We start from the raw sequence: 56,755 nt of genomic DNA, 5'->3' as shown, positions 1-56,755 counted from the left end.
TCCACCCTGACCAGCAGCGGCATCGCGGCGATGGCGACCACCGTGGGTCTGCTGATCACCATCCAGATCCTCGACCAGATCCCCCAACTCCACGCGCTCCAGCCGTACTTCTTCTCCCACTACTGGCTGTCCTTCGCCGACCTCATGCGCGACCCGGTGTACTGGGACGACCTGGTGAAGAACCTCGGCCTCCAGGCCCTGTACGCGGCGGTGTTCGGCTCGGCGGCCTGGGCCCGCTTCACGGCGAAGGACGTGACGTCCTAGGCCTGTCTGGCAATTCCCGTGTCAGACCGGCCCTCGGGGTCATTCGGCCTCGTACGGGAAGCGTGCGAGAGGCGGCTCCTGGGCGAAGAAGGTCTTGGCTCGGGCCAGTGCCTCGGCGTCGTTCAGTACGTCACCGGGCTTGCTGCCGTTGCCGAGCAGGACTCCGCCGAACCGCATCCCCATGTACGCGGCCGAGTTGCTGAGCGTGCCGACCAGCGGGTCGGCCACCTCGCCCTCCTCGTGTGCGAGCGCGGTGACGCCCCAGAGGGTGCGCCCGGCCAGCGTGGCCTTGAAATCCAGGCCGGGGGTGCGCAGCCAGCCCGACCAGTGGTCCAGGTAGCGCTTGGTGTGGGCGGAGACGGCGTACCAGTACAGCGGGGACGCGATCACGAGGTCCGTCGCCGCGAGCGTGGCGTCGAGCAGCAGCGCCAGGTTGCCCTCGGTGGGGCGGGTGTGGTCGCTGTCGTGCCGCAGGTCCTCGAAGTCGGGGAGGGGATGCCCGGCGAGGTCGATCCACCGTTGCTCGACGTCCGCGGGGAGCTGTTCGGCGGCCCGGCGGGCCAGCAGCTCGGTGTTGCCGTCCTGGCGGGCGCTGCCCAGGACGAACAGGAAACGGCGTGTCATAGGGGTCCCCCAGCGATCGACGGTCGTCAGCTGTGTGCGCTCGCATCGCGCTCGCATCGCGCATGCTTCCGGAGCTTGCATGCGTACGCATCTTATGTGCGTGCAATCAATAAGCGCAATCAGTCGTCGTGCCGTCGAGTGTCCGAAGCAGCAGATCCTCCCGCCCACGCGGTGCCACAAGCTGCAGCCCGACCGGGCAGCCGTCCGCCCCGAACCCCGCGGGAACACTGACCGCCGGATGCCCACTCAGGTTGAACGCCCAGGTCAGAGCTGTGGAGAAACGCTCGCCCGGCCCTTCGTGCCCGTGCGGTGGGATGGGGGTGGTCGGCGTCAGCAGCAACTCCGCGTCGGCGAAGAACGCGTCCAGACTCCGGTCGTTCGCCGCCCGGACGCGGTGAGCGACGGCGAGATCCGCACCGGCCGTGCGCAGCGCGAGCCAGGCGGGCGCCGGGTCTTCGAGACGAAGCTCGGTGCGTGGTGGGACGAGGCGTACGGCGCCGGAGTCCGCGAGACGTACGGCCGCGGCGTGGGCGATCGCCACGATGTCGGGGTCGGGGTCGGGGTCGGCGAAGCCGAGGGCGGGGGACCAGACAGCGGACGGGGGTGGCGCGGCAGAGTGGGTGCCCGGATGTGGCGCCGCCCCGTCCATCACCCGCCAGTACGCCGCCGCGTCCGCCGCGTGCCGGGTCAGGACGCCGGGGGCGGTGAGTCCCGTACGGTCGGCCGTGGGCAACCGGCCGTTGGTGACCTTCAGCCCGATCACACCGCACCATGCCGCTGGGATCCGCACCGAGCCCGCCCCGTCGCTGCCGGTCGCCAGCGGCACCAGCCCCGCCGCCACCGCCGCCGCGGACCCGGCCGAGGAACCGCCCGGGGTGCGGTCGGCCCGCCAGGGGTTGACAGTACGGCCGTGAGCGCCGAGTCCCCAGGTCTGCCAGGGAGTTCCGGGTCCGGGGACGGAGGTGGCACCCACGGCCACGCACCCGGCCGCGAGCAGCGGGCCCGCCGTACGCAGCCCGTGCCGCCCCTTCACTCCGATCGGAACGCCGGCCAGCGGAAGCATCTCCCCCGCGGCGACCCGGGCGTCCACCTCACGCGCCCACCCCGGGGCGGCCTCCTCCCACACCTCGGCGAACGCGCAGAGGACCGGCTCGGCCCGCCGGATCCGCTCCAGTGTCACGGCGACCACATCGACCGCGGACAGGGCGCGCGACCGTACGGCGGCGGCGATCCGCTCGGCGGAGACGATCCGCTCGACGAAGAGGGACGCGGAGCCGGAATAGGAGCCGGACGGGGAGACGCGACGGGCGTGGGTCACGCGGTGGCGGCGGTGAGGCGGGCCAGCGCAGCCGTCTCGCGGGGCGGAGGTCCGGTCAGGTCGCCCAGGCGCCAGGCGGACACCCAGGGCACGCGATACACGTCGATCGCCGACTCGATCACCTTGATCCGCTGGGCGAGTGGACGCGGCAGCCGTCCGGGCGCGTCCGCGACCAGCACGACCGCGTCGAGATCGAGGCCGGGCGGGGCCTCGCCGTGCCGGAAGGCCTCCAGGGTGCGCAGCGCGGAGCGCAGGCCGGCCGCATGGGTACGCGCGACGAGCAGGACGGACCTCGGGGCGGCGGGGCCCGGCCAGTCGCGTCCGCAGTCGTCACCGCCGTAGACGGTCGCGAGGGTGGAGGTGCCGGCGCCGCCGTGGGTGCCGACGAAGGAGTAGCGTCGGGGGGAGGCGGAGGCGTGGGCGAGCTCCGGCGGGACCGGCTCCGGTGCGGGCACGGGCCCGCGGATCCAGATCTCCGGTCCGAGTGCTGCGTCCGTCCGCATACCTGTCCCCATCTGCATGATCCTTCCTGGTCACCCGTTCCTACCCGACGGCGCGCACGGCATCCGGGACGGCCTCTGACGAGGTGTGAGTTCCTGGAACGAGGCTGTGACGGCACAGTGACGTGAGAATCGTGGGCGAGCGGAGAGACTCGACAGTACGTGTACGACCGGATCTTGCCGATGGGGACGGAGTCCGACGGCAGTAGGGAGCACCATTGAACCCGAACGCGCTGTCCGGCGACTCTCCGACGCATCCGAGTGAGGGAACCGATGTCTCGACTCAGCCGTGACAAGAAGCGGGACCACCGGGGGGACCAGCAGTGGGACCGCCAGCGGGACCACCAGCGGGACTACCAGGGGGACCATCAGCGGGCCGGGCGCCCGGCCGCCTCGGCGGTGCCGATCGAGGTCCGCGTCCCCGGCGACGGCGGCCCCGGCTGCGCCTCCGTCGGCGGCGTCCGGGTCGTCGCGGCTCCCGGCGAGGAGATCCAGCAGGCCGTCCTGAACCACCTCCACCGCATCGCCCTCGCCACCGGTCACACCGTCCTGGCCACCGTCCACGACACCCGCATCGGCTACGTCGTCCCCCTCCGGGTCACCCCGAACGGGGCGAGCGACTTCAGTGCGGATCCGGTGCGGATGGATCCGGCGGGCGAGCGGGGCGAGCGGGAGGTTCCGGGGGAGTCGGCGGCGTCAGGGCCGGCGCCGCTGCGGTCACCCGTCTGGCCGGAGGCACCCGCGGCGGAGGACACCGACTGGCCCGCGCCGGCGTCCGACGTGCCCGCCCCGCCGCTGCCGTCCGACCCGCCCGCGGCCACCGTACGGCCGCAGTGGGCGCAGTACGACAGTCCCACGGATCTGCCGCGGGAGGCGGCGGAGCCCGTGGGGGACGAGGCGCCCACGTTTCGGATGCGGACCCTGCCGGGCGATGCCGCGCCCGAGGGGGCCGTGCCCGAGGGGGCTGTTCCCGACCAGGCAGTTCTCGACGAGACAACGCCCGACGACGAGGCCCCACCGACGTTCGCCCTACGCGCGCTACCGCAGCCGCAATCGCTACCGCAGCCGCCCCAGACCTCGGCCCCCGGGACGGCCGCCGCCCCGACAGGGGTGTTCGGCCCGCCGCCCGTGATGGACACACCCCCCGCGTCGGCACCGGAGAGCGGCCCCCTGTCGGCCCCCGGGCGCGAGCCGGAGCGCCCGCGCATTGCCCCGCCCGCCCCCATCTCCGCCCCCGCGCCCGTGCGAACGCCTGCCCGCACACCCGCACCGCTCCTCGCCCCCGACCCCGCCGACGACCCCGCCCCCAAACCCACCCCGCCCCGCGGCTTCGACGCCGTGGCCGAGGCCGTTCTCGGGGACGGCCCCCTCACCGCGCCCGGTGACGACGCCATGCCCGCGTTGCTCGCCGAGCCGATGGGACGCATCAACGAGGAGGTGAAGGCGGGGCGCACAGAGGCCGCGGCGGAGTTGGCGGAGCAGACCGTGGCGCAGGCCTCGGAGACCTTGGGGCCGGAGCACCTCGAAGTGCTGCGGCTGCGTGAACTGACCGCCTACATCGCCTACTTGGCCGACGACCCGGTCCGAGCCTTCCACCTCTCCCTGGACCTGGCCCATGTCCACCATCGCGCACGGGACGAGGAGGCCGCGTACGGCAATGTGCAGAGCGCCTTCACGGCCTGGCGTGCCGTACGCGACCCGCGCGAGGGGCTGGACCTGGGTCACGCCCTGATCGCCCTGTGGACCGAGCTCACATCCGAGGAGGGCCCCGCCGCCGACGACATCGAGCAGTTGGAGAAGGCCCAGGCCCGTATGGGCCGCCTCACCGACCGCGCCCGCGACAGCGACTGACCGCCCATCCGGGGCCGCTGGTGCCGCGGCAGGCGATGTTGCCTTGCCTGCCACGGCACCAGCACGAACGCACAGCTACGCCGACAACTCCCACACCGCGTACGCGATCGCGTCGCTGTTGCGGTCCAGCGCCGTGTCGTTGATGTTGGCCGTCGTGTCGCACGACGAGTGGTAGCAGCGGTCGAACGCCAGCCCCGAGGTCCCGCCCCACTTGGCCGCCTGCGCCGCCGTCTTGATGTAGTCGGCGCCGCTGAACAGCCCGCCCACCGGCACGCCCACGTTCTTGAAGGGCGCGTGGTCGGAGCGGCCGTCGCCCTCGGTCTCGACCTCCGTCGGCACACCGAGCCCGGTGAAGTACGTCTTGAACGTCTTCTCGATGGCCGGGTCGTCGTCGTAGACGAAGTACCCGGGGTTCGGCGAGCCGATCATGTCGAAGTTCAGGTATCCGCTGATCCGTGAACGGTCAGCGGTGGCAAGGCTGTTGACGTAGTACCGGGAGCCCACCATCCCCAGCTCCTCGGCGCCCCACCAGGCGAACCGCAGGTGCTTGGTGGGCTGGAAGTTCGCCCGGGAGACCGCGAGCGCGGTCTCCAGGATCCCCGCCGATCCGGACCCGTTGTCGTTGATGCCCGCGCCGGCCGTGACGCTGTCCAGGTGCGAGCCCGCCATGACGACCTGGTTGGTGTCCCCGCCCGGCCAGTCGGCGATCAGGTTGTAGCCGACCCGGCCGGAGGACGTGAACTGCTGGATCGTCGTGGTGAATCCGGCGGCGTCCAGTCTGGCCTTCACATAGTCGAGGGAGGCCTTGTAGCCGGCGCGGCCGTGTGCGCGATTGCCGCCGTTGGCGGTGGCGATGGACTGCAACTGCGTGAGATGTGCCTTGACGTTGGCCACGGAGATGTCGGGCGCGGCGGCTAGCGCCGGTCCGGCCGCGGGGGCCGCGCCGGCGATCGATCCGCCGGCCAGGAGCGAGACGGCGGTGACGACTGCGGTGGCCGCGGCGCGTCCGGGAACCGAGAGCTTCATGTGGGGGGCTCCGTATTCCTGAGGGAATGGGTGCCCGATGGTGAAGCTGAGGCTGATGTTCCGTCAAGAGCACAATTTGGTCAGCGCTGTTCGTATAGCGGATCACAAGCGGAGCAATTCCGGTCAGTGCTGATCGTTTTGTGCGCTCAGTGCACGCAGAACTCGTTCCCTTCCGGATCCGCCATCACCACCCATTCGCCCCCTGGTTCCTTCACCTCCCGCAGCACACTCGCCCCGAGTCCCGTCAGCCGCTCGACCTCGCCCGCGCGCCGTCCCTCGCCGGGGTGCAGGTCGAGATGGAGCCGGTTCTTGACCGTCTTCGCCTCCGGCACCCGCTGGAACAGCAGCCGCCGCCCCAGCCCGGTCCCGCTCTCCTTGTCGTACGGGTCGTCGGGATGCCGTACGGCGATCAGGTCCCGCCAGGCGCGGCGGCCGTGTGACTCGACGGTCAGCTCGGCCGGCGCGGCCCCGAGGTTCAGCAGCTTCTCGATGAGCGCGCCGTTGTCCTCGACCTGGTAGCCGAGCGCGGCGGCCCAGAAGTCGGCCTGCGCGTGCGGATCACCGGCGTCGATGACGAGCTTCCAGTGCACGGGGCTGGGTGTGGTCTGAGTCATATAACCACTTATACTGGTTACGTGAGCGAGCGCGCAACGGAAACGCCGGGACGGCGACGACCGGCCACCCCCGTCGATCCTCCGGGCCTGACCCTGGTCTCGTCCGGCGGCAAGGCCTTCCACTTCGATCCGGGCGCCCTCTGCCTGGAACTGGTGACGACAGGCGGACCGGGTGAGTTCGCGCGGTTCGAGGTACTGCACACGCCGGCCGACCTGGTGACCTGGGCGGGCCGGAGCCGACTATCGGACCGGCATGAACTCGGGCTTGAACTCGCCGTCACAGAAGGGGAGTTGGTACGGGCGCGCGAGCTTCGCGACACCCTCTTCCAACTCGCCGCGGACCGCGCCCACGGCCGCCCGCTCCAGCCGTCCCACCTCGACACCGTCAACGCGGCCGCCGCCGAGCCCCCGCTGGCCCCCCGTATCGTCCCGGACGGCACCCGCGGCTGGGCCCCGGGCGCCACGGGCACCCAGCTCCTGTCGACGGTCGCCCGGGACGCGATCGACCTCTTCACCGGCCCGTACGCCGACCGCGTCAGGGAATGCGGCTCCCACAACTGCTCTCTGCTGTTCGTCGACACCTCCCGCCCGGGCCGCCGCCGCTGGTGCGCGATGGAGCACTGCGGGAACCGGGCGAAGGCGCGGGCGTTCCGGTCGCGGCAGCCCGCCCAGGAGAGCTGACCGACGGCCGTCCGGCAGGCAGGAGCAGCGCGCACGAGAGGCTCGCGTCGGCGTGCGGGTCACTGACGCTCGCCGCGAGCGGACGGGGTGGCCGACGCGGGGCCTGGCCGGGCGGGCGGGCGTGGCTGGGCGGGCGTGGCCGGGCGGGCTGCCGCCCAGCGCCGCGTGGTTCGTCTCGGCGATCGATCGGACTCTCGGCGGTGACCGCCGTCTACGGCTTGGCGGCGGAGGGGCCCAGCGGCTCCGAGCCCAACGGTTCTGGAGCCGGCGGCGTCGAGTCCAGCGGCGTTGAGTTCATCGGCACCGAGTCCAGCGGCGTCGAGTCCAACCGTTCCGGGGCCGCCGGTTCCACGGCCCGCGGCTTGCGTCCGGAGATGACGCTGTCCGCGTTCCGGGCGGCACCTGCCGTGCCTGTCGCTGTCGGCATGGTGGTGCCGGGCCCGCCGGTCTCGGCCCTGAGCGTGCGGGCGGCGCGGCGGGCGGTGCGCAGGGCATCCCATGTGAGCAGCGTCAGCGCCAGCCAGACCAGCGCGAACCCGGCCCAGCGCTCGGGCGGCATGGCCTCGTGGAAATAGAGGATGCCGAGCAGGAACTGGAAGGCCGGCGCGAGGTACTGCAGCAGCCCCAGCGTGGACAGCGGGACACGGATCGCGGCGGCGCCGAAGCAGACGAGGGGGATCGCGGTGACGATGCCGGTCGCGGCGAGTAGGGCCGCGTGCCCCGCGCCCTCGGAGGCGAAGGTGGCGTCCCCCCGCGAGCCCAGCCACAGCAGGTAGGCGAGCGCGGGCAGGAACTGGATCGCGGTCTCCGCGGCCAGCGATTCCACGCCCCCCAGATTGACCTTCTTCTTCACCAGGCCGTACGTGGCGAAGGAGAAGGCGAGGGTCAGGGAGATCCACGGCGGCTGCCCGTACCCGACGGCGAGCACGAGGACGGCGGCGAAACCGATGCCGACCGCCGCCCACTGCACGGGCCGCAGCCGTTCCTTCAGGATGAGGACGCCCATCGCGATGGTGACGAGGGGGTTGATGAAGTACCCGAGCGAGGCCTCGACCACGTGACCCGCGTTCACAGCCCAGATGTAGACGCCCCAGTTCACGGTGATGACGGCCGCGGCCACCGCGATCAGCCCCAGCCTGCGCGGCTGCCGCAGCAGCTCACCGACCCATGCCCAGCGCCGCACCACGACCAGTGCGACGGCGACGAAGGCCAGGGACCACACCATCCGGTGGGCGAGGATCTCGACCGCTCCGGCCGGCTTCAGCAGGGGCCAGAAGAGGGGCACGAGCCCCCACATCCCGTACGCCGCGATGCCGTTCAGCAGACCTATCCGCTGCTCACCCTTCGACGTCCCGGCCACGGACCCTCCCTCTCGCGGACAACCTCGCCTGCAAGAAGGTAGCGCCGGGGGCCTCCGCCTGTCATGCCCGTATCGGCATACGGTCATGACGAACGGGGGCGGGTGGGCATGGACGGGAGGGACGCGGGTGTGGCCCGGACCGACGCGCCGGGCCCTGCCGGGAAGTGGTGACCGTCAGCCCTTGAGTGCGGCCGCGATCGCCTCGGAGAACGGGGTGGTCGGACGGCCGGTCAGCCGGGAGAGGTCGCCCGTGGACACGACCAGCTCGCCCTTCTCGATGGACGCGTCCACGGCGGCGATGACCGCGGCGAGCGGCTCGGGCAGCCCGGCGCCGGTCAGGATCCCGGTGAGGGCCTCGACGGAGACGGAGTTGTAGGCGATCTCCCTGCCGGTCTGCCGGCTCAGCTCGGCCGCGTACTCGGCGAAGCTCCACGCCTCGTCGCCGCCCAGCTCGTACGTCTTGTTCTCGTGCCCCTCGCCGGTCAGTACGGCGACCGCCGCGGCCGCGTAGTCGGCGCGCGAGGCGGAGGAGACCCGGCCCTCTCCGGCCGCGGCCACGACCGCGTCGTGCTCCAGCACCGGGGCGAGGCTCTCGGTGTAGTTCTCGTGGTACCAGCCGTTGCGCAGCAGCGCGTACGGCACGCCGGAGGCCGTGAGCGCCTCCTCGGTGCCGTGGTGGTCGTCGGCCAGCGCGGCGGTCAGGGTGCCGGGGGCGCTGGTGTACGCGAGCAGCGCCACACCGGCCGACTTCGCGGCGGCTATGACGACCTGGTGCTGCTGGACGCGGCCCTTGTCGAACTCGTTGCCCGAGACGAGCAGTACCTTGTCGCCGGCCGCGAACAGCCCGTCGAAGGAGGCGGGGGTGTTGTAGTCGGCGAGCGCGATCTTCACACCGCGCGCCGCGAGGTCGGCGGCCTTCTCGGGGGTGCGGACGACCGCGGTGATCTGGTCTGCCGGAACCTTCTCCAGCAGTTGCTCCACGACATGACGGCCCAGGTGGCCGGTGGCTCCGGTGACGACGATGCTCATGATGAAGACTCCTTATGGGGTGCGTTGTCGCTAACCCTAGGGTGTGCGCTAACTCTTCGAAAGTACCCACTTTGAAGTAAGTACCCCTCCGTGCGCCCCCTCCGCGCCCCCTCCGTGCACCCTTCGCGCGCCCCGCGGGTGGCGCCTGTGGGGCACACGTATGTCAGGCCGCGGGTCGGCCCAAGCCTCACGTCCATCCATGCGCCCCCTCTCCGCCTCCCGTGCCGACCTGAGTCCCCGGGCATGCTGAGATGTGGAGTTCTACGCCCACTGTGCGACCGGCTCGCGAGCCACCGTTCGGCGCACGGATACCGGATCCAGGGGGATGCCTTGACATGGCCACACGGAATCTGGCCGCGCGCAGTATCGGTTCTGCGGTAGTGGCGGGGCTGGGCTTCTTACGGACACCTCTCGCCTGGGGAACTCGCCGCAGGCGCCGGCAGGACGTCCTTCTGGCGCTGCTGCGGCAGCTCGAAGTGATGACCGAGGAGATTCACCGGGCGAACCTGATTCAGCAGTACCGCCTCACGGTGGACCAGATGAACCGGACGATCGACGACCCCTCCCTGGCCGACGCGTCGAGCACCCTGACCGGCCTGAGCGAGGGCAAGCGACGCCAACTGCTCTTCGCCAACCGGCAGTACGGATCCCTGCTGCTGGCCCATCGCATCGGGGCGTGCGGCTGGGACGAACTCCTCGGCCATCTGCGCGTTCTGTGCCGCAACGCCGTCTTCGCGGAGTACTGGGACCGTACGGTCGAGCATCGGCGAAGCATCCCCGCCGACTCGGTGGAGGCGCAGGTCGGCGCGGCGGTCGACGTCATGATGGAGGAGCTTGCCGAGGACCCCGAGGAGTGGTGGATCGTGGGGCCGTCGGCCATCGTCGAACCGCCTGCCTGACGGGTGCCGCCGCGCTGCCGCCAAGTGCGTCAACGGTGAAGGCCGGCGCGGGGCGAACGAAGGGAATTCTTCCCGTCAAGAGTGTCGAAGGCGGGGTTCGCCGTAGAGGATCTTGATAGCGTGACCGGACTGTCACCGGGTGGTAAAGAGGCTCCGAGTGCCCCGCGAATTCCCTGTCCCCTACGTCGTCCGTCGCATCGGGGACCCGCCCAAGCTGAGGGGCAGTCAGACCTCGGAGACCTGCCCGGACCTCTTCGAGCTGAGTGACGGCAATTTCGCTGTCATCGGCACCGAGGCCACGGCCGCGCTGGACCCCCAGCTGCCCGCCGACGCGGCTCGCGCCGACCACGAACGGATCGTGGTCATCAGCCGTGAGACCTTGATCCGCGCCAAGAGGGACATCCCCGACGTGTGACGACGGGCGGTGCATCCGTGCGCCCCCTTTGCCATCAGTCGCGAAACGCCGAGCTGAGCTCAGTGGGACATTCCTGACATGTGGTCAGCGTCAGGGACATCGGGGAGAGGCCCGGGCGCTCCACGCCCCCAGGCCCTCCCGAGCCGTTCGGTCCCCGATCAGCCGACGACGGTCCAGGTGTCCCCGCCCGCCAGCAACGCCCCCAGATCTCCCTTGCCGTTCTGCTCGATCGCCGTGTCCAGCTGATCCGCCATCTGCGTGTCGTAGACGGGCCGTTCCACCGACCGCAGCACACCGATCGGGGTGTGGTGCAGGGTGTCCGGGTCGGCCAGGCGGGACAGGGCGAAGGCGGTGGTGGGGGAGGCGGCGTGGGCGTCGTGGACCAGGATGTCCGACTCGTTGTCCGGGGTGACCTGCACGACTCTCAGATCACCGGTCGCCGGGTCCCGGACCACGCCCCGCGAACTGTCGGCGCCGAAGCGGATCGGCCGGCCGTGTTCCAGCCGGATCACCGCCTCCTCGGCCTGCTGATTGTCCTTCAGCGCTTCGAAGGCGCCGTCGTTGAAGATGTTGCAGTTCTGGTAGATCTCGATCAGCGCGGTGCCCTGATGGGCGGCCGCCTGCCGCAGTACCCCCGTCAGGTGCTTGCGGTCCGAGTCGATGGTCCGCGCCACGAACGACGCCTCCGCGCCGAGGGCGAGGGACACCGGGTTGAAGGGGGCGTCCAGCGACCCCATCGGCGTCGACTTGGTGATCTTGCCGACCTCGGAGGTGGGCGAGTACTGGCCCTTCGTGAGCCCGTAGATCCGGTTGTTGAAGAGGAGGATCTTCAGGTTCACGTTCCGCCGCAGGGCGTGGATCAGGTGGTTGCCGCCGATGGACAGCGCGTCGCCGTCACCGGTGACCACCCACACCGACAGGTCACGCCTGCTCGTGGCGAGCCCCGTCGCGATGGCCGGTGCGCGGCCGTGGATGGAGTGCATGCCGTACGTGTTCATGTAGTACGGGAAGCGGGAGGAACAGCCGATGCCCGAGACGAAGACGATGTTCTCCTTGGCCAGACCCAGCTCGGGCATGAAGCCCTGCACCGCGGCGAGGATCGCGTAGTCACCGCAACCGGGGCACCAGCGCACTTCCTGATCGGACTTGAAGTCCTTCATGGACTGCCGGGCCTCGGCCTTGGGAACGAGCGAAAGTGCCTCGACCGTGCCCGTGCCTTCCGTGGACGTCTCAGCCATCGATGGCCTCCTTGAGTGCCGTGGCGAGCTGCTCCGCCTTGAACGGCATACCGTTGACCTGGTTGTACGAGCGGGCGTCGACCAGGTACTTCGCCCGCACCAGCGTGGCGAGCTGGCCGAGGTTCATCTCGGGGATCACCACCTTGTCGTACGCCTTCAGCACCTCGCCGAGATTCCGCGGGAACGGGTTGAGGTGACGCAGATGGGCCTGCGCGATCGACTCGCCGGCCGTCCGCAGCCGCCGTACCGCCGCCGTGATCGGTCCGTACGTCGAGCCCCAGCCCAGAACCAGGGTCCGTGCCCCATGCGGATCGTCGACCTCGATGTCCGGTACATCGATGCCGTCGATCTTGGCCTGGCGGGTGCGGACCATGAACTCGTGGTTCGCGGGGTCGTAGGAGATGTTGCCGGTGCCGTCCTGCTTCTCGATGCCGCCGATGCGGTGCTCCAGGCCCGGTGTGCCGGGGATGGCCCACGGGCGGGCGAGGGTCTGCGGGTCGCGCTTGTACGGCCAGAACGTCTCGGTGCCGTCGTCCAGGGTGTGGTTCGGTCCCTGCGCGAACTGCACCCGCAGGTCCGGCAGTTCGTCCAGTTCCGGGATGCGCCAGGGCTCGGAGCCGTTGGCCAGGTAACCGTCGGACAGCAGCATCACCGGCGTGCGGTACGTCAGCGCGATGCGCGCCGCCTCCACGGCCGCGTCGAAGCAGTCGGCCGGGGTGCGCGGGGCGATCACCGGGACCGGGGCCTCGCCGTTGCGGCCGTACATCGCCTGCAGGAGATCCGCCTGCTCGGTCTTGGTGGGCAGACCGGTCGACGGGCCGCCGCGCTGGATGTCGATCACCAGCAGCGGTAGTTCGAGGGAGACCGCGAGGCCGATGGTCTCGCTCTTGAGCGCGACTCCGGGACCGCTTGTCGTGGTCACCGCCAGCGAGCCGCCGAAGGCCGCGCCCAGCGCGGCGCCGATGCCCGCGATCTCGTCCTCGGCCTGGAAGGTCCGTACGCCGAAGTTCTTGTGTCTGCTCAGCTCGTGCAGGATGTCGCTGGCCGGCGTGATCGGGTACGAGCCCAGGAACAGTGGCAGGTCCGCCTGGCGGGAGGCCGCGACCAGGCCGTACGACAGAGCCAGGTTGCCGGAGATGTTCCGGTACGTACCGACCGGGAAGGCCGTGGTCGCCGGGGCGATCTCGTAGGAGACCGCGAAATCCTCGGTGGTCTCACCGAAGTTCCAGCCCGCGCGGAAGGCGGCGATGTTCGCGGCCGCGATCTCGGGCTTCTTGGCGAACTTCGACGTCAGGAACTTCTCCGTGCCCTCGGTGGGCCGGTTGTACATCCATGACAAGAGGCCGAGCGCGAACATGTTCTTGCTGCGCTCGGCCTCTTTGCGACTGAGGTCGAATTCCTTGAGTGCCTCGACGGTCAGGGTGGTCAGTGGGACCGGGTGGAGGTGGTAACCGTCGAGGGAACCATCTTCCAGTGGGGAACTGCCGTACCCCACTTTCTGCATCGCCCGTTTCGTGAACTCGTCCGTGTTGACGATGATCTCCGCGCCCCGCGGCAGGTCGTCGACGTTGGCCTTGAGGGCGGCCGGGTTCATCGCCACCAGCACGTTGGGCGCGTCGCCCGGCGTGAGGATGTCGTGGTCGGCGAAGTGCAACTGGAAGGACGAGACGCCGGGCAGGGTGCCGGCGGGGGCGCGGATCTCGGCGGGGAAGTTCGGCAGCGTCGACAGGTCGTTGCCGAAGGACGCCGTCTCCGAGGTGAAGCGGTCGCCGGTGAGTTGCATGCCGTCACCCGAGTCGCCGGCGAAACGGATGATCACCCGGTCCAGACGGCGGACGTCCTTCACGCCTGCCGCTTTGCGCTGCTCTCCCACGACGGTTCCGTCGGCCTGCTCCGCTGGGCTACTGACCTCGCTGGTCACTGAACTGGACCTCCCTAGAGGCGGCTGTCTGGGAGCAGCCGTTCCCGCTGGCCTCCCAGGAGCAACCCTACGACCGTAAGGGTCCCCTTCCCTGGGTCATTCGCATGATGGACACGCTTTTGAGACGGTTGAGCACCCCGACTTGTCACGATTTACTCGCCCCCCGGCGCCTACCTTGAAGACGCTCTCGCGCGGTCCCCGGTTCTCGCCCGTCGCACGGTCGGTCCGGCTTGTCTGACACAGTGTCAGAGAGTCAGGAGTTCAGGTAGGTGAGGACCGCCAGCACGCGTCGGTGGTCCCCGTCGCTCGGGGACAGCCCGAGCTTCAGGAAGATGTTGCTGACGTGCTTCTCCACGGCTCCGTCGCTCACCACCAGTTGCCGCGCGATCGCGGAGTTGGTCCGGCCCTCGGCCATCAGGCCCAGCACCTCGCGCTCTCTCGGGGTGAGCCCCGCGAGCACGTCCTGCTTGCGGGAGCGGCCCAGCAGCTGCGCGACCACCTCCGGGTCGAGGGCCGTACCGCCCCCGGCCACCCGTACCACCGCGTCCACGAACTCACGCACCTCGGCCACCCGGTCCTTGAGCAGATAGCCGACGCCGCGACTGGAACCGGCCAGCAGTTCGGTGGCGTAGCGCTCCTCCACGTACTGCGACAGCACGAGCACCCCGAGTCCCGGATGCGCCTTGCGCAGCTGGACCGCGGCCCGTACGCCCTCGTCGGTGTGCGTCGGCGGCATCCGTACGTCCGCCACCACGACGTCCGGCAGCTCGCCCTGCGCGTCCAGCTCGGTGATGGTCTTGATCAACGCCTCGCCGTCCCCGACCCCGGCGACCACGTCATGTCCACGGTCGGTCAACAGCCGGGTCAGGCCCTCCCTCAGCAGCACCGAATCCTCGGCGATGACCACCTGCACCCTGTCCTCCACGATTCTCGGCCCCCGTGCCCCTGTATCGGGCCGAACCCGGCCCCGTCCCCGTCACTTGGCCGTCAGTATCCCGCGATCTGACCTTCCGCACCGGGCCTGTGGACAGACTGGCGGCGCGTGTTCGGATTTCGGGGGCGTGAGAGGAGACCTTGTGGAGCTGGGGGAGTGGGGTGGGGAGGCGGGGAGGCGTGCTTCAGCCCCCTGATCCGCCTGGAAACCGCAGATCAGGGGGCTGTCACGAGCGACCGGGGGCTACACCGTCCGCCAGGGCAGTTCCGCAGTGATCCGTGTCGGGCCGCCGGCCGGCGAGTCCACCACCAGGATGCCGTCCACCGCGTCCAGCCGCTCGGCCAGCCCGGCCAGCCCCGAACCGGTGGAGGTGTCCGCGCCGCCGACCCCGTCGTCCACGACCTGGAGCATCAGACGGTTCTCCACCCGCCACACGTCCACCGACGCCCACGTGGCCCGCGCGTGCTTGCTGATGTTCTGCAGCAGCTCCGACACGGTGAAATACGCGATCCCCTCGATCGCCGGCGCCGGCCGCGCCGGCAGGTCCACCTCCACCTGCACCGGCACCGTGCAGCGCGAGGCGACGGAGGACAGAGCGGCGTCCAGACCGCGGTCCGTCAGTACGGCCGGATGGATGCCCCGGGCGAGGTCCCGCAGCTCCTGCAACGCCGTCTTCACCTCACCGTGCGCGTCACCCACCATCCGCGCCGCCTCCTGCGGATCCTCCGTCAGCTTCTCCTTCGCCAGTCCCAGATCCATCGCCAGCGCAACCAGCCGGGCCTGCGCCCCGTCGTGCAGGTCCCGCTCGATGCGCCGCAGGTCCGCGGCGGCCGTGTCGACCACGACCCCCCGGTCCGACTCCAGCTCCACCACCCGCGCCGACAGCCGCGACGGCCCGAGCAGCCCGTGCACCAGCATCCGGTCCACCATCGTCAGCGCCCGCAGGATCCACGGCGTGGCCAGCGTGATCAACAGCCCCACCAGCGCGGTCACGGTGATCTCGAACGGGTTGTCGAGGTAGACGTGGTGACTCTCGTCGCCGTACAGCTGTATCCCGTCCTGTCCGCCGTACAGCGGGAAGAGCCAGAACCACAGCGGGTACGTCATCAGCGTCCAGCCGAGGGCGAAGAAGTTCACCGCGACGGCGAAGGAGAACACCGACCACGGCAGGTACAGCAGCGTGTACAGCACGCTCCGCCACGAGGTGCCGCTCTTCAGGACGGCGCCCATCCAGGCCAGCGCGCCCCGCTTCCTGATCCGCAGCGGCTCCGGGTCGGCCACGTCCAGTCCGAGCAGCACCCGCGCGCGGGCCCGCTCCAGCGCCCCGACACCCCGGCAGCCGGCCAGCCCCGCGGCCAGCACCGGAATCCCGAGGAACGTCACGAGCAGCCCCATGCCGAGCGAGACCATCGTGACGGCGTACACGAACATCAGGACGCCGATCGGCAGGCCCAGCAGCACATACGTCAGTTCGCGCCAGCTGCGCGCCTCGAACGGTGCCCGCAGCCCGGCCGGCAGACGATGCCGTCGTACCCCCTCGGGGAACCCGAGCTCGCTGTCGTGCCCGTAGCTCTGTCCGTAGTCCGTGGCCATCGGCTCGTCCTTCTCCTCGTCCTGCGGCTGTCCCGTCGTACCTTCACTGTGCTGTGCCGCGGGCCTGTGGACCATGGAGTCCGTCGGCGTCTCGGACGGGGGGTTTTCCCTACCCCTTGCCGCCGTGCCCACCGTGCCCACCGTGCGTGGCGGCCCCGCTGCCTCAGGAGGTCTCGGTGCGGTCCCGCCAGGGAAGTTCCGCGGTGACGACCGTCGGGCCGCCCGGGGGCGAGTCGATGACGAAGAGGCCGTCCACGGCGTCCAGGCGGTCGGCGAGGCCGCGCATGCCCGTACCGCCGTCGAGGCGGGCACCGCCGCGGCCGTCGTCCCACACCTGGATCAGCAGCCGGTCGTCCGACCGCCACACGTCCACCGACGCCGACTTCGCCCCGCTGTGCTTGCTGACGTTCTGCAGCAACTCCGAGACGGTGAAGTAGGCGATGCCCTCGATGGCCGCGACCGGTCTGGCATCCAGGTCCGCCGTCACCTTCACCGGCACCGTGCACCGCGAGGCGACGGAGGACAGGGCGGCATCCAGACCCCGGTCCGTCAGTACGGCCGGATGGATGCGCCGGGCGAGGTCCCGCAACTCCTGCAGCGCGAGCTTCACCTCGCCGTGGGCCTCCTCGACCATCGCCGCCACGACCTTGTCATCGGCCTGCCCCTCCAGCAGCCTCTCCTTGGCCATGCCCAGCCCCATCGCCAGATTGACCAGCCGGGCCTGCGCGCCGTCGTGCAGATCGCGCTCGATGCGCCGCAGATCGGCCGCGGCCGTGTCGACCACGACACCCCGGTCGGACTCCAGCTCGGCGATCCGCTGCTCCAGTTCGTCGGAGGGCGACAGCAGACCGCGCACCATCGCCCGGTCGACATTGGTCAGCCCCCGCGCGATCAGCGGCAGCACCGGCCACAGCACGAACAACGAGACCAGTGTGAAGGCGAAGGTGAAAATGCCCCAGGGCAGCCGGATGAAGTCGTACAGCATCGTCCGCCAGCCGACCGGATCCTTCAGCCCCATCCACAGCCGCTGGAGGAACCCGCCGCCCCTCTTGCCCCACGGCAGCGGGCTCGGCTCGTCCACCCGCACCCCGAGCAGCGCCCTGGCCCGCGCCCGCTCCAGCCTGCCCAGCCGACGGGCGCCCATCAGTCCGACCGCGAGCAGCGGCAGTCCGATCACCGTGACGGTCAGCCCGATTCCGGTGGCGAGCACCGTCACGACGTAGATGAATCCGATCAGGGCCATCGGAAGGTTCGCCAGAAGGTGCGCGATCTCCTTCCAGGTGTGCCCGGAGAAGGCTGAACGGGCCGGTGGCAGGCGGTCGCTGTCCGCTTCCCCGGAGGGGTTCGAGGCCGGTAGACGTTGGGTCATACGGGTCAGCGTGCCGTGCGTCGGCCCGCCGCGCCATGAGGTGGACCGCCGCGGCGCACTGGGGAAAACCCCACCCCGGCCACCCGCGGCTTTCCTCAGGCGTGACGGGCTGCTTACGCTCTCTTTAGCAGGGCCTAGACTCCGGTGCGTACAGATCGTCGAACAGCAGCGTTCACAGGGAGCGAGGAACGGACCGTGCGGGAACCGACCGCTGTCGCGGCGGACTACTTCCAGTCGTACTCGGTCGTCGGACTGCTCGCCGTCGTCGGCGTGCTGTTCGTCGCGGTCGCCTTCGGCGCCGGACGCCTGCTGCGGCCCGTGGTCCCCACTCCCGAGAAGCTCCTGACATACGAGTGCGGGGTCGACCCCGTCGGCGAGGGCTGGGCGCACACCCAGGTCCGCTACTACGTCTACGCCTTCCTCTACGTCATCTTCGCCGTCGACTCGATCTTCCTTTTTCCCTGGGCCACGGTGTTCGCCGCTCCCGGCTACGGCGCGACCACCCTCGTGGAGATGTTCATCTTCCTGGGCTTCCTCGCCGTGGGCCTGCTGTACGCATACAAGAAGGGCGTCCTGACATGGACGTGACCCCCACCCCCTCGGAACCTGTTCTCCTTCCGGAGCCCGTTCTCCTTCCCGAGCCGAAGCGGCTGGGCGCCCTCGCCCGCCTCGCGCCCGAGCCGATGAAGGTGGTCCTGAACTGGGGCCGCCGTTACTCCCTCTGGGTCTTCAACTTCGGCCTCGCCTGCTGTGCGATCGAGTTCATCGCCGCGTCGATGGCCCGCCACGACTTCATCCGCCTCGGCGTGATCCCGTTCGCGCCCGGCCCTCGCCAGGCCGACCTGATGGTGGTCTCCGGCACGGTCACGGACAAGATGGCGCCGGCCGTGAAGCGCCTGTACGAGCAGATGCCCGAGCCGAAGTATGTGATCTCGTTCGGCGCGTGCAGCAACTGCGGCGGCCCTTACTGGGACTCGTACTCCGTCACCAAGGGCGTCGACCAGATCATCCCGGTGGACGTCTACGTCCCCGGCTGCCCGCCCCGCCCCGAGGCGCTGCTCCAGGGGATCCTCAAGCTCCAGGAGAAGATCGCGCGGGAGTCGTTGGGGGAGCGGTACGGGGCCGACACGGGACGCCCTTCGGCGGCGGCCCTTACGAGCGGGCTGGTGCGGGGACCGGGTTCGGGTTCGGGCTCCGGTTCGGGTTCGGGTTCGGGGGAGGGGCGATGACCGAGGTCGGTTGGCTGCCCGCTCCCGTCGAGGATCTGTTCGGCACGGAGGCCACGGCCGAGGAGTCGTACGAGGTGCTGACGGTCGACGTACCGCCGGCGTCCTGGCTCGCCGCGCTGGAGGTGGCCCGCGACCGTCTGACATGCACCTACTTCGACTGGCTGAGCGCGGTCGACGAACCGGGCGCGGGTTTCCGCGTCGCGGCGCACGTCGTGGCGCTCTCCCCGGTACGGCGACTTCTGCTGCGTACGACGGTCCCGCACGAGGCCCCTGTCCTGCCGAGCGCGGTGGACGTCTTCGCGGGTGCAGCCTGGCACGAACGTGAGACGCACGAAATGTTCGGCGTCGACTTCCAGGGCCACCCGTCCCTGGACCACCTCCTGCTTCCCGAGGGTTTCGAAGGCCACCCCCTCCGCAAGGACTTCGTCCTCGCCGCCCGCGTCGCCAAGGCCTGGCCCGGCGCGAAGGAGCCGGGGGAGGGTGCGGCGCACGGCGCCCCCAAACGCCGCCAGATGCTTCCGCCCGGCGTCCCCGACCCGAACGAGTGGGGCCCGCAGAAGGGCCAGCTCCCCCCTGCCCCGGCCCGCCCGGCCCGGGGTGCGGGACGCGCGGCGACGGAACGCCCGGCTCGCGGGGCGGGCGAACGCCCGGCACGTGCGGCCGGCGACCGTCCGGTACGCCGGGCGCGTTCGGTGTCGGAGGGGTCGGCGAGTCAGACCGAGGGATCGACGCCTCAGACGGGGGAGCCGTCGGTGGAGGGCCAGGAGGGGGCGCCGCCGACCGTGGACACTGCGGCTGCTCCGGCTGCTCCGGCTGCTCCGGCTGCACCTGCTGCACCAGACGCGCCGGTCGATCCGGCCGCACCGGCCCGTCCGCGTCGGGCGCGCTCGGCATCGGAAGGCTCGGCCAGTCAGCAAGGGGGGACCGGCACCGGTGCGGGTGAGGGCTCCGCGTCGCAGCGCGCGCAGACCCCGGCCGAGGACCCACCTGCCCGTCCGTCCAGCGGCCCCCGCAGCTCGGACGCCCCCTGGCACCACGCCCGCCCGACTTTCGACGAACCGGAACCGAGCGGCCCCACCGAGTCCTCCGAGCCCTCGGCTCCCGAGCCCACGACCTCCGACCCCAAAGACACCGCTGACCCCGAAGCCCCCGCCGCCGACCCCGACCGCCAGGCCGAGACCCCCGAAGACCCCACAGGAGGCCCGCAGTGAACGACGCTCTCGACGTCGCCTCGCGACTCCTGATCGTCTTCGTCGTCTTCCTCACCTTCCCTCTGATCATCGGTCAGACCGAGCACAAGGTGATGGCCCACATGCAGGGCCGCCTCGGCCCGATGTACGCCGGCGGCTTCCACGGCTGGGCCCAACTCGTCGCGGACGGCGTGAAGTTCGCGCAGAAGGAAGACATCGTCCCCGCGGGCGCGGACCGCCGTATCTTCCAACTCGCCCCGGCTGTGGCCCTCCTCCCGTACCTCCTGGTCCTCCTGGCCATCCCGATCGGCCCCGGCGAGGGCGCCGTCGGCGAGGTCGTCGACGCGGGTGTCTTCTTCGTCCTGGCCGTGATGGGCATAGGCGTCCTCGGCTCACTCATGGCCGGCTGGGCCTCCGCCAACAAGTTCTCCCTCCTCGGCGGCCTCCGCACCGCCGCCCAGCTCCTCGCCTACGAACTCCCGATGCTGCTCACCGCCGCCTCGGTGGCGATGGCCGCCGGCACGGTGTCGCTCCCCGGGATCCTCGACGCCTTCCACTGGTGGTGGCTGCCCTGGCAGATCGTCGGCGCGATCGTCTTCTTCGTCGCCGGCCTCGCCGAACTCCAGCGGCCTCCCTTCGACATGCCGGTCGCCGACTCGGAGATCATCTTCGGCGCCTACACCGAGTACACCGGTCTCCGCTTCGCCCTGTTCCTCCTCGCCGAGTACGCCGGAATCGTCGTCCTGTGCGGCCTGACCACCGTCCTCTTCCTGGGCGGCTGGCATGGTCCCTGGGGTGCCGACGGCCTCGGCTGGGTCTGGACCCTGCTGAAGGCCGCCGTCCTCGCCTTTCTCGTGATCTGGCTCCGCGTCACCTACCCCCGCCTGCGTGAGGACCAGCTTCAGAAGCTCTCCTGGACCCTCCTGGTCCCCCTGTCCCTCGCCCAGATCGCCCTCACCGGCATCGTCAAGGTGGTGATCCAGTAACCATGGTTGAGCCTCTCCCGCCCACCCGGCCCCGCATCCCCGGCTCAGGCCTGGTCAAGGGCCTGGCCGTCACCCTCCGCACGATGACGAGGAAGACCGTCACCGAGCAGTACCCGGACACCCAGCCCGACCTTCCGCCCCGCACCCGCGGCGTCATCGGCCTGTTCGAGGAGAACTGCACGGTCTGCATGCTGTGCGCCCGTGAGTGCCCGGACTGGTGCATCTACATCGACTCCCACAAGGAGACGGTCCCGCCGGCGGCGCCGGGCGGCCGCGAACGCAGCCGCAATGTCCTCGACCGCTTCGCCATCGACTTCTCCCTGTGCATGTACTGCGGTATCTGCATCGAGGTCTGCCCTTTCGACGCCCTGTTCTGGTCCCCGGAGTTCGAGTACGCCGAGACCGACATCCGCGAACTCACCCACGAACGCGACAAGCTCCGCGAGTGGATGTGGACCGTGCCGGCCCCGCCCGCCCTCGACCCCGGCGCGGAGGAACCCAAGGAGATCGCCGCCGCCCGCAAGACGGCGGAGAAGCTCGCGGCCACGCAGCCCGAGCCGACGACCGAGCCACAGCCCGGGCCCACGACCGGGCCGCGGACCGGTCCTGCCGCACAGCCACAGGAGGGAGACGAGTGAGCCCGGCCTTCACCCCGCTGACCTCGGCCGCCACCGAAACCCACGGCTTCCTCTCCCCGACCGGCGTCGAGATCGCCTTCCTCCTGGTCGGCCTGGCCACCTTCGGCGCCGCGCTGGTCACGGTCACCACCAAGCAGCTGGTGCACGCCGCCCTGTGGCTGGTGGTCGCCCTCGGCGGCCTCGCCGTCGAGTACCTTCTGCTCACCGCGGAGTTCATCGCCTGGGTACAGGTCCTCATCTACGTCGGTTCCGTCGTGGTCCTCCTTCTGTTCGGTCTGATGCTCACCAGGGCCCCGATCGGCCGCTCCCCGGACGCCGACTCCGGCAACCGCTGGGCCGCCCTCACCGTGGCCGTCGCCGCGGCCGCCGCCCTGGTCTGGGTCGTCGTCGATGCCTTCCGCGCGACCTGGATCGACCTGGACGGGCCCGCCGCCGGCTCCACCGAGGCCACCGGCGCCAGCCTCTTCCAGAACTGGGTCCTCCCCTTCGAAGCCCTCTCCGTCCTCCTCCTCGCGGCCCTGGTCGGCGCGATCGTCCTGTCCCGCAAGACGAGGGCGGAGGCGAGCTCTCCCCCTGTGAACTCCCGATCCACCACCAAGAGTTCCCGACCCGTCACGGAGAGTTCCCCATCTGCCCTGGATGCCCGGGAAAACCCGGCCGCCCAGGAAGGCGCCCTCTGATGCACCTCGCCTATCCCGCCGTCCTCTCCGCTCTCCTCTTCTGCACCGGCCTGTACGGCGTCCTCGCCCGCCGCAACGCGATCCTGGTCCTGATGTCGGTCGAGCTGATGCTCAACGCCGTCAACCTCAACCTTGTCGCCTTCGACGTCTGGCTCAGCCGGGCAGCCGAGGAGTCCCTGCACTCCGGCCAGGCCCTGACCCTGTTCACCATCGCCATCGCCGCAGCCGAGATCGGCATCGGCCTGGCGATCGTCCTCACCGTCCACCGCAACCGCGGCACCGCGGACATCGACAAGCTTCGCGACACCGCCGAGGGCCACGAGAGCGACCCGGCCGACGGCTCCGACAGTGACGCCCCCACGACCGGGACGGCCGGCGAGAAGGCTGAGGCCACCGCGTGACCACGACCACCCTCGCCGTCCTCGTCCCCCTCCTTCCGTTCCTCGGCGCCGCGGCCGGTCTGCTCCTGGGACGCACCGCCCCCGGCTTCGTCCGCCCGCTCGCCGTTCTGCCGGTACTCGCCTCTCTCGCTCTCGCCGCGACCGTCGCCGTACGCCAGGGCGGCGACCACGCCATCGACGCCGCCACCGAACTCACCCCCACCGGCTCGGTCCCGATCGAACTCGCCCTGCACATCGACGGCTTCGCCGCCCTCGTCGCCGTCCTGGTCGCCTTCGTGGCCACCTGCGTGCAGATCTACTCGACGGGCTATCTGCACGACGACCCGCGCTACCCCTCGTACGCCGCCCTCGTCTCCCTCTTCACCTCCGCGATGCTGCTCGTCGTCTACTCAGGCGACCTGATGCTGCTGCTGGTCGGCTGGGAGATCATGGGCATCTGCTCGTACTTCCTGGTCGGCCACTACTGGGAGACCCCGGAGGCCCGCGCCGCCTCCCTCAAGGCCTTCCTCGTGACCAAGCTCGGTGATGTCCCCTTCCTCATCGGCCTGTTCGCGCTCGCCACCGACGCCGGTTCCTTCCAGATCACGAAAGTCCTCGGCGCCGTCGCACACGGTGGACTCGACCACCCGACACTCATCGCCCTGCTGCTCCTGGCCGGTGTGGCCGGCAAGTCGGCGCAGTTCCCGCTGCACACCTGGCTCCCCGACGCGATGGCGGGCCCCACACCCGTCTCCGCGCTGATCCACGCCGCGACGATGGTCGCCGCCGGTGTCTACTTCATCGCCCGGCTCCTCCCCGTCTTCGAGGCCTCCCGGGCCGCGATGGTCGTCCTCGCCGTCATGGCCGCCGTCACCATGGCCGGCTCGGCCCTCGCCGCGCTCGCCCAGGACGACATCAAACGCGTCCTCGCCTACTCGACGATCGGCCAACTCGGCTACATGACCGGCGCCCTCGCCGTCGGCGACCGCGGAGCCGCCGTCTTCCACCTCCTGACGCACGGCGCCTTCAAGGCCCTGCTGTTCCTCGCGGCGGGCGTGATCATCCACGCCGCCGGCACCAACTCGCTGGCCGCCATGTCCCGCATGAGCAACCTGCGCCACCGCGTCCCCGACGCCTTCTGGACGATGACCGTGGCGCTCCTCGCGCTCGCCGCGATCCCGCCCTTCAGCGGCTTCTTCTCCAAGGAGTCCGTCCTCGTAGCCGCCGAGCACGTGGCCACCGGCCACACCGAGCACGCCCCCGGCGCCGCCGGCTGGACCGTCCTCGTAGCCGGGCTCCTCACCGCCCTGCTCACCGCCGCCTACGCGACCCGCCTGTGGCTGCTCGCCTTCCGCGGCCGAGGCACCGAGGCCCCCGACCACGGCAGGCAACCGATCTCCATGACCGTGGTGCTGTGGGTCCTCGCCGTCCCGTCCCTCGCCGTCGGTGCGTTCGCCTACCGCACGCTGCCCGACTGGTTCGACGGCCGTGACCTCACCCCGACCCTCACCACCTCCGTCCTCGGCACGGGAGTGGCCCTGGTCGGCGGCCTCGTCACCTACGCGGCCTGGCGGCACACCACCACACTCGCGGCCGGAGTCCCGCTGGGCGCGGTCGCCGCCCACCCCGAAGGCGACGCCGGGCAGGTGGAGGCCGAGGCCATCGCCAGCCACCAGCCCGCCTACGGAGACGTGGCCCGCGCACCCGACCCGTCGGACCCGGCACGGCTCCTGCTCGGCCCGCTGCACCGCCACGCGGCCGTCGGCTTCCATCTCGATGCCGTGTACTCGGCCCTCTTCGTCCGCCCGGTCCAGGCCGGAGCCACCCTCGTCCGGTTCCTCGACCGCGAGGTCGTCGAGACCTACGTACGCGGCGCGGGAGCGCTGCCCCGACTGCTCGGGGCCGCCGTACGACGTGCCCAGACCGGCAATCTGCAGACCTATGTGAGCGCGCTGCTCGCCGGCACCGTCGTCCTGGTGGTCGCCGCCGTCCTCGTCGCCACCGGAGCGTGAGCAGGCGTGATCGATATCAACGAGTCCGTGATGCAGTTCCTTCTGGCATTGATCGTGGTCGGCCCGCTCCTCGGCGCCGTCGCCGCTCTCCTGCCCGCCCCGCCCGGACTGAAGGGGAAGTCACCCGAGCAGGCCGTGCTGCGGCACGGTGTGACGGTCACCGGCGTGATCCTCGCCGCCGCGATCGTCCTCGCACTCGGCTTCGACCACGACCACCCGTCGAAGATGCAGGCCACGACCGACATCAGCTGGATCCCCGCACTCGACGTGCGGATCCACCTCGGCATCGACGGCATCTCCCTCCCCCTTCTGGTCCTGACCGCGCTGCTGACCTTCCTCTGCGCGCTCTACTCCTATTTCAAGCAGCAACATCAGCGGCTGACGCCGCGGGCCGCGGGACCGGCCCCGAAGGCGTTCGTCGCCCTGCTGCTCGTCCTGGAGTCCGGCACCCTCGCGACCTTCGCCGTCCTCGACCTGCTGCTCTTCTTCCTCGCCTTCGAGATGGTCCTCATCCCGATGTACTTCCTCATCGCCCGCTGGGGCGGTGAGCAACGGACCCAGGCAGCTTGGAAGTTCATCCTCTACACACTGCTCGGCTCCGTCGTCATGCTGCTCGGCCTGCTCCTGATCGGAATCAGGGCCGGCACATTCGACATGGTGGCACTCGCCACTGACAACGGCCGGTCGCTGACCACATCCGTGCAGGTCATCGCCGTTCTGGCGATCGGAATCGGGCTCGCGGTCAAGACGCCGATGTGGCCGCTGCACAGCTGGCTGCCCGACGCCCACACCGCCGCCCCGACCGTCGGCTCGGTCCTGCTGGCCGGCGTCCTGCTGAAGATGGGCACGTACGGGTTCGTTCGCATTCTGCTGCCTGTCGCGCCGGACGGCTTCCGCACCTTCGCGCCCTACCTCGCCGCCTTCGCCGTCGTCGGCATCATCTACGGATCCCTGGCCTGCCTGGCTCTCGCCAAGCAGGGCGCGAAGGGCGACCTCAAACGCCTCATCGCCTACTCCTCCGTCGGCCACATGGGCTTCGTGCTCCTCGGCATCTCGACCATGACCCCGACCGGCGTGAACGGCGCACTGTTCGCCAACATCGCCCACGGCCTCATCACCGGCCTCCTCTTCTTCCTGGTCGGCGCGCTGAAGGACCGAACCGGCAGCACCGACCTCGACACCCTGGCCGAGGAGACCGGCGCCGCGCTCTACGGCAAGGCCCCCCGCCTCGGGGGACTGCTCGCCTTCGCCGCGGTCGCCTCGCTCGGCCTGCCCGGCCTCGCGGGGTTCTGGGGCGAGATGCTGGCGCTGTTCGGCGCGTTCGAGCCCGCCGACGGCCTCAGCCGCCCCGCCTTCCTCACCTTCATGTCGATCGGCGCCTTCGGCACCCTGCTGACGGCCGCGTACATGCTCATCGTGGTCCGCCGTGTCTGCATGGGCGTCGTACCGCAGGAAGCCCCGAAACTCACCGACGTGCGCACATACGAGTTCGCGGCCTGGACCCCGCTCGTCGCCCTCACCGTCGCCGCCGGTCTATGGCCCAAGGCCCTCCTCGGCCTGACCGACCCGGCCGTGCAGCAGCTCCTCGCAGGAGGCACCCGATGAGCTCCCTGGCCCAGCCGCTGGCCGCGCCTCTCGTCCAGTCCGTCGACTGGCTCGCCATCGCCCCGCCCACCATCACGGCCGTGGTCGGGCTCGTCGTCCTCGTCGCGGACCTGTTCGTCGGCGACCACCGGAAGGCGCTGCTCGGCTGGCTGTCGGTCGCGGGCCTCGCCGCCTCGGCCCTCATGCTGCTGCCCCTCCTGGACGGCGACCGTTCCACCTTCTGCCTGACCGCGGACGCCGGCCTCTGCAGCTACACCGCCGACCGCTTTACCCTCGTCCTCCAGCTCCTGGTCCTCGGGGGCGCGCTCCTCGCCGCCCTCCTGTCGGTCACCGCCCTCAAGGACGCCGACAAGGGACTCCCCGAAGGGGAGTACTGGTTCCTGCTGCTGTCCTCCGCGGCCGGAGCAGCCCTCCTGCCCGCCTCCCGCGATCTCGCGACCCTGATCGTCGCCCTGGAGGTCGCCTCCCTGCCCGCCTTCGCCCTCGTCGGCATCCGGCACGGCGACAGGAAGTCCTCCGAAGCGGCCCTGAAGTTCTTCCTGTCCTCGGTCACCGCCACCGCGGTCAGCCTCATGGGCATCAGCTTCGTGTACGCCGCCACCGGCACCCTCTACCTGACTCAGGTCGCCGAGCGCATCCAGAACGTCGACGGACAACTGCACACCCTCACCCAGACCGGCGTCGTCCTCACCCTCATCGGCTTCGCCTTCAAGATGGCCGCCGTGCCCTTCCACTTCTGGGTGCCCGACACCTACGTAGGAGCGCCCCTCCCGATCGCCGCCTACCTGTCGGTCGTCGGCAAGGCGGTCGGCTTCTCCGGCCTCATCCTCATCACGGTCGTCGCCCTCCCGTCGTACGCCGACGTCTGGGGCCCGGCCCTCGCCGCGCTGGCCGCCCTCACCATGACTGTCGGCAACGTCGGCGCCCTCCGCCAGCAGGCCACGCGCGCGTACAGCGCGGTACGCCTGCTCGCCTGGTCCTCCGTAGGCCAGGCCGGCTACCTCCTCGTCCCGATCGCCGCCGCCGCGTACTCCGACGACGCCGAGCACTCGATCGGCTCCACCGTCGCGTACGCCCTCATGTACGCCGCCGTGAACCTGGGCGCCTTCGCGGTGGCCGCACTCGTCGGCCGTACGAAGTCCCTCAACCGGGTCTCCGACTACCGCGGCCTGTACGCGTCGAACCCCTTCGCGGCGCTCCTCCTGGCCTTCTTCCTGCTCTGCCTGGCCGGGCTGCCGCCGGGCATCATCGGCCTCTTCGCGAAGGTCACGGTCTTCTCCGCGGCCGTCGACGCGGGCCTCGGCTGGCTCGCCGTGGTCATGGCCGTCAACGTCGTGATCGCGCTGTTCTACTACCTCCAGTGGACGACCCTGCTGTTCCGCGCCCCCGAGGGCGAGCCCGACAAGCACCGGATGCCCGCTCCCCTCACCGTCGCGATCGCCCTCACCGGCGTCCTCGCCGTGGCCCTCTCCGGGGCACCCGAGCTGGTTCTGCGCTTCGCCGACACCGGTCTTTTCTGAGCCGTCACCCGGACGGCCGACGTGGGCCGCCGGACGCACAAGGGAACTAGTGGCCCTCGCCTGGCGTTCACCAAAACGGGAGGGTCCACTGGACGTGACACCGCGACACCAGTGGCGCAGCTGATCAACCAAGAAGATCACCAAGCAAAGGGTTCCCCTGCTGTACGACTTGGAGGGCGTACCGTGCACCGCCGGCACAACGGGCTCAGGACCGCCGTCCTCCTCGGGGGACTGTCCGCACTCATCATCGTCATCGGCAGCTTCTTCGGCCGTATGGGGCTCGTCATCGCGGTCGTCATCGCCCTCGGCACCAACGCGTACGCGTACTGGAACAGCGACAAGCTGGCTCTACGCGCGATGCGCGCCCGCCCGGTCAGCGAGTTCGAGGCCCCTGCCCTGTACCGCATGGTCCGCGACCTCTCCACTCAAGCCCGCCAGCCCATGCCCCGGCTGTACATCTCCCCGACCGAGGCACCCAACGCCTTCGCGACAGGCCGCAATCCGCGCAACGCGGCCGTGTGCTGCACCGACGGCATCCTGCGCCTCCTGGACGAGCGCGAACTGCGCGGCGTCATCGGCCACGAGCTCAGTCACGTCTACAACCGCGACATCCTGATCTCATCGGTCGCCGGCGCCCTCGCCTCCGTGATCATGTTCCTGGTCAACTTCGCCTGGCTGATCCCGATCGGCCGTTCCGACGACGACGACGGCCCCGGCCTCCTCGGCATGCTGCTGATCATGGTTCTGGGCCCGCTCGCCGCCACCGTCATCCAACTGGCCATCAGCCGCTCCAGGGAGTACGAGGCCGACGCCTCCGGTGCCCAGCTCACCGGCGACCCGCTCGCCCTCGCCAGCGCCCTGAACAAGCTCGAAGCGGGCACCAAGCAGCTCCCGTTGCCCCCGGAGCCCCGCATCGAGACGGCAAGCCACATGATGATCGCGAACCCCTTTCGTGCAGGTCAGGGACTATCCAAGATGTTCTCGACACATCCGCCCATGGCGGAGCGCATCGCCCGTCTCGAGAAGATGGCAGGTCGCCCCCAATGAAAACCATCCTGAACGTCATTTGGCTCGTCCTGAGCGGCTTCTGGCTCTTCCTCGGATACCTGGCCGCGGGCGTGCTGTTGTGCATCACCGTGATCGGTATCCCGTTCGGCATCGCGTCGTTCCGTATCGGCGTGTACGCCCTGTGGCCCTTCGGGTACACCACCATCGAGGACCGTGATGCCGGGGCGCCCTCGTGTGTCGGCAACGTCCTGTGGCTGATCCTCGCGGGCTGGTGGCTGGCCCTCGCCCACATCGTCACCGGCATCGCCCTGTGCCTCACGATCATCGGCATCCCGTTCGGCATCGCCAACTTCAAGCTGATCCCCGTGTCACTGCTCCCGCTGGGACGCGAGATCGTGCCCACGGACCAGCCTTTCGCTGGCCGCTGACGGGCGGACCTGAACCCCGGACCCCGGGGCGGGGAAGCCGGGGAAGCCGGAAGTGGGAGCCGAGGTACCCCCTGTTGGCGTGCGGCCAACAGGCAGCGTTCGCCGTAACTGACCGGTCTACGAGGAGCTCCTCGCCCTGCTCGCCGAAGAACACGTCGGCATCCGGCTCGCCTGACCCACGGTTTTCCACAGCCGATCGGTTGTCCAGCCGGTCGGCTGTCCACAGGCCCGAGTTGTCCACAGGCCCGAGCGGTTGTCAGTGCCGCCTTGCATCATGAATCCATGACCGAGAGCGAGCAGTTGCTGACACAGGTGGACCCTGAGCCCTGAGCCCCCACTACCCCCGCCTCACCACCCACCGCCGCACCCCGTACGCCACCGCACCGACCGCCAGCACTCCCGCCCCCACCACCACCGAGACCACCGGAAGCGCGAACGCCAGTACCACGCAGCCGAGCAGGCCTGCCGCCGGCGTCACCCGGGCCGCCGGAGCCGAGGAGAGCGTCCAGGCCGACGCGTTGGCCACCGCGTAGTACGCCAGCACACCGAAGGAGGAGAAGCCGATCGCACCCCGAACGTCCACCGTGGCGGCCAGGACGGCGACCACCGCGCCCACGGCCAGCTCGGCCCGGTGCGGGACCTGGAAGCGCGGATGCACGGTGGCCAGCGCGCCGGGCAGATGCCGGTCCCGGGCCATGGCCAGGGTCGTCCGTGAGACGCCCAGGATCAGAGCGAGCAGGGAGCCCAGCGCGGCCACGGCTGCGCCCACCCGTACCACCGGCACCAGCCCCGGCACTCCGGCCGCACGCACCGCGTCCGTCAGCGGAGCGTCCGCGCGTCCGAGGCCACCCGACCCCAGCACGGAAAGGACAGCCACCGCCACACACGCGTACACCACCAGCGCGATACCCAGGGCCAGCGGGATCGCGCGGGGGATGGTGCGCGCCGGATCCCGCACCTCCTCGCCGAGGGTCGCGATGCGCGCGTACCCCGCGAAGGCGAAGAACAGCAGACCGGCCGCCTGAAGGATCCCGCCCACACCGCCCGACGCCCCGATGTCCAGCCGCCCGGCATCAAAGGCTCCCGACCCCAGAGACACGACCACCACGGAAGCGAGGACAGCCAGCACCACCGCCACGATCGCCCGGGTCAGCCAGGCGGACTTCTGGATGCCGCCGTAGTTCACCGCGGTCAACGCCAGTACAGCCGCGACCGCGACCGCGTGCGCCTGTCCCGGCCAGACGTACGCGCCCACGGTGAGCGCCATCGCCGCACACGAGGAGGTCTTGCCGACCACGAACGACCAACCCGCGAGATAACCCCAGAACTCCCCGAGCCGCTCGCGCCCGTACACGTAGGTGCCGCCGGACGCCGGGTACAGGGCGGCCAGCCGTGCCGACGAGGTGGCGTTGCAGTACGCGACCACGGCGGCGACGGCCAGCCCGAGCAACAGCCCGGAGCCGGCCGCGCGTGCCGCGGGCGCGAGGGCGGCGAAGATCCCGGCGCCGATCATCGAACCCAGTCCGATGACGACCGCGTCGCCCACGCCCAGGGTGCGCCGCAGTTCAGCATCGGAAGGTGTCATGAGCCGCACCCTACTGACCGCTGCAACCAGCGAGTGCGGCCGTGTCGTCCTGCTCACCAACACGGAATGAAGACTCGCGCGACGAGCAGAGCGCGCGAACACAGCCCGTAGCGACCCAGATCACAGCGCCGGGGACAGTACGGGCACAGAACGGAAGGGCAGGTTCAGGGCATGAGCATCATCAGCTGGATCATCCTCGGCCTGTTGGCCGGAGCCATCGCCAAGTTCCTGCTGCCGGGCCGTGACCCGGGCGGCTTCATCGGTACGACGATCATCGGCATCGTGGGCGCCTTCCTCGGCGGCTGGATATCGGCCCGTTGGCTCGACCACCCGATCAGCAAGGACTTCTACGACGGCACCACGTGGGCGGCGGCGATCGGCGGCTCGCTCGTCCTCCTCGTCGTCTACCGCCTTCTGTTCGGCAACTCGCGCGACTGAGCGCGCCGCAACACCCCCGCACCGCGGTCGGCAGTACGGAAGGGCGGGCGGTCGCCCCGGCGCCCGTCTCGCCCGGGACGCGGAGTGGTGGCGCCTCGGTTCGTTCACAATTCCCAACAGGCCTGTAGGGCATGTGGTTTTTGACGGATAAGGGGGGTCACGTGGGGGGCGTTGTGCAAGCATTCTGTCCACGGGGGAGGTGGTTTCGCGGGCTCGTCGGAGGGTGGAGTCGCGGGCCGCGGAGTTATGGAAACAGAAGACTCGGCTCGGCATGAGCCATTCGTCTCGGCATCGCGCACATCGGTGTCGGGAGAGGCGTCCGCCGCACCGGCCGGCACGCAGCGGACCGCGCTGTCCACGCTGCTGTTCACCGACGGTGTCCTCGATCCGCAAGCGTGCGGGGACCGGCGTATCCACGAGATCCTGACGACGGCGGCCGGACGCGCGGCCGATCGGTTACGGCCCGGCGACGTGCTGTACGCCGTGCTCGCCGGGGCGGATCCTGCGGTGCTGGCCGCGGTGGAGTCGGCGCTGGCCGAGGGCGCCGCGCCGCAGCACCTCATGGAGGCCATCGACGTCTACGACCCGCCGGGCAGCGCGTATGGCTTCGACGGTACGCCCGAGCGGATCGCGCCGGAACTGCTGGCGGCGTTCGCCGATTTCGACGCGGAGTACGCGGAGTTCGCCGAGTCCCAGCCCCAGCCCACACCCGAGACCCAGACCCAGACCCAGACCCAGACCAAGCCCCAGCCTCACCTCCAAGAGGTGACCCTCGAACTGCTCCTGGCCTGTGTTCTGGAGCATCCCGATGAGCAGGACCGGCGGTTCCTGGGCGGTGTGCTGGATCTGGCGCGAGCGGCCGAGGCGTTACGGCAGCGGGTACGGGGCCGGCTGAAAGAGCTGCCGGAGCTGTACGACGAGAGTTCGGGGCGGCTGCGGTCGGAGGAGTTCACCGCCGACGCCTGGGCGGTGCTGGAGCAGGCCGCGGAGCGGGCCGCGGAGCTCGGTTACGACCGGCTGCTGCCCCCGCACTGCCTGCTCGCCCTGCTGGCCGAGACCGAGGGCCTGGCCGAACGGCTCCTCAGGCTCCAACTCCCCCCGCAGGTGGGCCTGGTGAAGGCCAACGAGATCATCAGTGCCGCCTTCCGGCTCTCGGAGCGCGGCCGCGGCACGCCTCCACGGCTGCACCGCGACGAAGCCGGCGAGGCCCTGCACACCCTGCTGAACGTGTCCCGCCGTACCGCCGCGCTGTGGGGAGCGGACCGGATCGACACCCCGCATCTGCTCGCCGCGCTCCTGGACGACCTCCCGCCCCGCCTGGCCGGCGTCCTGCGCGCGGACCCCCTGCGCCTCGACCCGGACCGGCTGCGGGCCCACGTACGGGAAGCACTGCAGGAGTCGCGCAGCGCCGAGCCGCGTGAGACGGCGTACACGCTGCCCTCCTTCCTGCCGCCTTCCGAGGACCTCACCTGCCTGGCCAGGAACGGGGGCATCACGGCGGCCTGCCACCTCGACCACTACTTCGACCCGTTGTGCAGGGCACTGCACCGCAGCGAGAACAACCATGTGCTGATCACCGGTCTGCGGGGCGTCGGCACCACCACGCTGCTGCGTGAGCTGGCGCGGCGGGCGGCGTCGGGAGAGATCCCGTTCCTGCGGCGGAAGCGTTTCCTGCGGGTGGACTGCCGGGACGTCGCCGCCGAGAAGAGCGCCGAGCAACTCGCCGCGCTGGTCGCGCAGGTCGCCGGCCGCACGGACCTGGTCGTCTGCCTGGACGGCCTCGGCGGACTGCTGCGCGGCACACACGGCACCGACCACCTTCTCCAGCTGCGCCGCGCGCTCAAGGAACGCCGTCTCCACATGGTCGGCGTGCTGTCCGCGCACGACTACGACGACCTGGTCGCCGCCGACCACGCCCTGCAGGAGCTCACCACCCGGATCGACGTGACCGAGCCGGACCAGGACACGGCACGTGACATGGTGCGCCTGGCGGCGGACGAGCTGGGGGAGGAGTTCGGCATCCGGGCCGAGGACCACGCGGTCGCCAGGGCGGTGCTGCTGGCCGGGGAGTTCATCCCGCAGCAGAAGCTGCCGCTGTCCGCGGTCCGGGTGCTGCGGCGGTCCTTCGAGGACCTGCACTACGCCCGGACCCAGCAGGGCGACCAGCGCGACGCGGTCACCCACGCCGAGGTCGTCGACGTGGTCGCGGAGCTGTCGAGGGTGCCGCGCGGTCAGATCGCCGGGACCAGCGAGGACGGCATCGATCACGAGGCCGCGCTCACCGCACGGGTGGTGGGCCAGAAACGGGCGGTACGGACCGTCTCCGAGGAACTGCGGCGCATCAAGGCCGGGCTGGCGGACGCGAGTCCCGGTCCGGCGTCCGTGCTGCTGTTCGCCGGGCTGACCGGGGTCGGCAAGACGGAGTTGGCCAAGGCGGTCGCGGATCTCTACTCGGCGTCCAAGCGGTTGCAGACCTACCCCATGGAGAACTTCACCGAGCCGCACAGTGTGGCCGGGATCCTCGGCTCGCCGCCCGGCTATGTGGGCTTCGACCGTGGTGGCCGGCTGATCAACGAACTCAACGCCGACCCGTACTGCGTGTTCCTGCTCGACGAGGCGGAGAAGGCACACCCCGAGGTGCTGCGCCCCTTTCTCAACCTCTTCGACGAGGGCTGGATCACCGACCAGCGCGGCGTGAAGGCACACGGAGACCGGGCGATCTTCATCCTCACCACCAACGCCGGACACGAGGTGATCTCCCGGATGGGTCCGGGGCACACCGACGAGGAGATCTCCGCCGCCGTGCGGGAACGTCTCGCGACGGTGCGGCACCGGCACGGCGAGCTGGTCTTCACACCGGAGTTCCTCGCGCGTATCCGCCGGATCGTGGTCTTCCGCCCGCTCGACCTGGAGGCCATGCACGGTATCGGCCGCAAGATCCTGCGCCAGCGGCAGGAGTGGTGGCGGGAGCGGAGGGAGAAGGAACTGGTCGTACCGGAGGAACTGCTCGACCACGCCGCACAGTTGGGCTACCGCCTCGACCGTAAGGCGGAGGGGCGCGAGGGCGGACGCGTCATGTTCCGGATCCTCACCGACCTGGTGGAGAACCCGGTGCTGGCGGCGGCCGAACGGCATCCGGAGGAGTTCCGGACGTGTGCGCGGATCGAAGTCGGTTTCACCTTGCCCGGTGGATCGCCCGGTGGATCGCCCGGTGGGTCGCCCGCCGGGTCGCCCGCCCCCGCGACCGGTCTCCTCGATCCGGGCATCCCCGGGACAGAGGTCCGATTCGTGCCGCCGGAACCGCGCTCCGGCGCCGGAGAGTCGTATGGGCCGGCGGAGAACGGACCTGGGTCGAAAGGTCCTGGGTCGAAGGGACCTGGGCTTACGGGACCTGGATCGAAGGGACCTGCGTCGAACGGACCAGGGGAGTCACCCGATCGTGGACCGGACAGGAGTGCGTGAGGCGTGATTCCGACCGATGAGTCCGGCATGCGGGGACTGACTGGCAGAACGGTCGACCGTCGCTACGTCCTGCGCGACTGGCTCGGCGGGGGCGGCTTCGGCGCGGTCTTCCGCAGTGAGCAGTACATCCTGGGCAGGCCGGTGCGCAGTGTGGCGTGCAAGCTGTCCCGGCGCACCGGCATCACCGAGGAGACCGCCGCCGAACTCTTCGCCGACGTGCTGTTGCTCGCCGAGGCGATGGGCACCATGGCCGACATCGAGGCCCGCCACCACCTCGTGCATGTCTACGACGGCGGGCTGGCCCGGGACCTGGACGGCAGGGCCTTCCTGGTCATGGAGTACGTCCAGGGGACCACGCTCGCCGCCGAGTTCACCGCGATGGGGCAGGTGTCCGCGCACCTGATGGTGAAGTGGTCCCGGCAGATCTGCCTCGCGCTGCGCGGACTGCACGGCCTGGTCCCGCCGCTGCTGCACCGCGACCTCAAACCGGACAACGTCCTGCTGGGCACGGACCGTTCGGTCCGCCTCATCGACTTCGGGCTCGCAGCCCGGATGCTGGAGAGCGGCCTGGTCCCCGGCACCGCCGGGACCATTCAATACATGGCGCCGGAAACCGCCGACGGGGCGAGCGTGCCGGCCTCCGACCTGTACTCGCTGGGCCTGTTGATGTACGAGGGCCTCACCGGCCGGCACGCCTACGAGCACCTTTTCCCACCGCTGTCGCTGCCCGAGCGGGCGCACGGGGACTGGCTGCAGGAACAGAAACTCAAGGCCCCGCCCGTACCGCCGTCCGCCCTCAACAACTCCGTCCCGCCCGAGCTCGACGCGCTGGTTCTGCGCTGTCTGGAGGTGCGGCCGGGCCGCCGCTTCCGCAGCGCGCACGAGGTGTTGGCGGCGCTGGACGCACTCCCGGACGGCCCGAGCGCCCCGCCTCGGCCGCCTGGCCCGATCACCCCGCGACCGTCGGTGCCTGGGGCGCCGCAGGACCCCGGAGCGGCCGAACTGGCCGAGGCGCGGCGGCTGCGCGAGGCGGGCGACGCGGCCGCTGCCGTGTCGCTGCTGCTTCCGTTGGTCGAACACGGCCGCCCGGGACGCGATGTGATGCCGGCCGCGCTGTCCGAACTGGCGGAAGCGTACGAACAGCAGGGTGAGTACAAACAGGCGGCCCCGCACTGGGCACGGGCCCACGACCTCGTCCAGGCCGGAGCACGGATGTCCGACGGGACGCGTCAAGCCGATCTGGCCGGCCGGGCGGCAGAGGCCTTCCGGCGGACGGGGAACCGGTTCCAGGCAGAGCGCTTTGCCGCGCTGGCCCGCGGCAAGCAAGGTCGCGGCGGCGAGCAGGGCCGGAGGTGACGGATGCAGCCGCAGCGATCGGTCCGCAACACCTTCTCCCCCCTGGGGCGGCTGGAGAACGCCTGGGCGGCGGGCCTCGCCGACAATGACCCGGGGCAGGGCCTGACGCGCCTTCGGGAGGTGCTGCGCCGCTTCGAGGAACGGCCCGAGGAGACGGCGTCGCTGTGGCCGCCGTTCCAGGAGTCCCTGCTGGGCGCCCGTTTCCTGCCGCTGCTGGAGGAAGCGGACCTCGACCGGCTGCGGGACCTCGGCGAACAGATGGCCGGCACCGGCCGTACCGGGCTGCACGGGTCCTGGCTCCAGCTGGTCCACGCCTTGGCCGCCCGCAGCGCGCTCGGTGACCGACAGCGGGCGTTCGACCTGCTCACCCGCCTCTACCACGCCGCCCTCGCCACCGAGGAGGCCCGCTTCGACGCCGCGGCCACCCTCGCTCGCTGGGGCGCGGACGACGACGCCCACTGCGAGGTGTACGCCCATCTGCTGGGCCGGCCTGCGCGGGTGCCGCAAGAGGTGCTCGACCACGTCGGACGGGTGCTCACGGTGGGCTTCGCCGACTCTGGCGACGGAGCCCTCACCCGTGTGTCGCGGGCGGCCGGACTGGCCCGGAGGCTGGCCGACTCCTGTCCCGGCGTCCCGGGCGTCGACCGGGCGCTCGGCTACGGCGAACTGCTGCTGCACCACAGGCCGGTCCCGGCCGCGCACCACTTCGAGAGCGCCGTGCGCGCCGACCCCGGCGACACATCGGCGCTGCACGGCCTGCTGGCCGCCCGGCTGCATGCCGGGCAGTACACACGGGCGATCGGTGAGGTGGCCGGGAGGGAAGGGTCGCTCACCGCGCGCGCGGCCCAACTCCTCGACCTGTGCCGGATGCTGGCCTGGCTGGAGGAAGTGCCCCTCGGGGTGAGCGACCAGGTGCCGCGTCCACTGGACTCGGTGCGGATCGCCGCGATCGAGTCCGGCCCCGACACCGGTCCCTGGCAGCGTTACGCGCTGGGACGGACGTATCTGCTGGAGGGCGACCAGGACCGTGCCCGGGAGCAGCTGGTGCCGGTCTCGGACGCCCTGCCCGACCGGGCCGACCTCGCCTATCACGCCGCCTGGGCACAACTCCTCGCCGGAGACCGGGACGGGGCCGCGGACCGCTGCGCGGAGCGGCTCGCCGCCGAGCGGCCCGACCGGAGCGTGACCCGGGCCTTCGCCTGCCTGCTGACCGACGCCGACCCGGACCGGCAGCGACAGCGACAGCGACAGCCACAGCCCCGGCAATCAGAGGATCCGCAGCGCCAGAACCCGTCCGCCGACGAGACCCAGGGGCTCGCCCCAGTCATGCGGGCGCGGCTGCTGCTGGCCGACGGTCAGGGTCCGCCGGCGCTGCCGGAGTGGGAGGGCCTGGACCTGCGCGGCGCCGAGCTGCCGGAGCTCTTGGAAGCGCTGCGTACCGTGCTCGGTGTCGAAGTGGCCCGCGGGCGTCCGCAGGCGGCCGCCCGGCTCACCGGACTGCCGTTGTTCATGCGGCTTCCGTACGCCGAACAGCTGGTGTGGCATGGCGTGCTGGCCCTGCCCGCCGACCTCCCGCGTGGCCGGGACCTGCTCGACCGGGCACGCTCCCTGGGCCGCGACCGGGCCGCGGTGGTCCTCGCCGTGCTGGAGCTGCGGGCCGGGCGCGCCGCGGTGGTGGGGGAACTGCTCGACGGCGTACGGGGACGTAAGGCGGAGCTGTTGCGGGCGCTCGCGGAGCTGCGGCTGGGGCGGACCGACACCGCCGAGATACGCCTGACCGGTCTGATGAGTCGCGGTCTGCCCCGGGCCCGCCACGCCCTGGGGGCGCTCGGGCTGCGGCAGGCCGCCGTGCACTGGGCGTCCGGCCGGCCGGACGAGGCCGTGCGGTGCGCGGAGCAGGCGGCGGCCCGGCTCACGGACGCGGCGCTCGCCCCGCCGGACGTCCTGCCACCCGTCCCCGCCGAGGCCCGTTCGCTGTCCCGCGCCGCCCGACTGGTGGCCGAGCGCGCCGCCCGACCCGGCACCGGGCGCTCACCGTGGCGGGCCGTACGACACCGGGCGCGCACGGCCCGCCTGCTGGGGTTCGCCCAGCTGCTGGCCGAGCCCGAGCACAGTGATCCCGTACTGGCGGAGGCGCTGACCGACTGGACCGGGCTTCCTCAGGCAGGTCCGCTGGCCGCGACCCTGGCCCGTGCCCGCGCTCTGACCAGCGACCCGGACGACCGCGCCGAGTTGACCGAGGCCCTCGCCCATCTCGCCGACCGGCACCCGCTCCCCGACGTACGCCGCCCGGCCCTCGACGCGGCCCGTCTCACGGCGCTGACGAACGGGGCGGAGCCGGCCGCCGACGTGGCCGTGGAGAATCCGCTCCTCGCCCTGGAAGCGGCCATGTCCGCACTGGCGTCGGGCCGGCACGAGACGGCCGTACAGCTGCTGAGGCAGGCCGCGAAGGAACTGCCGTCGACCGGCGGGCAGTCCATGCCGACCCTCGCCCCGGGTGCCCCACGTGCATCACACGCCCTCCATGCCCCACGTGCCTCCGATGCCCTGGCCACCCCGAGCACCACGCCCCCCGACAGCACGCCCCCGGGGAACAGCCGGGCAGCGACCGACGGAGCCGTCCGGGCGGATGCCCGCCGTGTCGCCGCATTCCTCGCCGACGCGTTGGACGGGCGCCCGCACGACAAGGAGCCGCCCGATGCCGGTACCCCGGGACTGACGGCGCCCCTGCTCGTCGCCCAGGCCGCCGGGCTCGTCCGCACCGACCCGTCCAAGGCCGCCGCCGCGCTCACCGGGACCCTGGCGGAGCACGACCTGGCGGGGCTCGTGGACGTGGGCCGCGCCCTGCCCGCCCTGTGTGCCCGGGCCGCCCGGGGCAAGCGACGCGAGGGCCCGGCCAAGGCACTGGCGGTCGCCGTACGACGGCAGGCGCTCGGCGCGGCGGGCAGCGGTGGTCCAGCCCTGCTCACCCTCGCCCGCTGCGCCACCGCCGTCGGCGACCACGACACCGCCGAGGCCCTCTGGCGGCGGGTGCTGCGGGAGACACCCGAGGCGGGCGAGGAGTACGGCGCCTATCTGTGCCACCGGGCGGTGAGCGCGTACGCCGGCGGTGACCGGGAGGCCGCCCTGGAGTTGCTGCGTGAGGCGGCGCGACTGCTGCCCGCCGCGCACCCCGTGCACCGCGAGGCGGCCGACCTGGAACGGGATGACCGCGTCGACACGCTGCTCGCCGTGCTGCTGCCCGACGGGGCCCCCGGCCTGGAACGCCGCGGCCGTTACCGGGTCCTGGAGGACGCGGCGGCCGGCCACCCCGACCTGTGGAGCGCCCTGGCGGCCGATGACGCGGACCGTACGATCCGGGCGTTGGCCCGCTGCCTGTACGGCCACGCCGCGAACATTCCCCTGCTGCACACCCTCGCGGTGCTCTACCGGGAGGAAACCTTCGCGAGCCTGGCCCGCACCGGCACCCCCGGCCCCGAACTGACCACCGCGACCGCTCTGTGGACCCTGCTGCTGGCCCATCCGGGCTTCTGGCAGGAGACCGGAACACCCGACAAGGATGCCGCCCGGCTGCGCGAGGAACTGTCCGGCGAACTGCTCCAAGCACACCGGACCCACGGCGCCCGCGCGCTGGACCAGCGACAGGAGACAGCCGCCCGGACGCACCTGCGCTGCCTGGAGGCCGTGCAGGCCGGCCCCGGCGCCACCGGCGAACTGCTCGCCGACGGCCCGCTCGCGGGCGCCGTCCCGGACGGAGTGGACGGGGGCGTCTTCGCCGCGTTCTCCGCCCGAGCCACCTCGCTGCTGGACGAATGGGCCACCGACCTGGTGCGCACCGCGACCCAAAGCGTCGACGACCCCGCGGCCCTGGACCGGCTCCCGCGGGGCATCGACCGCGACTACGAGGCCGGCATCGACATCCTGGACGCCGCCGTACGCCAGGGCTTCACCCCTACGTCCGTGCTGTGCACCGCCCTGGAGTGGCACAACACCTGGCAGACCCGCCTGTACGAACTGGGTGAGCGGGAGCGGATGCGCGAGGTGGTCGGATCGGCGGCCCGCTTCGCCGACCTGCTCGCCGAACAGTGCGCCGAGGGACGCCCGTACCTGCCGGAGAACCAGGCGCTGGGCATGCACTTCGTCGACCGGGGCCTCCTGGACACCTCCGCCGAGCAGGGCGTCCGCTTCCTGGAGCGGGCCCGCGCCTGGGACCCCAGCAACCCGAGCGTGGACAAGCTGCTCGAACGGCGGCGCGAGGAAGCCCTGTTCGGCAAGGCCCTGGAGCACGTACGCGCAAAGCGGTACGACCGGGCCCTGAAGGAGCTGGACAGGGTCCCCAGGAACGCGTCCACCCGAAGTCTCCTCGACACCCTGCGGATCAGCAGCCTCATCAACAAGGGCTACCAGGAACTGGACGGGTACCGCTTCGAGACGGCGGAGACCTGCATGCGCCAGGGCCTGCGCGTCGCCCAAGAAATGGCCTCGTCCGACACCAAGTTGCTCGAGGACGCCCAGAAGGCTCTCACGAACGTCGCCGGCGCGCTCAACGGCCGCGGGGTCACCGTCTTCGAACAGGCGGCGGCCCGACTGGAGTCGTTCGCCGGAACGGGCTTCACGACGACCGTCCTGGACGCGATCAAGGAAGCCGAGGCCTCCGCGAAGCTGTTCCGCGAGGCCCTGCGCGTCAACCCCGCCCATCCTGCGGCCAGGTCCAACCTGACGTCCGCCGAGGAGTTCATCAGGAGGCTTCGCGCCTATGGCCACCACTGAAGTCCGGCCCGTGGACCGGGCCTTACCCGAAAACGTCCACCGAAAGGCGCGGCCATGACTGCGGCACCGGGCCGGCCCAACCCCTACCACGTGCTCGGTCTGCCGGTGGACGCCGACCAGCAGACCGTCGTCGAGCACGGCGAGGACGGCATCAAGACCGGCTCGGACGAGGAACGCGACCTCTACGACTGGGCGATGCGCGAACTCATCGGCCATCCCCACACCCGACTACGGCACGCCCTCACCGAACCGCCGCGCACCGACTACCGCGACGCCCGCTGGCGACGGTTCGCCCGCCCGTACCGCACCGCCCCGGTCGACCTGGGAGCCCCCGGCCTCGTCCCGGACGACTTCGACGTCGCCGAGATCGTCCGCCAAGTCGTACGAGAACTGCTGCGGCCCCTTCCGGACGGCGCCCACGCGGTCCTGGAGGATCCGTCGCCCGCGGCCGACGACCCGGAACCCGAACTGGAGGTACACGATGTCCTCTTCGGCTGACCCAGACCCGACCCCACACGGGCCGCCGGACCCCACCCTGTCCGAGCCCACACTGTCCGAGCCGGTACCGGCCGAGCCCGTACCGGCCGAGCCCGCGCTGTCCGAACCCGCACCGACAGCCCCCGTACCGGCCGCCCCAGAATCGGCCGCCCCCGTACCGGCCGCCCCCGCCGAAGCCCCCGGCTGGGACGTCTTCGCCGAGCGCCCCGTTCCCGACGGCCTCGGCCGGGATGTCCACTTGGAGGTCGAGCTGGCCGGCATGCTCCAGCGCGGCCGTGACGACCTCGCCAGGGATCGCGGCAGGACGGCGCAGGAGACCACGGACAACCGGCACGCCCTCTACGAACTCGCCTCCTTCATCGGCCGGTTGGAGCAGCACCTCGACAGGGCCGAGGCCCCGCTGGTGGAGGGCGGCAACAAGAAGCTCTACGACACACTGCGCGTCCTCAAGGACCAGATGCTCGACTCGCTGCGGGACCGCGGGGTCGAGGTCCGCGACCCGCTCGGCCACGGCCACGACGAGGTGGCGGAGTGGGCGGATGTCGTCCACTGGCGCCGCGGCCCCCAGTTCACCGGCGAGGTGGTGGCGCAGACCCTGGAACCGGCGGTGTTCCACCGCGAGGGCGGCGGCCGGGACGAGGCCACGGATGATCACGAGAAGGTCGTCCGCCGCGCCCGGGTGGTCATGGGCTGCCCGGAGCCGGACCAGACATAAGGACGCACAACGCGATGCGACGCACAACGCGATGCGACGCACAACGCGACGCGACGCACAACGCGATGCGACGTACAACGCGACGCGACGCACAACGCGATGCGACGTACAACGCGACGCACTAGGCAATGCCGTGAAGAACGCGAAGAACGCGAAGAAACGGACACGAGCGCATGACGCAGCAGATCGTCAGCAAGGCCGTCGGGATCGACCTGGGTACCACCAACAGCGCGGTGGCGGTGATGAATCCCTCCGACAGCGAGATCGTCATCCACCGCGACCCCGTCACCAAGTCCGCCACCACCCCCAGTTGCGTCTGGCGTGCACCGAGCGGCGGTGAACTGGTCGTCGGCCGTAAGGCGTTCGCCAGAAGGGGCAGCTCACCGGAACCGATCACCTCGGTGAAACGGCTGATGGGCACCCGAGAGACAGTCGGCCTGGGCAACGAGCGACTCACCCCGCAGCAGGTGTCGGCCGCGACCCTGCGCGAGATGAAGCGCCAGATCGAGGCCGACGTCGCCGCCTTCGACACACCGACCGCCCGCTGGATCGTCGACCGCGCCGTGGTGACCGTACCGGCGTACTTCGACCAGCCGCAGATCGACGCCACCCGGGAGGCCGCCGAACAGGCCGGTCTCGAAGTCCTCGGCCTGCTCCACGAACCGACCGCAGCCGCCAGCCACTACTGCTGGCGCACGGCCACCCAGAACGGCACCTTCCTCGTCTACGACCTCGGCGGCGGCACCTTCGACGTCAGCGTGCTGCGCTGCACCGCGGGCACCTTCGAGGTGCTCGGCATCAGCGGCAACAACCTGCTCGGCGGCGACGACATCGACAAGGCCCTCGCCCTCCACCTCCAGGACATGCTGCGCCGCGACGGCTACGCCCTGGACCTCGACCCGCGCAAGGACCCCGAGGACGCGCTGCGCTTCAGCCAGCTGCAGATGCTCGCCGAGGGCGCCAAGAAGGCGCTCACGGAACGCACCGAGTACGTGCTGCGCGACGCGGGCCGGCTCATGGACCAGCAGGGCGACCCGGTCGTCATCGAGGCCCTCCTGGAGCGGGCCGAACTCGACGACCTCGCCCTTCCGCTCATCGAGCGCACCTTCACCTACTGCGACGAGGCCATCAGCCGCGCCGAGGAACGCGCCGGCATCACCCTCGCCGACGTCGACCACATCATCCTGGCCGGCGGCTCGACCCACATGCCGCTGGTCCGGGAACTGGTGACCCGCGAGCTGTGCGGCCCGGCCGCCCCCGGCTCCCCGCGCCAGATCCGGGCCGCCTGCGCGGAGCCGGTCTACGAGCAGGTCGACACCGTGGTCGCGCTGGGCGCGGCGGTGCGGGCCGCCGCCGTCGGCGGACTCGCCGTCTACGACGAGCAGCGCACGGTACGCGTCGCCTTCCACGGCAGCGCGGCCACCGGCCGCTCGGCCACCTCCGTCGGCGGCACCGTCCAGCCGCTCGCCGACGGGCTCGACCTCACCGACGGACAGGTCCGCCTGACCACCACCGGCTTCGAGGACGAGACCGACCTGTCCCCGCAGGGCGCCTTCGCCTTCCGGGACGTACCCCTGCAGCCCGACGCCGAGACCCAGCTCACGTTCGAGGTGTACGACGCCGACGGCGAACTGCGTGCCGTCGCCGGCCGCCCGCTGGCGCACAGCTCGGGCGAGCAGCGGCCCACCGGCGGCGCGGGCGGACGCGCGATCAACGCAAAAGCCGTGGAGATGGAGGTCGACCTCGGGGACGGCAGCACGGCCCCCATGGAGCTGGTGCCCGCGATGCAACAGCTGCCGTACGAACGGGACTTCGATCTCATGCACCCCGGCGACGAGAAGGTCGAACTGCGGCTGTTCCAGCAGAGCGTGCCGATCCAGGTGATCACCGTGGAAGTGCCTTCCTCCACTGCGCGCGGCACCGCCATCCGGCTGAACGTCGCGATGCACGAGAACGCCGCGATCACCGTGCGCGGCACCATCGGCGAGGTCTCCTTCGACGCGCCGGTGGAGCTGCCCGACGAGCTGCCGATGCCCGACCAGTCGGAGACGGAGGCGCTGTACCGGACCTTCGAGGAGAACGTCGGCTACCTCCCGGCCGGCCCCCAGACCATCGCGCGCACCAAGTGGGCGATGGTGGGCAAGGCCTTCGAAGAGGCCCGCGAACGCGGGGAGGTGGCCAAGGCCGTCCACGAGTTCCAGGAGCTGAAGCACCTCGCGGACTCCATGACACGGCACTCCCAAGGCCTGAAACCGCCCAAGCGGGACTTCGACGCCCTGGTGGAGGAGTGCGTGAGACTGCACGCCCACCTCGTCCAGTACGGCGTACCGCAGGGCAAGACCTTCGACGCGCCCGAGGCGTCCCGGACCATCGAGGACCAGCGGCAACGCGGTGAGCGGGCCTGGTCGAACAGCGACCAGCGGGCTTACGGCGAGGTCATCGAACAACTGCACCGGATGTACGAATACCTGCGCGGACTGAACCGGACCGAGGGGGCCACGGAGGTGTCTCCCGCGACGAGGGCGGAGGCGCTGGTACAGGCCGGCCTGAGCGGCACGCAGGAGCTGACGCGAGTGGCCGCCGGCACGGGCCGGGAGACCGAGCACAGGGAGCTGAAGGAGATCGAGGCCCGGCTGGAGCAGTTGGCGCCCCTGACGTCCACGGACCCGGAACGCGTGGTGCAGGAGGCCGGGAAGCTGATGGCCCGGCTACGTCACCTCGCGCGTCTGCTGCTCGGTGACGGCGGCGCGGACAAGGTGGGCATCCCGATCGTCCTGGGCGGGGGGCTGCGGTGACGGTGGTCTGCCCCCTCGCACGGTGCCGCACGCCCAACGAGCCCACGGCCGACGCGTGTCGGCGCTGCGGCACACCGTTGCAGGCCTACGTGAGGCTGTCGGCCCATGCCGCCCGCCTCTTCAACGAGGGCCTGGCGGCCGCCCGCGGCCATGACTACACGGCCGCCCGCGACCGCTTCGCCGCGATCGTCCACTGGTACCCCTCCGACACGGAGGCCCACAACGCCCTGGCCCTGGCCTGCTACCACCTCGACGCCCGGACCGAGGCCCAGCACCACTGGCGCCTCACCCTGACCCGCCGCCCGGACGACGAAACGGCGCGGCGGGGGTTGGCGTGTCTGGCGGCGGGCGGGACTTCGGTAGAGACGCCTCAGCCTCCGGATCCCCCGGTCTCCCCGGACTCCTCGGACTCCCGCTCTGTGGGCTCACCGGACACCCCGGACACCCCGGACACCCCGGACTCCTCGGAGTCCCGTAGCGCCTGAATGAGTAATTCCGGCTCGACGCCCAGTTTCTGCATCAGGCGCCGGGCGGAGGCGTCCTCCTCGGCGAGGAGCGCGATCAGGAGCGCTTCCTCGCCGACGGGGCCGTCCGCGTCGGCGATCGTGCGTTCCAGCCGGGCGAGGGTGCGCCGGGAGAACTCCCGGGGCCGAGGCCTGCCGAGCGGTGCCAACGCACGGTACGCGTTCGCGCCCTCCTCGCCCTGCTCGGCCAACGCGTCGCGCAGTGCCTCGCTGCCGGTCATCGCGAAGGCCTGCAGCAACAGATAGGTGCTGATCTTCTCGCCCTTGACCGCCGCCAGCAGCCGCGCGCAGCGCACCGCCGTCGCCGCCTGCGCTCCGAGCCCGTCCAGACCGACGGTGTCGTCGTCCTCGTCCGACCCCTGCCGCTCGGACGTGGGGGACAGCAGCCGCTCCGGCCGGATCCCGAAGAGCTGGAGCAACTCGGCACAGCTGCCGCAGCCCGCCTCCAGGAACGCCGCCGAGATGTCGTCCACCTCGACCCGCTCGCGCCCGTCCCGCAGTACGGCTTCCTCGGCCCCGTCCAGCACGCGAGCGATCGTGTCGGACAGTCCGATCCCGCCGTCATCGTTCAGGCGCGTGCCGTTCGGATCCGTACCGTGGGATCCCTGAGATCCGTGGGAGCTGTTGTAGCCGTTGGAGCTTCTGGTGCCGTTCAGGCCGCCGCCGTTCCCGTTCATTCCCTTGGTGCTGTACGACCCTGTGTCCCGCGCCCTCGCATCCCGCGCCGCTGTGTCCCGCGCCCCCGTCTCGCTGCTGCCGGGCGTGTGGCTCTGCAACTGCCTCAGTACCTCGGTAAGCAACCGCAGCCGCTTCGCACCGATCCGTGCCGAGGCCCGCTGCCGGATCCGCTCCGTCTCCAGCAGCGCGGTCAGCAGGTCGACCGACGTGACGAACCCTCGCAGCGAGGCGACCTGCACGGTCCGCCGCAGCAGTCCGGCAGCCTCAGTGGTGTAGCCCGGCCGCTCGGCCTCAGGGGCGACCGGCTCGGGTTCGGGCTCCGCCGCCGTGGAGATCCGGACGCCCGGATCGCCGTACAGGACGAAGGACGCCCAGGCCCCGTCCGACTGCTCCGCCAGCTCGGCCCGCGCCTTGCGTACGGCCGCGCCGGCCTCCACATGGACGCGCAACTGCCCGTAGAGCGCCTCCGCGAAGCGCAGCGCGCCCGCGTCACCGACCGCTGTCCGGGTGCCGACGACCGTCTTCGCCCCCACGACCATGAAGGCCATACAGGCGTTCATGGTCTGCGCCGCCTCCGCCTGCGCCCGGGACGCCGAGTCGAGCAACGGGTCCGCCGACGCACAGCCGTTGATGAACACCACGGGCGGCGCGCCCCTGCGGGCCAGCGGCTGCAACGCGTCCAAACCGATGAACTTGCGGTCGTGCACCATCAACCCCGCGGCGTCCGGCACCCCGGAGACATGCCCGGAATAGTGGAAGAGGTCGTACGGCTCATGCTCCCGGGCCAGTTCCCCGATGACCCGCAGCAGCGTGGCGTCGCGCCCGGTCAGCACCGTGCATGTCACCCCGCGTTCGGTCAGCCAGGCGCTGATGCGTTCGGCCTCCTCCCGAGCGGACGTCAGATCGCCCAGGGTGTCCCCGACGACCAGCGCCCGGCGGATCTGGCCGATGGTGCGTCCGGTCACCACCGGCCGGTCGACCTTCGTCCGGCGGCCCAGGTCGTGTCTGAGCCCGAGGAAGTCGCTCTCGTCGTGGAGGAGTTCCCACGGCACCAGCGCCTCGTTGCTCTGCACCAGCAGCGACCCGGTCGACTCGCTCAGCCGGCGTACCAGCTCGGGCTGACCGGACTGCGGGAACAACGTGTCGTAGAGCAGCCGGCCCGACCGGGCGAGGGTCTCGCGCAGCTCCGCCCCGTCGATGGTGTGGGCGTTCTTCAGGACCTTGTCGATCTCCATGCACAGGCCCTTGACCAGGTCCTGACTCACATGGACGGTGTGCTCCTGCTCCAGAGGGCCGACGAGCGCCCCGTCGCCGGACTTCAGCTCGTACGAGTACTGAGTGCGCCCCGGCCGGGGCTCGGACACCCGGACCTGCAGGACCGTCATCGCTCAGTCCTGCCGGTGGCGGTCGTAGAAGCGGGCGATCGCCTCGTTCATCGCCCGTTCGGGAGGATCGACGAGCTCCAGCGTCTCGCCGTCCAGCGTCACGATGACACGTGGCGTGGACGCCTCCGCGGCGGAGGCGGTGGGCCCGTGTGCGGCGGCGTCACGCCGGCGGGCGAGCCATGCGCGGACCGTCTCGACGATCGCCACCACATTGCCGGTCGCACCGACCAGCAGCGTCGTCACCTCGACCAGATCTGCGACCCGCTGGTCCGACTCCGGTGCGGTGAGATAGACCCGCTCGACACGGGCGGCCCCCGCGGCCGACAGTGCCCGATACAGGTCGTCGAGGGTTTCCGTTGCCGGATCGGGCCCGTGCAGCGCCAACTCGAGCGTGACCGCCCCCGCTTCGCTCCGCGCCGCCGCCTGCGTGGCCCCTGACGCGCCGACCGAATCTCTTGCCACATCTACCTCCCAAGCCCCCGGAGGGGCCGCGGAAACCGGTTCGCCACCAGCGTGGCACCACGATCGACGACAGACCATCGAGTCGTGACAATTGCTGACGTTCCCGCGGGAGTTGACGAGGAAGCACGATGAGGGTGCGACGAGGGCGAGCTGCCCAGGTCACACCCTCCGGCGATGGCCCATGGCTGGTGACCGCCGGTGACCGCCGGTGACCGCTGGTTACCGGTAGTTCACGAACTGCAGCGCGAAGTCGAAGTCCTTGCCCTTCAGGAGGGCGATGACGGTCTGCAGATCGTCGCGGTTCTTCGAGCTGACCCGCAGCTCCTCACCCTGCACCTGGGCCTTGATGCCCTTCGGGCCCTCATCCCGGATGATCTTCGCCACCTTCTTCGCGTTGTCCTGGGAGATGCCCTCCTCGATCGACGCGAAGATCTTGTACTCCTTGCCGGAGAGCTGAGGCTCACCCGCGTCCAGCGCCTTCAGCGAGATCCCGCGCTTGATCAGCTTGGACTGGAAGACGTCGAGGATAGCGTTGACCCGGTCCTCGGAGTTCGCCTCCATCAGGATCTTGTCACCGGACCACGCGATCGAGGCACCCACGCCCTTGAAGTCGTAGCGCTGCGAGATCTCCTTGGCGGCCTGGTTGAGGGCGTTGTCGACCTCCTGCCGCTCGACCTTCGAGACGATGTCGAAACTGGAGTCGGCCATGTCCTGTGGCTCCTTGTATCGGGGTGCGTATCGGGGTGCGTACTGGTGCGTATCGGCGTACGTGGGGGCGGGCGCCGAGCCCGGCATTCCCGGGCCGCATCCGGACAAGCCTAGTCACCCACCGGCGTTCGAGCGCAGATCAATCGGGTGGCGAAGCACCCCACCGCATCGGGTATTGTTTACGTCGTTGCCACGGAGGACCGCCGAAAAGCGGTTCGAAAGGCAGCGACCCCGGCGGTGTGCCCGAGCGGCCAAAGGGAGCAGACTGTAAATCTGCCGGCTCAGCCTACCCAGGTTCGAACCCTGGCGCCGCCACACGGGAACAAAGGGCCCGTGACCTGCGAACACCGCAGGTCACGGGCTCTTTGCCATGCGCCCAGCGATCGACGTACGTGTCCGGCCGGGCGTTCGCGCGTGGTCAGCCGGCTTTCTGTTCCCGCAGCTCGTGGACGCTGGCAGTAAGGGTGCCGTCTTGTTGTTCGTGCTGGGAGAGGGCGACGCCGAGGCCGAAGAAAGTCGGCGCCCATTCACCGATGAAGATGCCCCACCTGTCGGCGCGGGCGAGGTCTGCGTGGGAGCCGGGTTCGGCGTTGAGGCTGGTGAGCCAGGTGAAGATGGAGATGCCGATGGATGCCATGGCTGCGGTGTAGGCGTGCTCACTGCGGATGCCCATGTCGTGCATTCTCTTGATGATCATGGCGTGCTCCGTTCGTGAGGGGGTTCTGTGACCGTGTTCCTCACATCCATCGACCTATTCGTCGCTTTTGCAGGGTTATGGGGGGGTGTGCGGCCTGGCAGTGCTCGGAGGCTGCTGCGGGGCTCTGTCATGCCCCGAACCACTTGGATCGCAGCATCCAGTTCCACTCCACCAAAGCCGACGTCATGGCGAAGATCATCGAAACGAAGCGGGGGGACTGTGAGCTTCCCGAGGCGCCGGAGCCCGAGGCACCCTCCCGCCACGGGACCTGCGGGCCGCGGTTCGGATGGCCCCGCGTGAACTACTCGGGCGCGTGGGCCAGTTCGTACGCGCCGCTGTCCAGGTCGGAGAAGTAGTACGCGCCGTCGAGACCGGTCGTGGCCGTGGCGACCACGTTGCCTGCCGCGTCCACCAGGGCCACCAGCGCGTCGCCAAGCGGGGCGCCGGACCCGCGCACGGTCCGCCGTACCTGCGCCCCGGGACGCAGCGCGATCGCCGCCGGCGTAATCCCGGCGCCGCCGAAAGCGGGACCCGCCGAGACGCCCGGAAAGCCGTGGCCGCCCGCACCGAAGCCGCAGAGCTTCCCCCACCGAAACCGCGGGACCGCCCCCACCGAACCCGCAGAGCCGCCCGCCCGCACCGGAGCCGCAAGCCCCCACCGCGAGCGGGGCACACTGATCCCATGTCCACGCGCCGCAGACACTGCCCCGAATGCCGTCGTGAGATCGCCGTCGTCGCCGGACGCTACGCCCGGCACGACCCGCCCGGCGCACGCGAGAACGGCGAGCTCGTCTCCTGCCCCGGCTCCAGGCGGCAGGCCGAACTCGGGGCGGCGCAGCCCACCTTGGACGGCTACACCGTCCCCGAGTTCCCCGGTCAACTCCCCCTGTTCTAGGCGGGGTTCACGCCACTACAGCGCCTCCCGCGCCGCAGGCACCCCTTCGGCGGCCAACGTCAGTTGCCCGCCACCGACTTGACCGCCACCGACACCGGCGTCGATCCGCCGACCAGCTCCAGGACCAGCCCGGCCGTCGCCGACGTATCCAACAACTCAGCCAGTACGGCGGCGACGTCGTCGCGCGGCACGGCGCCCCGCCCGGTGTGCGCCTCCAGCCGCACGAGTCCGGTACCGGCGTCGTTCGTCAGCGAACCGGGGCGCAGGATCGTCCAGTCCAGGCCGTCCAGACCGGTCACGTACGCGTCGGCCTCGCCCTTGGCCCGCAGGTACACGTCGAACACCTCGTCGCCCTGGTGCGCCGGATCCGCGCCCATGGACGACACGACGACATGGCGTCGTACACCCGCCCGAACCGCCGCGTCCGCGAACAGCACCGCCGCACCCCGGTCCACCGTGTCCTTGCGGCCCACGTCGCTGCCCGGGCCGGCGCCCGCCGCGAAGACCGCCGCGTCCGCGCCCCGCAGGCGCTCCGCGACCTCCTCGACCGAGGCCGACTCCAGGTCCAGCAGCACCGGTTCAGCGCCGGCCTGCCGCAGGTCGTCGCCCTGTTCGGCGCGGCGGATGATCCCCGCGACCTCGTCCCCGCGCGCGGCGAGCAACCGCTCCAGCCGCAGCGCGATCTGACCATGACCACCAGCGATGACAATGCGCATGTTTCCGACCGTACGCCCGCCCGCCCTCATTTGCCGCACAACTTCGGCCACGCCTCAGGGGCGCACACACGAGACACACGTACGAGACACACATACAGGCGCACGAGCAAGACGCACGAGCGACCTCCACGCCCCTACGGCAACTCCCCGCGCCCCTGCCTCGGCAGCCCCGACTCCGTCCCCGCGGCCGAGTGGCAGTACTCCCGTACCGCGCTGGTCCGCGCCACCACGCGCCCCCCATGGATCACGATCCGGCTGTACGCCAGGGACAACGCCCCCGCCAGCCGGTCGCCCCGCAGCGCCAGCAGCTCGGCCGGGAAGCCCGCCTCCACCCGTACCTCCGGGAGGCCCAGCACCGCGCGGGCGGACGCGCTCACCGCGTCGTACGCGTCCTCGGGCCGCAGACCATGGCGGGACGCCAGCAGATACGCGGCCTCCAGGGGATCGCCGCGCCCCACCGGATTCGACACGTCCCTCAGGGCGCCGCTTCCGGCGGCCACCCGCACCCCGGCCGCACGCAACAGCCGTACCGGAGCCGTGCCCCGCCGTTCCACACCCCCGCAGCCGCCCTGCGGCAGACACACCACGGCCACGCCGGCGGCCGCCAGCTGGTCGGCGGTCCGGGAGGCCACCTCGGCGGGCAGCCGGTCCAGCCCGCCGCACGGGGTGAGGGTCACCCCGGGGCGCAACCCGCCGGCCATCGCCGAGATCCGGGCCAGCCGGGCCGGGTCGGTGGCGTCGGTGTGCAGGTCGACCGGGCAGCCGTGCTCGGAAGCCACCTCCAGGACCGCCTCCACATAGCCCGTCGGATCGGGGTCCAGATCCGGACAGCCGCCCACCACGGAGGCGCCCATCTTCAACGCGTCCCGCAGCATCGCGAGCCCGTCGGCACCGGCCACCCCGGTCAGCAGCCTCGGCATCGCCACCGTCGTCAGCTCGGTCAGCCCGCGCAGCGAACGCCGTGCCCGCAGTACGGCGGTCAGCGCGCCGAGACCCTGGACGTCACCCACGCGCACGTGCGCCCGTACGGCGGTCGCCCCGTGCCCCAGTTGCAGCAGCGCCGCCTCCGTGGCCCGGCGCTGAACGTCCTCGGTGTCGTACGAGACCGGTCCCTCGTCGTCGGCCGACAGCGCGGTGTCGCCGTGGGCGTGCGGCTCTGCCGGGGCCGGCAGGAGCAGATAGCCGTCGAGGTCCACTCGCGTGCCGAACGCGCGCGTGCCGCCCGCCGTGAGGCTCCCGACCGTGCCGACCGCCTCGATACGCCCGCCGACCAGCCGTACGTCCACGGTCCGGCCGTCGGAGAGTCGCGCTCCGCAGAGCAGGAGGGCGGCTCCCTCGGCCGATCCGTAACCGGACCAGGCCCCTGACGCGGAACCTGACGAACCGGACACGGAACCAGCCGAACCGGACGCGGAACCCGACGACGAGTGGGGCGGCTGCGGCTGGCTGTCGGGCATCGCGCTCCAGGGGGTCGGGCTGCGCAAGCTCGGGGACTGCGCAAGGGGACGCAAGATCACTCAGAGTGAGTCGAGCCTAGGGTGGCGACCCGCTCCCGACGGGGAGGAGCGCAATAGTCGTACCGGTGTGGTCCGCCGTGCCGGAGAGGCCTCAGAGGCTCCTGGGAGGAGCGCGGAACAGGCCGTGACAGGGGCCGCGAAACGGATTTGGGCGAACGGCTGCCGACCGTGTAATGTCTTCATCGCTCGCCCCAATAGCTCAGTCGGCAGAGCGTCTCCATGGTAAGGAGAAGGTCTACGGTTCGATTCCGTATTGGGGCTCTGGTGTGAAAGGTTCCCGTCGCAAGGCGGGGCCGATCGCATCTCAGCGGTGTAGCTCAGTCGGTAGAGCAAGCGGCTCATAATCGCTGTGTCACCGGTTCAAGTCCGGTCACCGCTACTGACAGTAGCCGATTGTGGGGTCGGTCCTTCGATCGGCTACTCTTCTATGCGTTAATGCATTATTCGTCCCATCCGTTCGTCAAGGAGCACTCCTGTGGCTGCCACCGACGTCCGCCCGAAGATCACGCTGGCCTGCGTGGAGTGCAAGGAGCGGAACTACATCACCAAGAAGAACCGGCGTAACAACCCGGATCGAATGGAGATGAAGAAGCACTGCCCGCGTTGCAACGCGCACACCGCGCACCGCGAAACGCGATAAATTCAGGCTCGTACACGAGGCCGCCCCCGCAGTCTGGGGGCGGCCTCGCGTCGTTCCGGTCCCGGTTACCGGCCGGTCAACCGCAGCAGACATCAGGAGGTGCCGGGCCATGGCGCTCGATCAGTCCTTCGTGGGGCGGACCTATCCGCCCACCGAGCCCTACGAGGTGGGCCGGGAGAAGATCCGTGAGTTCGCCGAGGCCGTGGGGGAGTCCAACCCGGCGTACACGGACCCGGAGGCCGCCAAGGCGCTCGGGCACTCCGATGTGATCGCCCCGCCGACCTTCGTGTTCTCGATCACCTTCAGGGCCGCTGGCCAGGTCGTCCAGGACCCCCAGCTCGGCCTGGACTACAGCCGCGTGGTGCACGGCGACCAGAAGTTCGCCTACGTCCGCCCGGTGCGGGCCGGCGACCGGCTCACCGTCACGTCGACCATCGAGGCCGTCAAGTCCATGGCGGGCAACGACATCCTGGACATCCGCGGCGAGGTCCACGACGAGGCCGGCGAGCACGTCGTGACCGCCTGGACCAAGCTGGTCGCCCGCGCGGCCGAGGAGGCGTGAGCATTCGATGACGGCGAAGATCGCTTACGACGACGTCGAGGTCGGCACCGAACTGCCCGCCCGGTCCTTCCCGGTGACCCGCGACACCCTCGTCCGGTACGCGGGCGCGTCCGGGGACTTCAACCCGATCCACTGGAACGAGAAGTTCGCCAAGGAGGTCGGACTGCCGGACGTCATCGCGCACGGCATGTTCACCATGGCCGAGGCGATCCGTGTGGTCACCGACTGGACCGGCGACCCCGGTGTGGTCGTCGAGTACGGCGTCCGCTTCACCAGGCCCGTCGTCGTCCCGAACGACGACCAGGGCGCCACGATCGAGGTCAGCGGCAAGGTCGCGGCCAAGCTCGACGACAACACCGTCCGCGTGGACCTCACGGTGACCAGCGCGGGACAGAAGGTGCTGGGGATGTCGAGGGTGGTCGTACGACTGGCCTGAGGCGCTCGTCGAACGCGGACGCGGAAGAAGACCGGGGTAAGGGGCGCTCGCAAAGGCGGGCGCCCCTTACCCGCAGTGAGCCCCCTACGTGCACGAGCAGGTCTGGAAGTCGAGAGCTTCCGTAGGGCTTGAGGTTCCGTAGGGCTTGACTAAGTTAGTGATTGAGTACTAACTTTCTTTCATGGTCAGGATGAGCGCAGAGGAGAGGCGCGAGAGCGTCATCCGCGCGGCGACAACCGAGTTCGCCCACGGTGGGTACTACGGCACGTCGACCGAGGCGATCGCCAAGCGTGTCGGTGTCTCGCAGCCGTATCTCTTCCGGCTCTTCCCGGGCAAGAAGGCGATCTTCCTCGCGGTGGCCGAGCGGTGCATGGAGGACACCATCCGCACATTCGCGGAGGCCTCCAAGGGGCTTGAGGGCGAAGAGGCCCTGCATGCCATGGCCGGCGCGTACATCACGGTCATCGAAGAGCGGCCCGAGCGGCTGATGATGCAGATGCAGATGTATGTGGCGGTGGCCGCCGCCGAGCAGGCCGGCGACCACGAGTTCGGCGAGGCGGTGCGAGCCGGCTGGATGCGGCTGTGGGACACCGTCCACCTGCCCCTAGGGGCCGACATCGACGAGACGGCCACGTTCATGGCGTACGGCATGCTCATCAACTGCCTGGTGGCCATGGGCTTCCCGCCCGAGCACCGGGTCTGGGAGGGGCTCTACCCGTCGGCGCGGCTGAGCGGCCGGCTGGAGAAGTAGGGGAAGCAGGGGCCACCCATCAGTAACGCCTTTTCATGAGCATGTTCATGAGCACAAAAGTTAGTCATCAATAACTAACCAATGATCGAACACCCTCTGGGGGAGCGATGTCACAGCAGACAGCACGTCGCGGGGGAGCCGTCTGGGCCCTCGTCATCACCAGCGTCGCCGGATTCATGGCGGCCCTCGACAACCTCGTCGTCACCACCGCCCTGCCGTCCATCCGCGAGGACCTCGGCGGAGCACTGCCCGACCTGGAGTGGACGGTGAGCGCGTACACCCTCACCTTCGCCGTCCTCCTCATGTTCGGCGCGGCTCTCGGTGACCGCTTCGGCCGCCGCCGGCTCTTCCTCGTCGGCACCGCCGTCTTCACGGCCGCGTCCGCCGCCGCGGCCCTGGCACCCGGCATCGACTCCCTCATCGCCGCCCGCGCACTCCAGGGCGTCGGAGCGGCGATCATGATGCCGCTGACTCTGACCCTGCTCACGGCCGCTGTCCCCGCCGCCAAACGCGGGATGGCGTACGGCATCTGGGGCGCCGTCAACGGACTCGCGGTCGCCTCCGGACCGCTGATCGGCGGCAGCCTCACCGAACACATCTCCTGGCAGTGGATCTTCTGGCTGAACGTGCCGCTCGGCGTCATAGTGCTGCCGCTCGCCCGCCTCCGCCTTGCCGAGTCCCGCGGAGCCGGCGCCCGGCTCGACATCCCCGGCACGCTGCTCGCCAGCGGCGGCCTGTTCGGCATCGTCTACGGCCTTGTCCGCGGGCCCGCCGTGGGCTGGACGAGCTCCCTGGTGCTGACAGGTCTGTTCGCCGGAACCGCGCTGCTCGTCGGGTTCGTCGTCTACAGTCTGCGCGCCAAGAACCCCATGCTCCCGATGCGGCTGTTCCGCTCCCGCGCCTTCTCCGGGATCAACGCGGCGAGTCTGCTGATGTTCCTCGGCATGTTCGGCTCGATCTTCCTGCTCAGCCAGTACATGCAGGGCGTGCTCGGCTACTCGCCCACCGAGGCGGGCCTGCGCATGCTCCCCTGGACCGGCATGCCGATGCTCGTCGCCCCCGTCGCCGGCATCCTCTCCGACCGCATAGGCGGACGTCCGGTCGTCGCCGCGGGCCTTTTCCTCCAGGCCGCCGGCCTCGGCTACATGGCTTCCGTCGTCACCGCCGACGCCTCCTACGCCATCCAGCTGCCCGGCCTCATCATCAGCGGCATCGGCATGGCACTGTTCTTCGCCCCCGCCGCCAGCCTGGTGATGTCCAGCGTCCACACCCACGAACAGGGCATCGCCTCCGGGGCGAACAACGCCCTCCGCGAGGTCGGCGGCGCCCTCGGTATCGCCATCATGGCGTCGATCTTCTCGGCCCAGGGCGGCTACGAGACCGGGCAGACCTTCGTCGACGGATTGCGCCCGGCGCTGGTCACCGGCGCGGCGCTGGTCGCTCTCGCAGGAGTCGCGGCCCTGCTGATCCCCGGACACCCCCGTACGAAGGGCTCCGCCCAGGAGACCACGTCCCCCACGTCCCCCACGTCGGTAAGGGAACTGGAGTCCACGACCTGACTGCCCACTTTCCAGGCACCCCACGCTGCTGCGAACGCCCCTGGGGGCTCCGCCCCCAGACCCCCGGTTCTCGCCCACCACACCCACCCGACTCGGTGGGGCAAGAAGCGGGCCTTGCCCTGGGGGCTCCGCCCCCAGACCCCCGCCGCACCCGCCCACGGCGGCAAGGGGACGGGGGTGTCCGCCCGCAGCGTCTGGCGCGTCAACACCGCTCACTCGGTGAGAAACCGATTCCGCGCCAGACCGAGGACGGACATGAGGGTATGGGATTTCCTCAGTTGCCGGCCCCAGAGA

Annotated in this window: 50 protein-coding genes, 3 tRNA genes and 1 pseudogene (1 of these 54 cut by a window edge); 34 read left to right on the top strand and 20 right to left on the bottom strand. The window is 70.8% G+C overall.

Annotated elements, in window-relative coordinates; all coding sequences use genetic code 11:
- Positions 1–264, top strand: the 3' portion of a protein-coding gene (locus AB0H86_RS41525) for an ABC transporter permease (protein WP_362451043.1). The gene continues 726 nt to the left of window position 1, outside the view; 264 of the gene's 990 nt are visible here — the last part of the coding sequence; the start codon falls outside the window, past its left edge; its stop codon occupies positions 262–264.
- A 39-nt stretch (positions 265–303) separates the two neighbouring features.
- On the opposite strand, the gene AB0H86_RS41520 is transcribed toward AB0H86_RS41525, so the two are convergent.
- The 3 genes from AB0H86_RS41520 to AB0H86_RS41510 form a co-directional block, all read right to left on the bottom strand.
- Positions 304–888 (bottom strand): NAD(P)H-dependent oxidoreductase, encoded by a 585-nt coding sequence (locus AB0H86_RS41520; RefSeq protein WP_362451040.1) that lies wholly within the window; start codon positions 886–888, stop codon positions 304–306.
- Positions 889–994: 106 nt separating this feature from the next.
- Positions 995–2,137, bottom strand: a complete 1,143-nt coding sequence (locus AB0H86_RS41515; RefSeq protein WP_362451068.1) for an amidase — start codon at positions 2,135–2,137, stop codon at positions 995–997.
- Between the two features lie 65 nt (positions 2,138–2,202).
- A complete protein-coding gene (locus AB0H86_RS41510) occupies positions 2,203–2,721 on the bottom strand; it encodes a DUF6668 family protein (protein WP_362451066.1) in 519 nt (172 codons plus the stop codon).
- Between the two features lie 258 nt (positions 2,722–2,979).
- Here AB0H86_RS41510 and AB0H86_RS41505 point away from each other — a divergent pair, with 258 nt between their 5' ends.
- Positions 2,980–4,557 carry a tetratricopeptide repeat protein gene (locus AB0H86_RS41505; protein WP_362451038.1) on the top strand — a complete coding sequence of 526 codons (1,578 nt, stop codon included), beginning with the start codon at positions 2,980–2,982 and terminating at the stop codon, positions 4,555–4,557.
- 75 nt (positions 4,558–4,632) lie between these two features.
- Here the strand turns inward: AB0H86_RS41505 and AB0H86_RS41500 are convergent, their stop codons facing one another.
- A complete protein-coding gene (locus tag AB0H86_RS41500; protein WP_362451035.1) occupies positions 4,633–5,583 on the bottom strand; it encodes a M28 family metallopeptidase in 951 nt (316 codons plus the stop codon).
- Positions 5,584–5,729: 146 nt separating this feature from the next.
- Positions 5,730–6,197 (bottom strand): VOC family protein, encoded by a 468-nt coding sequence (locus AB0H86_RS41495; RefSeq protein WP_362451032.1) that lies wholly within the window; start codon positions 6,195–6,197, stop codon positions 5,730–5,732.
- A gap of 93 nt (positions 6,198–6,290) precedes the next feature.
- On the opposite strand from AB0H86_RS41495, the gene AB0H86_RS41490 reads away from it, so the two are divergent.
- Positions 6,291–6,878, top strand: a complete 588-nt coding sequence (locus AB0H86_RS41490; protein WP_362451064.1) for a CGNR zinc finger domain-containing protein — start codon at positions 6,291–6,293, stop codon at positions 6,876–6,878.
- 211 nt (positions 6,879–7,089) lie between these two features.
- Here AB0H86_RS41490 and rarD read toward each other — a convergent pair whose 3' ends face one another.
- Both rarD and AB0H86_RS41480 read right to left on the bottom strand, forming a co-directional pair.
- Positions 7,090–8,238 carry an EamA family transporter RarD gene (gene rarD, locus AB0H86_RS41485; RefSeq protein ID WP_362451030.1) on the bottom strand — a complete coding sequence of 383 codons (1,149 nt, stop codon included), beginning with the start codon at positions 8,236–8,238 and terminating at the stop codon, positions 7,090–7,092.
- A gap of 174 nt (positions 8,239–8,412) precedes the next feature.
- Positions 8,413–9,267 carry an SDR family oxidoreductase gene (locus AB0H86_RS41480; protein WP_362451028.1) on the bottom strand — a complete coding sequence of 285 codons (855 nt, stop codon included), beginning with the start codon at positions 9,265–9,267 and terminating at the stop codon, positions 8,413–8,415.
- Positions 9,268–9,602: 335 nt separating this feature from the next.
- Between AB0H86_RS41480 and AB0H86_RS41475 the strand changes: the two genes are divergently transcribed.
- On the top strand, positions 9,603–10,166 hold the full coding sequence (locus tag AB0H86_RS41475; protein ID WP_362451026.1) for a DUF6082 family protein: 564 nt from the start codon (positions 9,603–9,605) through the stop codon (positions 10,164–10,166).
- A gap of 157 nt (positions 10,167–10,323) precedes the next feature.
- A complete protein-coding gene (locus tag AB0H86_RS41470; protein ID WP_362451024.1) occupies positions 10,324–10,581 on the top strand; it encodes a hypothetical protein in 258 nt (85 codons plus the stop codon).
- Between the two features lie 158 nt (positions 10,582–10,739).
- Here the strand turns inward: AB0H86_RS41470 and AB0H86_RS41465 are convergent, their stop codons facing one another.
- The 5 genes from AB0H86_RS41465 to AB0H86_RS41445 all read right to left on the bottom strand — a co-directional run bounded on the left by AB0H86_RS41465 (position 10,740) and on the right by AB0H86_RS41445 (position 17,636).
- Positions 10,740–11,819, bottom strand: coding sequence for a 2-oxoacid:ferredoxin oxidoreductase subunit beta (locus tag AB0H86_RS41465; protein ID WP_362451023.1), 1,080 nt, complete (start codon positions 11,817–11,819; stop codon positions 10,740–10,742).
- Positions 11,812–13,740: a 2-oxoacid:acceptor oxidoreductase subunit alpha gene (locus tag AB0H86_RS41460; RefSeq protein ID WP_362451021.1), complete on the bottom strand. Its 1,929-nt coding sequence runs from the start codon at positions 13,738–13,740 to the stop codon at positions 11,812–11,814. The genes AB0H86_RS41465 and AB0H86_RS41460 overlap by 8 nt, the downstream gene beginning before the upstream one ends.
- Positions 13,741–13,993: 253 nt before the next feature.
- Positions 13,994–14,653, bottom strand: a complete 660-nt coding sequence (locus AB0H86_RS41455; protein ID WP_362451061.1) for a response regulator transcription factor — start codon at positions 14,651–14,653, stop codon at positions 13,994–13,996.
- Positions 14,654–14,917: 264 nt separating this feature from the next.
- Positions 14,918–16,267 (bottom strand): sensor domain-containing protein, encoded by a 1,350-nt coding sequence (locus AB0H86_RS41450; protein WP_362451058.1) that lies wholly within the window; start codon positions 16,265–16,267, stop codon positions 14,918–14,920.
- Positions 16,268–16,430: 163 nt separating this feature from the next.
- Positions 16,431–17,636: a sensor domain-containing protein gene (locus AB0H86_RS41445; protein ID WP_362451019.1), complete on the bottom strand. Its 1,206-nt coding sequence runs from the start codon at positions 17,634–17,636 to the stop codon at positions 16,431–16,433.
- A gap of 195 nt (positions 17,637–17,831) precedes the next feature.
- On the opposite strand from AB0H86_RS41445, the gene AB0H86_RS41440 reads away from it, so the two are divergent.
- From AB0H86_RS41440 to AB0H86_RS41385, 12 genes are all read left to right on the top strand, one after another.
- Entirely contained in the window at positions 17,832–18,224 is a 393-nt protein-coding gene (locus AB0H86_RS41440) for an NADH-quinone oxidoreductase subunit A (protein ID WP_356765892.1), read from the top strand.
- The gene (locus AB0H86_RS41435; RefSeq protein ID WP_362451017.1) at positions 18,215–18,865 is read left to right on the top strand and encodes an NADH-quinone oxidoreductase subunit B family protein; all 651 of its coding nucleotides are present in this window, start codon (positions 18,215–18,217) and stop codon (positions 18,863–18,865) included. Before AB0H86_RS41440 ends, AB0H86_RS41435 begins: the two co-directional genes overlap by 10 nt.
- Positions 18,862–20,076: an NADH-quinone oxidoreductase subunit C gene (locus tag AB0H86_RS41430; protein ID WP_362451015.1), complete on the top strand. Its 1,215-nt coding sequence runs from the start codon at positions 18,862–18,864 to the stop codon at positions 20,074–20,076. Before AB0H86_RS41435 ends, AB0H86_RS41430 begins: the two co-directional genes overlap by 4 nt.
- Positions 20,073–21,041 (top strand): complex I subunit 1 family protein, encoded by a 969-nt coding sequence (locus tag AB0H86_RS41425; RefSeq protein ID WP_362451013.1) that lies wholly within the window; start codon positions 20,073–20,075, stop codon positions 21,039–21,041. The genes AB0H86_RS41430 and AB0H86_RS41425 overlap by 4 nt, the downstream gene beginning before the upstream one ends.
- A 2-nt stretch (positions 21,042–21,043) precedes the next feature.
- Complete coding sequence (locus tag AB0H86_RS41420) at positions 21,044–21,679, top strand: 4Fe-4S binding protein (protein ID WP_362451011.1); 636 nt, start codon at positions 21,044–21,046, stop codon at positions 21,677–21,679.
- Positions 21,676–22,359, top strand: a complete 684-nt coding sequence (locus tag AB0H86_RS41415; RefSeq protein WP_362451009.1) for an NADH-quinone oxidoreductase subunit J — start codon at positions 21,676–21,678, stop codon at positions 22,357–22,359. The genes AB0H86_RS41420 and AB0H86_RS41415 overlap by 4 nt, the downstream gene beginning before the upstream one ends.
- The gene (gene nuoK / locus AB0H86_RS41410) at positions 22,359–22,760 is read left to right on the top strand and encodes an NADH-quinone oxidoreductase subunit NuoK (protein WP_362451008.1); all 402 of its coding nucleotides are present in this window, start codon (positions 22,359–22,361) and stop codon (positions 22,758–22,760) included. The genes AB0H86_RS41415 and nuoK overlap by 1 nt, the downstream gene beginning before the upstream one ends.
- Positions 22,757–24,751, top strand: coding sequence for an NADH-quinone oxidoreductase subunit L (locus AB0H86_RS41405; protein WP_362451006.1), 1,995 nt, complete (start codon positions 22,757–22,759; stop codon positions 24,749–24,751). The genes nuoK and AB0H86_RS41405 overlap by 4 nt, the downstream gene beginning before the upstream one ends.
- A gap of 6 nt (positions 24,752–24,757) precedes the next feature.
- Positions 24,758–26,356: an NADH-quinone oxidoreductase subunit M gene (locus AB0H86_RS41400; protein ID WP_362451004.1), complete on the top strand. Its 1,599-nt coding sequence runs from the start codon at positions 24,758–24,760 to the stop codon at positions 26,354–26,356.
- On the top strand, positions 26,353–27,876 hold the full coding sequence (locus AB0H86_RS41395; RefSeq protein ID WP_362451001.1) for an NADH-quinone oxidoreductase subunit N: 1,524 nt from the start codon (positions 26,353–26,355) through the stop codon (positions 27,874–27,876). Before AB0H86_RS41400 ends, AB0H86_RS41395 begins: the two co-directional genes overlap by 4 nt.
- A 183-nt stretch (positions 27,877–28,059) precedes the next feature.
- Positions 28,060–28,923 carry a zinc metalloprotease HtpX gene (gene htpX, locus AB0H86_RS41390; RefSeq protein WP_362450999.1) on the top strand — a complete coding sequence of 288 codons (864 nt, stop codon included), beginning with the start codon at positions 28,060–28,062 and terminating at the stop codon, positions 28,921–28,923.
- On the top strand, positions 28,920–29,312 hold the full coding sequence (locus tag AB0H86_RS41385; protein ID WP_362450997.1) for a YccF domain-containing protein: 393 nt from the start codon (positions 28,920–28,922) through the stop codon (positions 29,310–29,312). Before htpX ends, AB0H86_RS41385 begins: the two co-directional genes overlap by 4 nt.
- Before the next feature lie 337 nt (positions 29,313–29,649).
- Here the strand turns inward: AB0H86_RS41385 and AB0H86_RS41380 are convergent, their stop codons facing one another.
- On the bottom strand, positions 29,650–30,897 hold the full coding sequence (locus AB0H86_RS41380) for an APC family permease (RefSeq protein ID WP_362450995.1): 1,248 nt from the start codon (positions 30,895–30,897) through the stop codon (positions 29,650–29,652).
- 171 nt (positions 30,898–31,068) lie between these two features.
- On the opposite strand from AB0H86_RS41380, the gene AB0H86_RS41375 reads away from it, so the two are divergent.
- The 8 genes from AB0H86_RS41375 to AB0H86_RS41340 all read left to right on the top strand — a co-directional run bounded on the left by AB0H86_RS41375 (position 31,069) and on the right by AB0H86_RS41340 (position 45,416).
- Positions 31,069–31,335 carry a GlsB/YeaQ/YmgE family stress response membrane protein gene (locus AB0H86_RS41375; RefSeq protein WP_362450993.1) on the top strand — a complete coding sequence of 89 codons (267 nt, stop codon included), beginning with the start codon at positions 31,069–31,071 and terminating at the stop codon, positions 31,333–31,335.
- Positions 31,336–31,638: 303 nt separating this feature from the next.
- Positions 31,639–34,797, top strand: coding sequence for an AAA family ATPase (locus AB0H86_RS41370; RefSeq protein ID WP_362450991.1), 3,159 nt, complete (start codon positions 31,639–31,641; stop codon positions 34,795–34,797).
- Positions 34,798–34,824: 27 nt separating this feature from the next.
- Complete coding sequence (locus tag AB0H86_RS41365) at positions 34,825–36,153, top strand: serine/threonine-protein kinase (RefSeq protein WP_362450989.1); 1,329 nt, start codon at positions 34,825–34,827, stop codon at positions 36,151–36,153.
- Between the two features lie 3 nt (positions 36,154–36,156).
- The gene (locus AB0H86_RS41360; RefSeq protein ID WP_362450987.1) at positions 36,157–40,923 is read left to right on the top strand and encodes a hypothetical protein; all 4,767 of its coding nucleotides are present in this window, start codon (positions 36,157–36,159) and stop codon (positions 40,921–40,923) included.
- Between the two features lie 54 nt (positions 40,924–40,977).
- Entirely contained in the window at positions 40,978–41,421 is a 444-nt protein-coding gene (locus AB0H86_RS41355) for a hypothetical protein (RefSeq protein ID WP_362450985.1), read from the top strand.
- Complete coding sequence (locus tag AB0H86_RS41350) at positions 41,405–42,136, top strand: hypothetical protein (protein WP_362450983.1); 732 nt, start codon at positions 41,405–41,407, stop codon at positions 42,134–42,136. Before AB0H86_RS41355 ends, AB0H86_RS41350 begins: the two co-directional genes overlap by 17 nt.
- Positions 42,137–42,309: 173 nt before the next feature.
- The gene (locus AB0H86_RS41345) at positions 42,310–44,931 is read left to right on the top strand and encodes an Hsp70 family protein (RefSeq protein ID WP_362450981.1); all 2,622 of its coding nucleotides are present in this window, start codon (positions 42,310–42,312) and stop codon (positions 44,929–44,931) included.
- Positions 44,928–45,416 (top strand): hypothetical protein, encoded by a 489-nt coding sequence (locus AB0H86_RS41340; RefSeq protein WP_362450978.1) that lies wholly within the window; start codon positions 44,928–44,930, stop codon positions 45,414–45,416. Before AB0H86_RS41345 ends, AB0H86_RS41340 begins: the two co-directional genes overlap by 4 nt.
- Here the strand turns inward: AB0H86_RS41340 and AB0H86_RS41335 are convergent.
- From AB0H86_RS41335 to AB0H86_RS41325, 3 genes are all read right to left on the bottom strand, one after another.
- Positions 45,302–47,518: a CHAT domain-containing protein gene (locus tag AB0H86_RS41335; RefSeq protein WP_362450976.1), complete on the bottom strand. Its 2,217-nt coding sequence runs from the start codon at positions 47,516–47,518 to the stop codon at positions 45,302–45,304. The two genes, AB0H86_RS41340 and AB0H86_RS41335, sit on opposite strands and share 115 nt — an antisense overlap.
- Before the next feature lie 3 nt (positions 47,519–47,521).
- Positions 47,522–47,980 (bottom strand): hypothetical protein, encoded by a 459-nt coding sequence (locus AB0H86_RS41330; protein ID WP_362450974.1) that lies wholly within the window; start codon positions 47,978–47,980, stop codon positions 47,522–47,524.
- A 219-nt stretch (positions 47,981–48,199) separates the two neighbouring features.
- Positions 48,200–48,688, bottom strand: a complete 489-nt coding sequence (locus AB0H86_RS41325) for a YajQ family cyclic di-GMP-binding protein (protein WP_362450973.1) — start codon at positions 48,686–48,688, stop codon at positions 48,200–48,202.
- A 233-nt stretch (positions 48,689–48,921) separates the two neighbouring features.
- Between AB0H86_RS41325 and AB0H86_RS41320 the strand changes: the two genes are divergently transcribed.
- Positions 48,922–49,003: transfer RNA gene (locus AB0H86_RS41320), tRNA-Tyr, on the top strand.
- Between the two features lie 103 nt (positions 49,004–49,106).
- On the opposite strand, the gene AB0H86_RS41315 is transcribed toward AB0H86_RS41320, so the two are convergent.
- Positions 49,107–49,385 (bottom strand): hypothetical protein, encoded by a 279-nt coding sequence (locus AB0H86_RS41315; RefSeq protein WP_362450971.1) that lies wholly within the window; start codon positions 49,383–49,385, stop codon positions 49,107–49,109.
- A gap of 319 nt (positions 49,386–49,704) precedes the next feature.
- Positions 49,705–49,905: pseudogene (locus AB0H86_RS41310) on the bottom strand (carboxypeptidase-like regulatory domain-containing protein); the annotation flags it as partial.
- 162 nt (positions 49,906–50,067) lie between these two features.
- Here AB0H86_RS41310 and AB0H86_RS41305 point away from each other — a divergent pair.
- The gene (locus AB0H86_RS41305) at positions 50,068–50,280 is read left to right on the top strand and encodes a hypothetical protein (RefSeq protein ID WP_362450968.1); all 213 of its coding nucleotides are present in this window, start codon (positions 50,068–50,070) and stop codon (positions 50,278–50,280) included.
- Positions 50,281–50,339: 59 nt separating this feature from the next.
- On the opposite strand, the gene AB0H86_RS41300 is transcribed toward AB0H86_RS41305, so the two are convergent.
- Both AB0H86_RS41300 and AB0H86_RS41295 read right to left on the bottom strand, forming a co-directional pair.
- Complete coding sequence (locus tag AB0H86_RS41300; protein ID WP_362450966.1) at positions 50,340–50,996, bottom strand: SDR family oxidoreductase; 657 nt, start codon at positions 50,994–50,996, stop codon at positions 50,340–50,342.
- 134 nt (positions 50,997–51,130) lie between these two features.
- Positions 51,131–52,453, bottom strand: a complete 1,323-nt coding sequence (locus tag AB0H86_RS41295; RefSeq protein ID WP_362450964.1) for an amidohydrolase family protein — start codon at positions 52,451–52,453, stop codon at positions 51,131–51,133.
- A gap of 248 nt (positions 52,454–52,701) precedes the next feature.
- Between AB0H86_RS41295 and AB0H86_RS41290 the strand changes: the two genes are divergently transcribed.
- From AB0H86_RS41290 to AB0H86_RS41260, 7 genes are all read left to right on the top strand, one after another.
- Positions 52,702–52,774: transfer RNA gene (locus tag AB0H86_RS41290), tRNA-Thr, on the top strand.
- Positions 52,775–52,819: 45 nt separating this feature from the next.
- Positions 52,820–52,892: transfer RNA gene (locus tag AB0H86_RS41285), tRNA-Met, on the top strand.
- 96 nt (positions 52,893–52,988) lie between these two features.
- Complete coding sequence (gene rpmG, locus AB0H86_RS41280) at positions 52,989–53,153, top strand: 50S ribosomal protein L33 (protein ID WP_018834916.1); 165 nt, start codon at positions 52,989–52,991, stop codon at positions 53,151–53,153.
- Between the two features lie 109 nt (positions 53,154–53,262).
- A complete protein-coding gene (locus tag AB0H86_RS41275; protein ID WP_362450962.1) occupies positions 53,263–53,715 on the top strand; it encodes a MaoC family dehydratase N-terminal domain-containing protein in 453 nt (150 codons plus the stop codon).
- Between the two features lie 7 nt (positions 53,716–53,722).
- Positions 53,723–54,151, top strand: a complete 429-nt coding sequence (locus tag AB0H86_RS41270; RefSeq protein ID WP_362450960.1) for a MaoC family dehydratase — start codon at positions 53,723–53,725, stop codon at positions 54,149–54,151.
- Between the two features lie 181 nt (positions 54,152–54,332).
- Positions 54,333–54,902 (top strand): TetR/AcrR family transcriptional regulator, encoded by a 570-nt coding sequence (locus AB0H86_RS41265; protein WP_362450958.1) that lies wholly within the window; start codon positions 54,333–54,335, stop codon positions 54,900–54,902.
- Positions 54,903–55,009: 107 nt separating this feature from the next.
- Complete coding sequence (locus tag AB0H86_RS41260) at positions 55,010–56,461, top strand: DHA2 family efflux MFS transporter permease subunit (RefSeq protein WP_362450956.1); 1,452 nt, start codon at positions 55,010–55,012, stop codon at positions 56,459–56,461.
- Positions 56,462–56,755 lie beyond the last annotated feature (294 nt).

The sequence above is a fragment of the Streptomyces sp. NPDC050997 genome (assembly GCF_040660135.1).
Lineage (GTDB): Bacteria > Actinomycetota > Actinomycetes > Streptomycetales > Streptomycetaceae > Streptomyces.
Note: the sequence above shows the minus strand (reverse complement) of the source record. Positions and strands in the feature narration are given on the sequence as shown.

Bases quoted from the DNA above. Each gene is read 5' to 3' on its own strand.
- AB0H86_RS41260 (WP_362450956.1), top strand. From the start codon at position 55,010: ATGTCACAGCAGACAGCACGTCGCGGGGGAGCCGTCTGGGCCCTCGTC.
- nuoK (WP_362451008.1), top strand. From the start codon at position 22,359: ATGCACCTCGCCTATCCCGCCGTCCTCTCCGCTCTCCTCTTCTGCACC.
- AB0H86_RS41465 (WP_362451023.1), bottom strand. From the start codon at position 11,819: ATGGCTGAGACGTCCACGGAAGGCACGGGCACGGTCGAGGCACTTTCG.
- AB0H86_RS41345 (WP_362450981.1), top strand. From the start codon at position 42,310: ATGACGCAGCAGATCGTCAGCAAGGCCGTCGGGATCGACCTGGGTACC.
- AB0H86_RS41475 (WP_362451026.1), top strand. From the start codon at position 9,603: ATGGCCACACGGAATCTGGCCGCGCGCAGTATCGGTTCTGCGGTAGTG.
- AB0H86_RS41380 (WP_362450995.1), bottom strand. From the start codon at position 30,897: ATGACACCTTCCGATGCTGAACTGCGGCGCACCCTGGGCGTGGGCGAC.
- AB0H86_RS41520 (WP_362451040.1), bottom strand. From the start codon at position 888: ATGACACGCCGTTTCCTGTTCGTCCTGGGCAGCGCCCGCCAGGACGGC.
- AB0H86_RS41445 (WP_362451019.1), bottom strand. From the start codon at position 17,636: ATGACCCAACGTCTACCGGCCTCGAACCCCTCCGGGGAAGCGGACAGC.
- AB0H86_RS41505 (WP_362451038.1), top strand. From the start codon at position 2,980: ATGTCTCGACTCAGCCGTGACAAGAAGCGGGACCACCGGGGGGACCAG.
- AB0H86_RS41355 (WP_362450985.1), top strand. From the start codon at position 40,978: ATGACTGCGGCACCGGGCCGGCCCAACCCCTACCACGTGCTCGGTCTG.
- AB0H86_RS41430 (WP_362451015.1), top strand. From the start codon at position 18,862: ATGACCGAGGTCGGTTGGCTGCCCGCTCCCGTCGAGGATCTGTTCGGC.
- AB0H86_RS41375 (WP_362450993.1), top strand. From the start codon at position 31,069: ATGAGCATCATCAGCTGGATCATCCTCGGCCTGTTGGCCGGAGCCATC.
- AB0H86_RS41495 (WP_362451032.1), bottom strand. From the start codon at position 6,197: ATGACTCAGACCACACCCAGCCCCGTGCACTGGAAGCTCGTCATCGAC.
- AB0H86_RS41420 (WP_362451011.1), top strand. From the start codon at position 21,044: ATGGTTGAGCCTCTCCCGCCCACCCGGCCCCGCATCCCCGGCTCAGGC.
- AB0H86_RS41305 (WP_362450968.1), top strand. From the start codon at position 50,068: ATGTCCACGCGCCGCAGACACTGCCCCGAATGCCGTCGTGAGATCGCC.
- AB0H86_RS41365 (WP_362450989.1), top strand. From the start codon at position 34,825: ATGCGGGGACTGACTGGCAGAACGGTCGACCGTCGCTACGTCCTGCGC.
- AB0H86_RS41435 (WP_362451017.1), top strand. From the start codon at position 18,215: ATGGACGTGACCCCCACCCCCTCGGAACCTGTTCTCCTTCCGGAGCCC.
- AB0H86_RS41295 (WP_362450964.1), bottom strand. From the start codon at position 52,453: ATGCCCGACAGCCAGCCGCAGCCGCCCCACTCGTCGTCGGGTTCCGCG.
- AB0H86_RS41480 (WP_362451028.1), bottom strand. From the start codon at position 9,267: ATGAGCATCGTCGTCACCGGAGCCACCGGCCACCTGGGCCGTCATGTC.
- AB0H86_RS41510 (WP_362451066.1), bottom strand. From the start codon at position 2,721: ATGGGGACAGGTATGCGGACGGACGCAGCACTCGGACCGGAGATCTGG.
- AB0H86_RS41315 (WP_362450971.1), bottom strand. From the start codon at position 49,385: ATGATCATCAAGAGAATGCACGACATGGGCATCCGCAGTGAGCACGCC.
- AB0H86_RS41265 (WP_362450958.1), top strand. From the start codon at position 54,333: ATGGTCAGGATGAGCGCAGAGGAGAGGCGCGAGAGCGTCATCCGCGCG.
- AB0H86_RS41300 (WP_362450966.1), bottom strand. From the start codon at position 50,996: ATGCGCATTGTCATCGCTGGTGGTCATGGTCAGATCGCGCTGCGGCTG.
- AB0H86_RS41275 (WP_362450962.1), top strand. From the start codon at position 53,263: ATGGCGCTCGATCAGTCCTTCGTGGGGCGGACCTATCCGCCCACCGAG.
- AB0H86_RS41335 (WP_362450976.1), bottom strand. From the start codon at position 47,518: ATGACGGTCCTGCAGGTCCGGGTGTCCGAGCCCCGGCCGGGGCGCACT.
- AB0H86_RS41360 (WP_362450987.1), top strand. From the start codon at position 36,157: ATGCAGCCGCAGCGATCGGTCCGCAACACCTTCTCCCCCCTGGGGCGG.
- AB0H86_RS41500 (WP_362451035.1), bottom strand. From the start codon at position 5,583: ATGAAGCTCTCGGTTCCCGGACGCGCCGCGGCCACCGCAGTCGTCACC.
- AB0H86_RS41395 (WP_362451001.1), top strand. From the start codon at position 26,353: ATGAGCTCCCTGGCCCAGCCGCTGGCCGCGCCTCTCGTCCAGTCCGTC.
- AB0H86_RS41350 (WP_362450983.1), top strand. From the start codon at position 41,405: ATGTCCTCTTCGGCTGACCCAGACCCGACCCCACACGGGCCGCCGGAC.
- AB0H86_RS41385 (WP_362450997.1), top strand. From the start codon at position 28,920: ATGAAAACCATCCTGAACGTCATTTGGCTCGTCCTGAGCGGCTTCTGG.
- AB0H86_RS41450 (WP_362451058.1), bottom strand. From the start codon at position 16,267: ATGGCCACGGACTACGGACAGAGCTACGGGCACGACAGCGAGCTCGGG.
- AB0H86_RS41270 (WP_362450960.1), top strand. From the start codon at position 53,723: ATGACGGCGAAGATCGCTTACGACGACGTCGAGGTCGGCACCGAACTG.
- AB0H86_RS41325 (WP_362450973.1), bottom strand. From the start codon at position 48,688: ATGGCCGACTCCAGTTTCGACATCGTCTCGAAGGTCGAGCGGCAGGAG.